This is a genomic window from Cellulomonas sp. Y8 (assembly GCF_008033115.1).
Taxonomy (GTDB): Bacteria; Actinomycetota; Actinomycetes; order Actinomycetales; family Cellulomonadaceae; genus Cellulomonas.
In genome coordinates this window covers 745,239-801,974 of record NZ_CP041203.1, presented here as the reverse complement: position 1 = coordinate 801,974, position 56,736 = coordinate 745,239, and the positions used below count along the sequence as shown (strand labels likewise).

The window sequence follows — 56,736 nt, the reverse complement described above, 5'->3', positions numbered from 1 at the left end:
CGCCCCGGAGAAGTTCCACGGCGCCACCCGGTCCTTCTACGCGCCGGTGGACGACTTCGAGCTGTCGGTGACCGCCGTCGACGACGACCAGGACCACCCGCTGCCCGGCCGCGGCCCCCGCGTCCTGCTGTGCCTCGAGGGCCGGATGACGGTCACGTCCCGGTTCGACGGCGCGCTCACGCTGAGCCGGGGTCAGGCCGCCTTCGTGCCTGCGTCGGACGGCGCGCTGCGGGTCAGCGGCGGCGGGACGCTGGTGCAGGCCGACGTCCCCTGACCCGGGCGTGGCGGCGCTCCCGGAGCAGCCCGCGTCCTCAGGGCGCACCGGCGGACCGCCGCGGGTCCTCGCGCTCGCGCTGAGCCTGCCGGACCGGCTCCCCGTGCTGGTGCTCGCGCTCGGGCTGGCGGCGCTCGCGTCGGTCCTGGCCGGGCAGTTCCGGCCCTGGGTGGTGCTGCCGCTCGCGGTGCTGCTCGCCGGCGCGTCCTGGCGGCTCGTCCCCACCCCGCCGCCCGCGTCGAAGGCGCACCTGGCCGCGTCGGCGGCGGTCTCGGCGCTGGCGGTCGCCTGGACGGCGCTCGGCCTGAGGTCGGTGGCCGAGTACGTGGTGGTCAACCGCGACCCGGGCTTCCTCACGCTCCAGGCGCTGTGGCTCACGGACCACCGCGCGGCGCCGGTCCCCGTGGGTGCCGCCGAGGTGGCTGCGGCGGCCGCATCGGCGGCGAGCGCCGGGACGGAGGCGTTCTGGCTGCAGGACGGCGCGCTGCACGCGCAGGGCAACAAGATGCTGCCCGCGCTGCTCGCGGTCCAGGGCTGGGTGGGCGGGGAGCGCGCGGTGCTCGGCGGGAACGTCGTGATCGGCGCGGTCGCCCTGCTCGCGCTGTTCGCGGCCGCGCGCCGGTTCGCCGGACCGCTCTGGGCCCTGGTGCCGACCGCGGCGCTCGCGCTGAGAGCCTGCCGATGCTGACGTTCACACGCGCGGCGTACACCGAGCCGCTGACCGTGGCGTTCCTGTGCGGGGCTCTGGCGGTCGCGCACGGCACGTGGCGTCCCACCCGTGCGATCCGGCGCGGCGGCGGGGGCCGGGTCGGCCCGCACCTCCTCGTCGGCGCGCTGGTCGGCGCGGTCGGCGCGGCGCGGATCGACGGCGCCGTCGCCGTGGTCGGGCTCGCGCTCGGCTACCTGCTGGTCGGCGCCTCGCCGCTGGGCCGGCGGGACCGGCGCGCCGCGTGCGGGCGGCGCTCGCGGCGATCGGGGCCGGGGCGACGATGGTCGCGCTCGGCATGGTCGACGTGCTGCGGCTGAGCCCGGCGTACGTGCGGGAGCACTCCTCGCAGCTCACCTCGCTGCTCGCGGCGACGGCGGTGCTGCTGGTCGCGGCGGTGGTCGTGCTCGTGCTGCCCGGCGGCTGGCTCGGGTGGCTCCGGCGGTGGCTGCACCGCCGTCGGGTGGCGCTCGGCCGGTGCGCGGCCGGCGCGGCGCTGCTGCTGGGCGCCGTGCTCGCGTCGCGGCCGCTGTGGTGGGAGGGCAGGTTCACCGACCCGGCCTCCGGGTACGGCTACGCCGTGCAGGTGCTGCAGGCCGCGGCGGGGGAGCCGCTCGACGCTGCCCGGTCGTACGACGAGCGCACGCTCGCGTGGGTCGGCTGGTACCTGGGCGTGCCGGCGGTCGTGCTGGGGTTCGCCGGGCTGGCGGTGCTCGCGCGCCGGGCTGTGGCAGGCAGGGACCCGGCGTCGGCGCTGCTGGTCGCGGTGCTGGGCGTGGCCGCGGTGTTCCCGCTGGTGCGGATCAGCATCACGCCGGACCAGATCTGGGCGGTGCGCCGGCTGCTGCCCGCGACGCTGCCGGGCGTGCTGCTGGCGGGGACGGTGGCGCTCGCGGCGCTGGCGGGGAGGTGGCCCGGCGGGGGCGTCGGAGCGGAGCGTCCTGCCCGGCACGCGCCGGCGGGTCGGGCGGGACGCTCCACCCGGTTCCGCTCCCCGTGGGGTGTCGCACGCCGGGCGGTCGCGGGCGGGCTCGCGCTCGCCGTCGTCGCGTTCCCCCTCAGCACCTGGCGGCCGGGCGCGACGGTCGTCGAGCTGTCGGGCCGGGCGACGCAGGCGCACGCCGTCTGCGACGCGCTCGACGACCTCGGCGTCGACCGCGTGGTGTGGACGCACTCGAGCCCGTTCCGGTACCTCGCGACGCTGCGGGTGCTGTGCGACGTCGAGGTGGTCGAGTTCGTGACGCCCCCGACGACGGCCGACCTCGCGGCGGTGCGCGCCGCGTGGGGCGGGGGGCCGGTCGCGGCGCTCAGCTTCGACCCGGGCAGCTACGCCTGGACGGTGCCGCCGGCGGAGTCGGTCGGCGCGACGGCGTCCACGACGCTGGGCCGGACGCTGACGGGCGTGCCGCGGACCGTCGACACGGCGTGGAGCGAGGTCTGGATCGGCCTGGTGCAGGCGGACGGGACCGTCGCGCCGGCGGGCTGAGCGCGCCGCCGGGGCCCCGGCGGGCCGGCACCGGCGCCGGCCGGGGCGAGGTGCGACCCGGGCGGTGCGGTCGTCACACCCGCGTGAGGTCGTCACTCGCGGGTGAGGTCGTCACTCGTGTGTGACGACCTCACCACGATGTGACGACCTCGTGGGCCGGCCGCGCGAGGGAGGTGGGCCGGCCGCGCGCCGGGGCGGCGTCAGAGGCGCGCCATCACCCGCTCGGACGTCGCGATCCGCTCGGCGCGGTCGGCGGCGTCCCCGGGCTCCGGGCGCAGCAGCACGGCCGAGCCGCCGCGCGCCAGCACGCCCAGGGTCGCGAGCAGCGCCGACGCGGTGGCGCCCCGCTCGTCCGACACGGCCAGCAGCGCGCGCGACCCCGCCGGCACCGGCGCCGCGCCGGACGCCGCCGCGACCAGCCCCGCGTGCGGCACGGGAGTCGCGCCCACCTCCAGCGCGGGCTCCGCGGGCTCGACCGCGGGCGCCCAGCCGACGACGTCGCCGTAGGTCATCACCGACTGCGCCGCGTCGAGGGCGCCCGGGGGCAGCTCGCCGTCGAACCGCCGCGCCAGCGCGGGCAGCGCCACCGCGACCACCCCGGCGCCGCGGGGCAGGTCGAGCGCCGCCGGGCGGTCCGAGACGACCACGTCGGCGGTCGCCGCGGCGGCGTGCGCGTCGGTGGCGACCGTCGCGCCCACCCGCCAGGCGGCCAGCGCCCAGACGACGGTGCGCCAGTGCGGCGGCAGGTCGAGGAGCACGCGCGTGCCGGGGCCGGCGTCGAGCTCCTCCACGAGCAGGTTGGTGGTCTTGCTCACCCAGTTGTCGAGCACCGCGCCGGACAGCTCGATCCGCTCGCCGGCGGGTCCGTACCAGGTCACGCGGGGGCGCCCCGGCTCGCTGAGCAGGGCCGACAGGACGTCGGCGACGGAGGCGGCGGGGCGGGGCGTCGAGAGGGGCACGGGAGCAGCCTAGGTGCCCGTGATATCGAGGATCCGGACATATCGCCCGGTAAGCGCTTCAGTACCAGTCTTCCGCTTGACTACGCGGAACGACACGCGTGTAATTCCCTGGAACGGGTGGCGCGCGGGTGATCGCGGACCGCCCCGCGGACCATCGACACGAGCACGACGGGGGAGGCACACATGTGGAGTCTGCTCGACGACGAGGGACCCTTCCCGTCCGAGGCGCGCACGCCCCAGACCGAGACGGTCGCGCCCGTGCTGCCGCTCTTCGGCACGCCCGAGGACGACGGCATCATGGGCTGGCAGGAGCGCGCCCTGTGCGCCCAGACGGACCCCGAGGCGTTCTTCCCCGAGAAGGGCGGCTCGACCCGCGAGGCCAAGAAGGTCTGCACCGGCTGCGAGGTCCGGGCCGAGTGCCTGGAGTACGCGCTCGCCAACGACGAGCGGTTCGGCATCTGGGGCGGCCTGTCCGAGCGTGAGCGCCGCAAGCTCAAGCGGCGTGTGGTCTGATCGCGCCCGCCGGGGCGCCTGACGTCGTGACCGCCAGCACGCTGCACCCCGGCGCGCCCACGACGGGCTCCCTCCCCGCCGCCGCACCCGCGACGGCGGTGGTCGTCGCCCGCGGCGTCACCCCCTTCGTCGCGACGACGCTCCGCGCGCTCGCCGCCCAGACCCGCGCGCCCGCGCGGGTGCTGCTCGTCGACGCGGGCGACCGTCCCGACCCGGGCCTCGCCGCGGTGCTGCGCCAGGCGGGCCTCCCCGCGGGCACGACGACGCTGCTGACCGCCCCCGGCGCGCGCACCTTCGGCGACGCCGTGCGCGCCGCCGTCGCCGCCGAGGACGACCTGCCCGGCGGCGCCTCCCGCTGGTTGTGGCTGCTGCACGACGACTCCGCCCCCGACCCGGCCGCGCTTGCCGAGCTGGTGCGCGCCGTGCAGGCCGCGCCGTCCGTCGGCGTCGCCGGCGTGAAGCAGCGCACCTGGACCGCGCCCGCGCGGCTGCTGGAGGTCGGCGTCCGCACGTCGCGGTCCGGGCGGCGCATGACCGACGTGGAGCCCGGCGAGGTCGACCAGGGCCAGCACGACGGGCGCGAGGACGTGCTCGGCGTCGGCCTGGTCGGCGCGCTCGTGCGGCGGGACGTGTGGGCGGAGCTGCGGGGGACCGACCCGGCGCTCGGCCCGTTCGGCGACGGCCTCGACCTCTCCCGGCGCGCGCGCCTGGCCGGGCACCGGGTGCTCGTGGTGCCGTCGGCGGTCGTCCGGCACGCCCAGGCGGCGTACCACGGGCTCCGCGACCCCGGCACCGACCCGGCCTCGATCGTCGACCTGGACGCCGACGGCGAGCCCGACGGCGCCGACCCGCGGCGGTCGTACGCCGCGCGCCGGGCCGCGCTGCTGCACCAGCGCCTGGTGTGGGCGCCGCTGCCCCTGGTGCCGTTCGTCGCCGCCATGGCCGTCCTGGCCGGGCTGGTGCGCGTGCTCGTCCGGATCGCGACCAAGGAGCCGGCCCTCGCAGCCGCCGAGCTCGCCGCGCCGCTGCGCGCCCTCGGCCGGCCCGCCGCCGTCGTCCGCGCCCGGGCGCAGGCCCGCCGCACCCGCGCGGTGCCGCGGCGGACGCTGCGGCCCCTGCAGGCCGATGGCCGCACCGTGTGGCGGCAGTGGCGCGACCGGCGGCTCACCCGCGCCGAGGCCCGCCGGGTCGTGCGTGCGCCCAGCGAGCTGGAGCTGCGCGAGCTCGCGGCGCTGGCCCTGCGGCGCCGCGCCGGCCTCGCGGTCGTGGCCATCGCCCTCGTCGTCGTGACGGCCGCCGCCTTCGGGCCGCTCGTGGTCGGCACGCTGTCCGGCGAGTCGCTGGTCGGGGGTGCGCTGGTCGCGGCCTCGTCCGGGCTGGGCGACGTGTGGGCCGCGGCCACCAGCGGCTGGGTGTCGAGCGGCCTCGGCTCTCCCGGCCCCGGCGACGCCCTGGTCACGGCCCTGCTGCCCGGGACCGCGGTCGCCGGCGGCAGCCTCGGCGTCGCGCTCGCCGTGCTCGTGCTCGGCTCGGTGCTGCTGTCCGGGCTCGGTGCGTGGTTCGCCGCGGGCGCCGCCACCCGGTCCGTCGGCGTCCGGGTGTGGGCCGCGGTCGTCTGGGCCGCGCTCCCGAGCCTGCTGCTCGCCGCGGGCCAGGGCCGCGCCGGGGCGGTGCTCGTGCACGTGGCGCTGCCGTGGCTCGCGCTCGCGCTGGCGCGGGCCGTCGGGGCGCAGCAGGTCGACGTGGTGCTGTCCGGCGTCGTCACCGCCGCGCGCGCCGAGGACGGCGCCGTGCCCGGGCGGGACCTCGGCGCTGAGGAGTGGCCCGACCCCGAGGCGTGGGCGCGCGCGGGCGAGCCCGCACGTCGCCGTGGGCGCCGGGCGGCGGGGCGCGGGGACGACGACGCGGGGAGCGCGGCGGGCGCGACCGCCGCGGTCCCCGGCGCGACGCCCGCGGTCACCGGCTCGACCCCCGAGGTCGAGGGCGATCGCGCGGAGGCGGCCGACGACCGGCCGACGACGGGCGCCACCCCCGCCGTGGCCGCGGACGGGCCCGCCGAGGAGCGCGACCGCGACGAGGCCAGCGACGTGACGCCGGTGCGCGGCACCCGCGCGGTGCCGGCCACCACCGGGGCGGCCGAGGTCGTCACGGCGCGGGTCCCGGCGACCGACGACGCGGCGGACGACACCGTCGGCACGACGACTGACGACACCACCGACGACGTGGCCGACGCCCACCCCGACGACCTCCCCGCCACCCCCGCCCGCCCGGCGGGCTCGATCGCCGCGGCCGCCGGCCGCGTCCCTCGCGTTCGCCGTCGTGGCCGCCGGGGCGCCGGTGCTGCTGCTGCCCGGCGTCCTGCTCCTGCTGGTGGTCGCCGTGTGCGCCCCGCGCGGCCGCCGGCTGCGCGTCGTGCTCGCCGCGGTGCCCGCGCTCGTCCTGCTGGGCCCGCTGCTGGCCGAGGCGGTGTCCCGCGGCCTCGACGGCGTGCGGCTGCTGGTCGCCGACCCCGGGGCGCCGCTCGCCTCCGACCCGGCGTCCGCGGTCGCCGCGGCGCTCGGCGTGCCGGTCGACGCCACCGCGCTCGTGCCGTCCTGGCTGCCCGGCCGGGTGCCGGAGCTCGTCGTCACCTGGTGGCCGGTCGTGACCGGCGGTGCCGTGCTGCTGCTGGCGCTGATCGCCCCCTGCTGCGCGGGGCGCCGGTCGCCCGGGCGGTGCGGCTCGGCTGGGTGGTCGCCGCCGTCGGCCTGGTGGCCGCCCTGGTCGCGGGCCGGGTGGCCGTCGGCGAGGACGACGGCACGGTCGTCGTCGGCTGGGCGGGCTCCGGCGTCTCGCTCGCGATGGCCGGGCTGCTCGCCGCCGCGGTGCTCGGCACCCGCGGGGCGCGGGCGTGGCTCGACCGCGCGTCGTTCGGCTGGCGGCAGCTGACCGCCGCCGTCGTGACCGCCGTGGTCGTCGTGCTGCCGCTGACCGCGTGGGTCGGCTGGGCGTGGCAGGCGCGCGACGGCGCCGCCGCGGACCTGACGACCATGGACCGCGCGGTCGTGCCGGCGATCGGGCGGCAGACCCAGCAGTCCGAGGACGCCCCGCGGGTGCTCGCGCTCGTCCCCTCGACCGAGGACCCCGCGAGCGGCGGCACCGCCGCGGGCGCGGTCGACTGGCAGCTGCTGCGCGGCGACGGACCGCAGGTCCTCGAGTCCGCCGCGGCCGCGCGGACGGCCGGTCTCGCCGGCGGGCTGACCGACCCGGCCGCCGCGGAGCCGGACGACGCGGACGCCGAGGTCGAGGCCGTCGTCGGCACGCTCGCCGTCGGGTCCAGCACGGACGTCGCCGCCGACCTGGCGGCCCTGGCCGTCGCGGACGTGCTCGTCCCGCCGCTCCCGGAGGCCGAGGACGACCTCACGCGGCAGCAGGCGCGCACCGCGCTGATCGGGCGCCTCGACGCCACGCCCGGCCTCGAGCGGATCACCGAGGGCGACTCCGGCGTCATCTGGCGCGTGCAGCCCTCGGGCGGCGCGGTCGGCGAGGACGCGCAGGGATCGACGGCCGACGCGTCCGCCGACGCCGCCCCGGCCGCCGACTCCGCCGTCCCCGCCGTCGTGACCGCCTGGGCGCGCCTGGTCCCGGACGCCCGCGCCACCCAGGACGCGGCCGGCCTGGCGTCCGCCGACGCGGTCGCCGTGCCGGCGGTGCCGGGCGTCGTCGCGCGGGTGGACACCGAGATCGAGCCGGGCGACACCGGGCGGCTGCTCGTGCTCGCCGAGCGCGCGGACGCCGGGTGGCGCGCGACGCTCGACGGCCGGCCGCTGCGCGCGGTGACCGACGGCTGGCGGCAGACGTTCGAGGTCGGGGGTGAGGGCGGCCGCCTGGTCGTGACGCACACCGCCCCCGACCGGACGGCGTGGACGGTCGCGCAGGGTGCCGTGGGGCTGCTGGCCCTGCTGCTCGCGCTGCCCGTCCGCCGCCGTCGGGCTGGGAGGCGATGACATGACGGATCCGACCGTCGGGCGTCCGCGCCGGACCGGGCGCGCCGCGCGCCTGCTCTCCGGCGCGCTGGTGCTCGGCCTCACCGGCGGCGTGGTGGCGATCGCCGTGGCGGCGCCGCCGACCGAGGCCCGCCCGGTGCCGGCCGCCACCGTCGACGTCGCGCCGACGGCCACTACCCTGGTCTGCCCGGGGCCGCTCCAGCTGCCGGACGACACGCTGTCCGGGGACTCGGCGTTCGACCGGGTGCCGGTCGCGCCCGTCGAGCGGGTCACCGCCTTCGACACCGTGGCGTCCGCCACCGCCTCGCTGACCGTGCTCGGCGCGGACCCCGTGGCGCTGGCGGACGGCGCGGGGTCGGTCGCGTCGCCGGGCGCCGCGACGGTGCTGCGCGCGGAGCCCGTGGACGGCGAGCCGGCCCGGGTGGCCGGCGCCACGTCGTCGGTCGTCACCGACGGCGATCTCCGCGGCCTGTCCGCCGCGTCGTGCGCGCGCCCGTCCGCCGACGTCTGGCTGGTCGGCGGCAGCACCGAGCTGGAGAGCACCGCCGATCTCGTGGTCGTGAACCCGGGCGCGACGCCCGCGGACGTGACGGTGGAGGTCTGGGGCCCCTCGGGCCCGGTCGATCTCGCGAACGGCGGCACGTTCCTCGTGGCGCCGGGGGCCGAGCGCGTGCTGTCGCTGCCCGGCGTCGCCGCCGAGCAGCGCCGGATCGCGGTCCGGGTCACCGCCGCGGGCGGCCAGGTCTCGGCCTACCTCCAGGACTCCCTGCTCGACGGGTTCACCCCCCGCGGCACCGACCTCGTCACCGCGGGCACCGGCCCGGCGACCACCCAGGTGGTCCCGGGCATCACGGTGGTCGCCACCGAGGTGGACGCCGCGGACGCGGGGGCACTGCGGCTGCTCGTGCCCGGCGACGAGGACGCGACCGCCTCGGTCCGGCTGCTCGGGCCGGACGGCGACGTCGCCCTCCCGGGCGCCCAGGAGCTGGAGCTCCCGGCGGGCGAGGTCACCGACGTCTCGCTCGGGGGCCTGGCCGCCGGCAGCTACACGGCGGTGGTCGAGTCGTCCCGGGCCGTGGTCGCCGGCGCCATGATCGCGCGCGAGGCCAAGGCGGGTGAGCTCGACGCGGGGGCACGCCTCGAGCGCGCGTGGGTCGCGGCAGCGGCACCCGGCAGCGGCCTGGTGGCGGTCCCGGCCGGCGCGACGGGCACGCTGGTCCTGACGGCGGTTCCCCGCACCGGCGAGGCCGGGACGGCCCCGGTGCCGACCCCGACCTCCGGCGCGACCGCCGCGCCGAGCCCCGAGCCCACCGAGGGCCAGGTCCCCGACCCCGACGAGGCGCAGGTGCCGCAGGGTCCGACGGCGACGGTCACCCTGCGCGCGTACGGGGAGGCGGGTGTGCTCGGCGAGCGGGAGGTCGACGTGCCGGTGGGGTCGACCCTCCCGTACCCGGTGCGCGACCTCGGCAGCGGCGTGGTGGGCGTCGAGGTGCTGGCCCCGGACGGCGGACCCGCCGACCTGGCCTGGGCCCTGCACTCGTCGGTGGCCCAGGCGAGCGGTGTGCTCGTCTCGGTCCTGTCCCCGGTCACCGACGCCGAGGCGGTCACCCGCGCGCAGGTGCGCGAGGGGTCGCGGGTCGGCCTGGACTGAGGAGCACGGCCGCGCGGCTCAGCGCGCCGCGCGCAGCTCCACGACCTCGCGCGCCTTCAGCCCGACCGACACCGCCGCCCGCACCGGCCACTGGTACCACCGGTGGTACCGCCGGTGCAGGTACCGCTCCGCGGACCGGTGGTGCGCCGAGATCATCGCGGCCGGCTTCGCCTTCCACGACACCCCGCCGACGTGCATCACCCGCGCCGACGGCACGTAGACGTTCGGCCGCCCCGCGAGCGCGAGACGCTCGCCCAGGTCGACGTCCTCGAAGAACATGAAGTAGGCGTCGTCGAACCCGCCGACCGCCTCGAACGCGTCCCGGCGCAGCAGCAGGCAGGCCCCGGACAGCCAGCCGGCGGACCGCTCGGCACCGACCGTCTCCTGGCGGCGCTGGTAGGCGCGCGTCCACGGGTTCCCGGGCCAGACCTTGCCGAGCACGGCGTGGCCGGCGCCCTGCGTCAGCGACGGCAGCTCGCGCGCCGACGGGTAGACCGTGCCGTCCTCGTTGAGCAGCGCGGGCCCGAGCGCCCCGGCCGCGGGGTGCCGCTCCGCGGCGTCGAGCAGGGCGTCGAGCGAGCCCGGCTCCCAGACGACGTCCGGGTTGGCCACCACCAGGAACGGCTGCGTCGCGCCGCGTGCGCCGGCGTTGGCGCCGCCGCCGTAGCCGAGGTTCTCGCCCGTGCGGACCACGCGGCCGCCCGCCTCGGCGGCGACCCGGTCGGCGACGGTCGGGTCGGCACCGTTGTCGACCACGACGAGCTCGACGGGCGCGGTCGTCGCGGTGGCGAGGGACCGGGTGAAGTCGGTGAGCTCCGGACCCGGGTTGTACACGATCGTGACCACGCGGACGGCGGGGCGGCCGGCGGACGGGGTGGCGGGGGCGCGGCTCGGCTCGGGGGTCGTCGTCATGGCCGGGTCAGGCTACCGTCCGTCCCCGAGCTCGGGGTCGACCTCGTCGGGCGAGCGTCCCAGCAGGTGCGCGACCTGCTCGACGACCACCTCGTGCACGACGTCCGCGAGCTCGTCCGCGTCGACGGCCCGGGACTCCACGGGTCGTCGGTACACCACGATCCGCGGCGGCAGGCCGGGCTGGGACGGGAACGACCGCCCGAGCGGCACGCCGCCGGACTCCCACGGCGCCGGGTCGGACGGGGGCACGTCCTCCACGGCGAACTCCACCCCGTCCAGGTACTTCCCCCAGCGGACCTCCAGGCGCTCCACCGAGTCCAGCACGAGGTCGTCGAACCGCTCCGCGCGGGTGCGGTGCGCGGGGAGCGAGGCCGGGAGCAGCGGGCCGCGGATGCCGCGGCCACGGCGGTCGCGGCGGCGGACGGCGCCGACGCGGGGGACCGGTCCGCCCGGGGTGCCGGGGGCGGCGGGGACGTGCCGACGGGGTGCCACCACGGCACTGTATCCGGGTGACAACGCGGGTCGCGCGCACGCTCCGGCCGCGGGCGGCGGTAGGTTCTACCCCGTGAGACCCGTCCGCCAGTGCTCCCGCACCGCGTGCGGTCGTCCGGCGGTCGCGACCCTGACGTACGTGTACGCCGACTCGACGGCCGTCCTCGGCCCGCTCGCCAACCTCGCCGAGCCGCACTCCTACGACCTGTGCGCCGAGCACGCCTCGCGCCTCACCGCCCCGCGGGGGTGGGAGGTCGTCCGGCTGACGCCCGAGTTCGTCGAGACCGGCCCGAGCCACGACGACCTGCTCGCGCTCGCCGACGCCGTGCGCGAGGCGGGCCGCCCGGCGCCCCGGCACGCCGCGGCGGTCCCCGACGGCCTGCCGCCGGCCGCCGAGCTCGACACCGAGCGCCGCCGGGGCCACCTGCGCGTGCTGCGCGGCGAGGAGGGCTAGCGCGCGATGGCCGGTGCAGGGGGCGGTGCGGCAGGTCGCCGCAAGGGACGCCGGGGCGAGCCCGAGCCGACACCGCTGGGGTCGCTGAGCCAGGCCGGGCAGGAGCACGCCCCGGGGACGGGCGAGTGCGAGGTCTGCGGGTCGACGCGACTCACCCGGCTGCACCTCGCGCTGGCCGACGGGACGGACGTGACGTTCGTGTCCTGCCACGAGTGCGAGCACCGGGCGTGGTTCCCGCTGGACGGCGACGGGACGTCGCTGAGCCGGGACGAGGTCGTGCGGCGGTCGAGCCGGGGCTGACGCCGCACCTGTCCGGGCGGAGGGGCAGCACGCCTCCGCGCCTCCGCGGCGCCGCCCCGATGGGATACCGTGACGCCGTGCCTGAGACCTCCGCGCTGCCCGACCTGACCGGCCTGATCAAGGCGTACGACGTCCGGGGCACGGTCCCGGACCAGCTGAACGCCGGGGTCGCCCGCGCGATCGGCGCGGCCTTCGCCGACGTCGTCGTCCTGCCCGAGGCCGCGGACGGGGCTCGCCCGCGCGTGGTCATCGGCAACGACATGCGCCCCTCCGGCCCGGAGCTCGTCGGTGCGTTCGCCGAGGGGCTGGCCGCGCGCGGCGTCGACGTCATCACGATCGGGCTGTGCTCGACGGACGGTCTGTACTTCGCGTCGGGCAAGCTCGGCATCCCCGGCGCCATGTTCACCGCGAGCCACAACCCCGCCGAGTACAACGGCATCAAGCTGTGCCGCGCGGGCGCACGCCCCGTCGGCCAGGACTCCGGGCTGTCCCGGGTGCGCGACCTCGCGGCCGAGTACCTGCGCGACGGCGTCCCGGCCGCGGCCGAGGGCGCGGCCGCCGGCGAGGTCACCGAGCAGGACCTGCTGGGCGACTACGCCTCGTTCCTGCGCGGCCTGGTCGACCTGTCCGGCATCCGCCCGCTCAAGGTCGTCGTGGACGCCGGCAACGGCATGGGCGGGTTCACCGCGCCGGCCGTCCTCGGCACCGGCGCAGGCCTGCCCGAGCTGCCGCTCGAGGTCGTGCCGCTGTACTTCGAGCTGGACGGGACCTTCCCGAACCACGAGGCGAACCCGCTGGAGCCGGAGAACCTGCGCGACCTGCAGAAGGCGGTCGTCGAGCACGGCGCCGACATCGGCCTGGCGTTCGACGGCGACGCCGACCGCTGCTTCGTCGTCGACGAGAACGGCGACCCGGTCAGCCCGTCCGCGATCACGGCCCTGGTCGGCCTGCGCGAGATCGAGCGGGAGAAGGCGGAGGGCCGCACGCCCACCGTGATCCACAACCTCATCACCTCGATGGTCGTGCCGGACCTGGTGACCGCGGCCGGCGCCAAGGCGGTCCGGACCCGCGTGGGCCACTCGTTCATCAAGGCGCAGATGGCGGAGTCGGACGCGGTGTTCGGCGGCGAGCACTCGGCGCACTACTACTTCCGCGACTTCTTCTTCGCGGACACCGGCATGCTCGCGGCGCTGCACGTGCTCGCCGCGCTCGGCGGCCAGCCGCACCCGCTGTCGGCGCTCGCCGAGCAGTACCAGCCGTACGTCGCCTCGGGGGAGATCAACTCCCGCGTCTCCGACGTCGCCGCCGCCCGCGCCCGCGTGGTCGAGGCGTACGTCGAGCAGCAGGGCGCCGGCCCGGTGACGGTCGACGAGCTGGACGGGCTGACGGTCTCGCACTGGGACTCCCAGCCGCAGTGGTGGTTCAACCTGCGCGCGTCGAACACCGAGCCGCTGCTGCGCCTGAACGTCGAGGCCGCGGACGAGGACATCATGGAGAAGGTCCGCGACGACGTGCTCGCGCTGGTCCGCCAGGACGGCGCCGCGTGAGCGCAGCCGAGCCCGTGGGCACCACCGGCCTCGCGCCCTGGGTGCGGGAGCTGCTGCGCTGCCCCGTGACGGGCGCGACGCTCGTGGACGGCGTCGGCCCGGGCGGTCAGCCGGAGCTCGTGTCCACGGACCTGGACCGCCCGCTGGCGTACCCCGTGCGCGACGGCATCCCCGTCCTCCTCGCCGACGAGGCCCGCCCGGTCTAGCATCACCGCTCGGGCCACCGCGCGGCGGCCTCGGGGGACCTCGGTCGCCCGCGCGCTGACCAGCGGAGGGACCGGCATGGCACACGGAGGCGGGAACAAGGCGATCATCGCCGCGCTGTCCGCGAACCTGGGCATCGCGGTGACGAAGTTCATCGCCTTCCTGCTCACCTCGTCGAGCTCGATGCTGGCCGAGGCGGTGCACTCGGTCGCCGACTCCGGCAACCAGCTGCTGCTGCTCGTCGGCGGCCGCCGGGCCCGGCGGGCGGCGGACGAGGAGCACCCGTTCGGCTACGGGCGCGAGCGGTACATGTACGCGTTCATCGTCGCGATCGTGCTGTTCAGCCTCGGCGGCCTGTTCGCGCTGTACGAGGCGTGGCACAAGTTCGCCGACCCGCATCCGATCGAGTCCTGGCAGTGGGTGCCGCTCGTGGTGCTGGTCGCGGCGATCGTCATGGAGGGTCTGTCCTTCCGCACCGCGATCGGCGAGGCGAACCACACCCGCGGCAAGCAGGGCTGGGTGTCGTACATCCGCACCGCGAAGGCGCCCGAGCTGCCCGTGGTGCTGCTGGAGGACTTCGGGGCGCTCATCGGACTGGTGCTCGCGCTGTTCGGCGTCTCCATGACGCTCGTGACCGGCGACGGCCGGTGGGACGCGATCGGGTCGGCCGCGATCGGCCTGCTGCTCGTCGTCATCGCGATCGTGCTGGCGGTCGAGACCAAGAGCCTGCTGCTCGGGGAGTCGGCGACGCGCAAGGACGTCGACGCGATCCGCGCCGCGCTGGTCGGCCCGGGCGTCCCGTCCGTCATCCACCTGCGCACGCTGCACCTCGGTCCGGAGGAGCTGCTGGTCGCGGCGAAGATCGAGGTGCCGGCGGCGTCGAGCGCGGCGGACGTCGCGGAGGCGATCGACGCGGCGGAGCAGCGGGTGCGGGCGGCGGTGCCGATCGCGCGGGTGATCTACCTGGAGCCGGACCTGCGGCACGCGCTCGCCGCGAGCTGACCCCGGGGCTCTTCCGGCCTGACAGTGGAAGCTTGTGACGGACACGCCGTCGGCATGTCCGTCACAACCTTCCACTGTCGTCCGAGGTGGGGACGGGCGGTCAGACGGCCGCGACCGCCGGACGGCGGGACAGGACCGCGACCAGGACGACCGCCACGAGCATGACCGCCGCCGCCGCGGCGCCGAGCACCGCGTAGCCCGGGCCGGCCACGACCCAGCCGCCCACCAGGGCGCCGAGGCCGGTGCCGAGCGAGATGATCGACGAGTTCAGCGCCACCACCAGCTGCCCGTGCCGGCCCGCCAGCGTGAGCAGCACGTTCTGCAGGGGAGAGTTCATCGCCCATGCGGCGAACCCCCACAGCGCGAACACCGCCAGCGCGGTCCACGCGGTCGCCGTCGCCGGGGTGAGCAGCAGCAGCGCCACCACCGACGTCCCCAGCGCGAGCACGATGCTGCGGGCGGCGCCGAACCGGTCGGCGAGCCGCCCGCCCACGACGTTGCCCGCGACCCCCGCCACGCCGTACGCCAGCAGCACGGCGCTGAGCAGCGCGCCGGTCAGCCCGCCGAGGTCGGTGAGCAGCGGCGACGAGTAGGTCTGCACCATGAGCGCCGACGCGGTCTCGAGCATCGACACCAGCAGCACGACGGCGACGAGCCCGGGCAGGGCGGCGCCTGGCGCGCCCAGAGCGGTGGTTCGGTCCGAGATCGGTGCTTCAACGGACCGATCTCGGCGCGAAGCACCGATCTCGGCGTTCTCCGCGGCCGTGCGCGGGACGCGGACCAGCGCCAGGACGCTCACCAGCGCCACCAGCGCCAGGGCGCCCACCAGGGCGTAGACGCCGCGGTAGCCGAGCGCCGGGCCGAGCAGGTTGCCCGCCGGCGCCCCGAGGACGGTCGCCGTCGTCAGCCCGCCGAACACCGTCGCGACCGCCCGCCCGCGCCGCCCGGGCGGGGCCAGCCGCGCCGCCAGCACCGTGGCCGTCGGCGTGAACCCGCCGGCCGCGACCGCCGACAGCCCGCGCAGCACGGCCACCTGGTCGTAGGTCGTGGCGAACGCCGTCGCGCCGGTGGCCAGCGCGAACAGGCCCAGCGCCACGGCCATGAGCAGCCGGCGCGGCACGCGCCCGACGACGAGCGTGAGCAGCGGCGTGGACACCGCGTACGTGAAGCCGTAGACGCTGACCAGCGTGCCGACCTGGCTGACCGACACGTCGAGCTCCGCGGACACGCTCGGCACCAGCCCGGCCATGACGTACGAGCCGAACCCGATCGCGAACGTCCCGGTCGCCATCGGCCAGAGCCGGGGTCCGCGCGCGGGGCCCGGCGCGGGCGGGGCGACGGGCGGGGTGGCGGCGTCGAGCGTCACGCCGGCACCGGGTCCGCGACCCGGCCCGCGCCGACCCGCACCGACGCGGCCAGCGCCGACGCGGCGGCCGCGCCGTCCTCCGCCGCGGTCCCCGGCGCGCCGTCCAGCACCTCCCACGCCCGCGGCCCGGCGTCGGCCAGCAGCCGCCCCGCGAGGTCCAGCGCGGCGCCGTCCGCGAACCCGCGGGTCAGCACGGAGACGCCGACCCGCTCGCCGGGGACCCCGGCGTCGACCGGCACGGCCACCGCGGCGTACCCGAACAGGTTGCAGAAATTGGTGTACGTCCCGAGCCGGGAGTTCACCGCCACCGGCGCCGCGGCCACCTCGGCCAGCGTCGGGTGGTGCGTGGTCGTCGGCAGCAGCAGCGCGTCGGCGTCGCCCAGCGCGGCCTCCGCGACGACGCGCAGCTCCGCGAGCGTGACGAGGTCCGCGGCGTACCGGTGCGCGGGGAGCTCGCCCGCGGCGCGGATGATGCCTGCCACCACCGGGTCCAGGCCCTCGGGCCCGGAGTCGACCAGCCCGCCGACGGCGGCGTACCGCTCGGCGACGAACGCCCCGTCGTACAGCAGCCGCGCGGCGTCGAGGAACGGCGTGAGGTCGACCTCGCGCAGCGTCCACCCGGCGGACCGGAGCGACGCGACGGTCGCGTCGAACGCCGACCGCCACAGCGGGGCGAGCGCGTCGAGGTCCGCCGCCCGGGGCACGGCGAGCACCGGGGCGTCCGGCGCGTGCCCCGCGACGTCGGCGGGCACGGGCCGCGCCGCCAGCGCGTCCACCCCGTCCGGCCCGGCCATCAGGCCCACCGCGAGGGCCGCCAGCGGCAGCGACCGCGCGAACACCCCCGCGCAGTCGAGCGACCGGCACGCCGGCAGCACCCCGGTGGTCGGCACGAGCCCGGGCGTCGGCTTGACCCCGACGACGCCCTGGAGCGCGGCGGGCACCCGGTTCGACCCGGCGGTGTCCGTGCCGAGCGCGAGGTCGACGATCCCGAGCGCGACGGCGACGGCCGACCCGGACGACGACCCGCCGGAGATCCGGTCGGGGTGGTCGGCGGACCGAACCGCGCCGTAGGGGCTGCGGGTGCCGACGAGCCCGGTGGCGAACTGGTCGAGGTTCGTCTTGCCCAGCACCACGGCGCCGGCGGCCCGCAGCCGGGCGACGGCGGTGGCGTCCGCGGCCGGGGTCCACGCGACGCCGGGGCAGCCCGCGGTCGTCGGCAGCCCCGCGACGTCGATGTTGTCCTTCACCGCGACCAGGCGGCCGAGGAGCGGCAGGTCCGCGCCCGCCGCCGCCCGGTCGGCCTGCGCGCGCACGTCGGCCTCGACGTCGGCCCGGGGCCGCAGGTGGATCCACACCTCGGGCCGGTCGACCTCGGCGATCCGGGCGTAGGCGCGCGTGACCGCGTCGAGCCCGGCCACCGAGGTCACGCCGCCCCCTCCGTCACGATCATCCGCACCGGGGTCGGGTCGAACCCGTTGCACGGGTTGTTGATCTGCGGGCAGTTCGACACCAGCACCAGGACGTCCCGCTCGGCGCGCAGCGTCAGCGACAGGCCGGGGGACGAGATCCCGTCGACGATGCCCAGCGCGCCGTCCGCCTCGACCGGCACGTTCATGTACCAGTTGATGTTCGACACCAGGTCCCGCTTGCCGAGCCCCCACCGGGCGCCCTCGGCGAGGAAGTTCTCGACGCAGGCGTGCTGGTGCACGGTGTGGTGGCCGTACCGCAGGGAGTTGGACTCCTTGGAGCAGGCGCCGCCGATGGTGTCGTGCCGGCCGACCTCGTCGTGCACCAGCGTCATCAGCGCGTCACCGGTGCCGGCCCGCAGCACGGAGCCCTGCACCAGGTAGACGTTGCGCTGCGCCGCGATCGTGTCGGACGCGGAGTACCGGACGGACGTGTCGTGCGCGTCGTAGAGCAGGCAGTCGACGGCCTGGTTGCCCTCCAGGTCGACGATGGTGAGCTCCTGGCCGGCGCGGACGACGGTCGACCACGCGGACCGGCGCGGGACGACCTCGTCGAGCACGACGGCGGCGCCGGCGAGGCGCGCGGGTCGCGCGTCCGTCGAGGGGACGGGGGAGGTGGGTGCAGCGGTCATGGTCACAGTCCCCTCGCGCGGGCGTAGTCGATGGTGTTGGCGAAGGCCCGCTCGGCCTCCGGGCCGGCCGTGGCCTCCGGCGCGTCCAGCCCCGCGGGCGCCCCGCGCCAGGCGCGGACCCGCAGCGGCGTCGAGACGTACTCCGCGCGCGGGTCGACCGGGTGGGGCACGTTGGCGAGCAGCACGACGCACGGCAGCTCGAGCCGCAGCCGGACCCGCGCACCGGCGCCGGCCGACCCGGTGAACTCCGTGGTCCCGTCGTCGGCGATGCGGACGCCCTGGAAGAACGACAGGCTCGGCGGCACGTCGCGCGCGTCCAGCCCGTTCTTCAGCGCGGCGAGCAGCAGCAGCTCGCGGCCGGCGGGGGTGCCGCCCTGCGGGGACCCGTCGCCGTACCGGGCCTCGTTCGCGGCCTTCGACGACGTCCCGGCGAAGGTGTCGTGCCGGCCCGAGGTGTCCTCGACGACCGTCGCGAGCACCCGGCCGCGGTCGGACAGCAGCATCGAGACGGCGCCCAGGTAGGCCTGCCACTGGATCTTCACGGTGTCGGCGACGTTCAGCCGCTCGTCGACCTGGGCCGCGTTGGTGAGCACGAGGTGGGCGCACGCGTCGCCCTCCAGGTCGGTGAGCTCGAGCACCGAGCCGCGGGCCAGGACGACGGTGGTGTAGTTCCCGCCGGCGACGGTCTCGGCGTGCAGCCGGTCCTCGGGCGCGACGTCGGCGGGCCAGTCGGCGGCGGTCGCCGCGGGCACGGTCGGCATCGTGCCGACGACCGTGCCGCCCTGGGCGCGCGCGTGGTCGCGCGCCCCCAGCGGCGAGGCGGTGGAGATGCTGGTCATCGGTCCTCCTCAGACGGCCTGGGCGGTGGTGGCGAGCGCGCGCTGCACCTCGGGGTTCGGCTCCGCGGTGACGAGCCACTGCTGCACGTCCTCCGCGGTGACCAGCGCGTCTCGCTGCAGGTAGTCGATGGCGCGCAGCGCGGCGTCGTGCGCCTCCTGGGAGGACCCGCCGACCGCGTCGGTGACGACCCGCACCCGGTAGTCGTGCTGGTGGGCGTCGACGGCGGTGTAGTGGATGCACACGTCGGTCAGGCCGCCGATGAGGATCACGGTGTCGGCCTGGTACGCCTTGAGCACGATCTCCAGCTCGGTGCCGAAGAACGCGGAGTACCGGCGCTTGCGGATGAGGAACTCGTCGGGCCGCGGGTCCAGGCCCTGCGCGAGCTCGGTCTCCGGCCAGCCCTCGACGCAGTGCGGGCCCTCGGCGCCGTCCAGCTCGCGGCCGATGTCGATCAGCGAGGGCTTGTGCACCTCCTGGATCCAGACCACCGGGATGCCCTGCTCGCGGCAGGTGGCGATCATCTTGCGCACGCGCGGCGCCCGCTCGGTGCGGCCGGGCATGTACGGGATCTCGGTGCGGGACTCGGCGCGCTCGACGTCGCCGCCCTGGATGTCGACGACGATGAGCACGGCGTTGCCGGTGACGTTCATGAGGTGGTTCCTTCCGGGGGTGGTGCGACCGCGCTCAGGCGAGGGCGATGCGGCGGTCGGCGGCGGCCTGGAGCACGTCGACGACGGTGTTGAGCAGGACGTAGACGACGCCGAGCAGCAGGGCGACGCCCGCGATGGCGGGGAAGTCGGAGGCCGCGACGGACTTGTCGAGGTAGGAGCCGACGCCGGGCCAGTCGAAGATCTTCTCCACGACCACCAGGCCGGCCAGGAGCATGCCCGCCTGGATGCCGACCATCGACAGCGTCGGACCGAGGGAGTTCCGGACGGCGTGCCGCACGAGGATCTGCCGCTCGCCCATGCCGGCGGCGCGGGCGGTGCGGGCGTGGTCGGCGGCCATGTTGGCCTTGAGCCCGTCCACCAGCACCCGGCCGATCGCGACCGCGGGGGAGATGGCGGCGCACAGGGCAGGCAGCGCGAGGTGCGTGACGGCGTCGCCGGCCACGTCGAACCGGCCGGCCAGCAGCCCGTCGAGCACCAGGAACCCGGTCGGCCCGGCGGGGGCGTCCCGCAGCCCGGTGCGGCCGCCGGACGGCAGCCAGCCGAGGTTGCCGTAGAACACCAGCAGCGCGACCATCCCGAGCAGGAACGTCGGGGCGGCGGCGCCGCTGAGCAGCACCACCCGCACGATGCCGGCGCCGCGCCACCGCAGCGTGGTGAGGGCCGCGAACGCCACGCCCAGGACCAGCGCGATGCCGAGCACCCACGCCGCGAGCTCGAGGCTGGCCGGCAGCACCTGGGCCAGGTTGTCGGCGACCGGGGTGCGGCTGCGCAGCGAGTTCTGCAGGTCCCCGTGCAGCAGGCCGTCGAGGTAGGTGAGGTAGCGCTGCACCAGGGGCTCGTCGAGGCCGAGGCGCTCGCGGGCGGCGGCCACCGCGTCGGCGGAGGCGTTGGCCCCGACGTACGCCTTGGCGGGGTCGACGCCGCTGACCTCCTGGAGGCCGAACAGCGCCATCGTGAGCGCGAGCAGCACGCCGATCGTCGCGGCGACGCGCTTGACCAGGAACATCACCATGCGAGGGCCTCCTCGGCGGCTCGGGACGGGCGGGGGGCGGCGGCGCGGCGCGCGGCGCGGGCGGGGCGGCGCACCTCAGCGCCCCCGCATCAGGTCGCGGACGCCGTCGCCGGCGAGGTTCGCCGCCAGCGCGATCACCAGGACCGCCAGGCCGGGGAAGATCGGCACCCACCAGGCCTGCAGCAGGTACGCCATGCCCTGGGCGGCCATCGCGCCGAGCTCCGGCGCGGGTGCGGGCGACGACAGGCCGATGAACGACAGGCCCGACAGCGCGACCACCAGCCCGCCGACGTCGAGGCTCGCGGCGACCACGATCGTGGAGCGGACCCCCGGCAGCAGGTGCCGGGTGACCCGGGTGCCCCATGGGGTGCCGGCGAGCCGCGCAGCCTCCAGGTGCGGCCGGGCGGCCCACGCGCGGACCTCGCCGCGGACCAGCCGCGCGTACAGCGGCCACCAGACCACCGCGACGCCGACCAGCGCCGAGGTGAACGACGCGCCGAGCGCGGCGGCGACGGCCATCGCGATGACCAGGCCGGGCAGCGCCAGGAACAGGTCGGTGGTGCGCATCAGCAGCGCGTCGACCCAGCCGGGCAGCGCTCCGGCCAGCAGGCCGATCAGCCCGCCGACGAGCACGCCGGACGCGATCACGATCACCGCGGCGACCAGGCTGGACCGCATGCCGAACAGCAGGCGGGACAGGATGTCGTAGCCCAGCGCGTCGGTGCCGAGCAGGTGCTCGGGGCTCAGCGGCGGCAGGAACGCCTCGCCGCTGCGCAGGACCGGCGAGTGGGGCGCGAGCACGGGGGCGGCGAGCGCGACGGCCACGATCAGCGCGAGCGCGCCGATGGCGACCAGGTCGACGCCGAGGGCGCGGTGCCGGACGGCGGTGACGCGGGCCCAGCGGCGGGCGGCGCGGGTGGTGGCGCCGCCGGGGGAGACGGCGAGGTCGGCGGTGGTCACAGCGCGGCTCCGATCGTGGGGGTGGCGACGCGGTCGCGGCGGTGCTGCGGGCCGGGGATCGCGCCGAGCAGCGTGCGGGTGTACTCGTGCTGCGGGCGCTCGCAGACGTCGTCGGTCGGGCCGACCTCGACGATCCGGCCCTCGCGCATCACGGCGACCCGGTCGGCGACGATGCGGGCGGCCGCGAGGTCGTGCGTCACGAACAGCACGGACATCCCGAGCTCGCGGCGCAGCCGGCCGATCAGGTTGAGCACCGTGGCGGCGAGCGACACGTCGAGCGCGCTGGTCGGCTCGTCGCACAGCAGGACGGTCGGCGGCACGATGACCGCGCGGGCGAGCGCGACGCGCTGCCGCTGGCCGCCGGAGAGCTGGTCGCCGCGGGCCCGCGCCGTCTCCGGCGGCAGGCCGACCGTGCGCAGGGCGTCGAGGACGCGGTCGGTGCGCTCCGCCCGGGACATGCCCGTGACGTGCGCCTGCAGCCGCTCGTCGAGCATCGTGCCGACCCGCAGCCACGGGGTGAGCGAGGCGCCGGCGTCCTGGAACACCATCTGCGGGGCGGCGCCCGCGGCGACGGTCACCTCGCCGGCGGTGGTGGTCTCCAGCCCGGCGACGACGCGCAGCAGCGTCGACTTGCCGCAGCCGGACTCGCCGACCAGCGCCACGGCCTCGCCGGCGCGGACGTCGAGGTCGACGCCGCGCAGGGCGGCCAGCTCGCGGCGCCGCCACGGCGGGCCGCTGCGGAACACGCGGTGCGCGTCGCGGACGGTGACGGCGGCGCCGTCGCGCAGGACCACCGGGGGCCACACCTCGGGGAGCCCGGGGGCGGGCGCGCCGGGGGCGAGGTCGAGCACGCCGTCGGCGCCGACGGCGACGTCGTCGTCCGCGGGGGCAGGTCCGGGCGCGGGGGCGGCGGGGGTCACCGGCATCGCCGCCAGCGGCCGGTCCCGCGGCGTCCGCAGGTCGATCCGCGACCGCAGCAGGTTCTTCGTGTACGCGTGCGTCGGGTTGCCGAACACCTCGTCGACCCCGGCCGACTCGACGATCCGCCCGTGCTGCATCACGGCGATCCGGTCGCAGACCTGCGCCGCGACGCCGAGGTCGTGGGTGACGAACACGATCGAGCAGCCGATGTCCTCGCGCAGCGTCAGCAGCAGGTCGAGGATCTGCGCCTGCACCGTGACGTCGAGGGCCGTCGTCGGCTCGTCGGCGAGGATCAGCGAGGGGCGGCGGGCGACGGCGAGCGCGATCATCACGCGCTGGCGCAGGCCGCCGGACAGCTGGTGCGGGTAGGCCTTCAGCCGGTCCGCGGCGCGGGGGATGCCGACGTCCTCCAGCAGGGACAGCGCGTGGGCCCGGTCGCGGGTGACCTCGCCGAGCTGCCGCCCGATCGTCATGGTCGGGTCGAGCGAGGTCATCGGGTCCTGGAACACCGCGCCGACGTGCTGCCGGCGGGCGGCGCGCCGGGCCGCGTCGGGGGCGCCGATCATGTCGGTGCCGGCCAGGTCGACGGCCCCGGAGACCACGGGGCGGGCGGAGGCGGGCAGCAGGCCCATGACCGACAGGCCGAGGATGCTCTTGCCCGAGCCGGACCCGCCGACCAGGCCGACGACCTCGCCGCGCTCGACGGTCAGGTCGACGCCGCGGACGGCGTGCACGCTCTCGCCGTCGCGGGTCAGCCGGACGTCGAGGCCGTCGACGCGGAGCACGGGGCTCTCGGCAGCGGGCATGGCGGTCTCCTTGGGCAGGGAACGAGGGGTGGAGCCCGGGACGGGGCCGGTCAGGGGGTGACGACCCCGCCCCGGGGTCAGGGGTGGCGCGGGGGTCAGCCCCGGCCGAGCGCCGCGAAGTGCAGCACGTCGTACTCGAGGACGTTCTGCGCCTCGGTCGTGCCGGTGACGTCCGGCGTGGTCAGCAGGGTGGTGTTGAGCGACCCGATCGAGTACCAGTAGCGCGTGGCGTTGATGGCCTCGGCGACGGGCGCGTACGCCGTGATGTCCTCGCTGGCGCGGGCGGTGCCGAGCAGGTCGGTCAGCCCCGGCACCTCGGCGCCGAACAGGTCCAGGCCGCCGGCCGGGGTGTAGATGATGCTGGCCCAGGCGTCCGGGTGGCCGGCGTCGGGGAACACGGAGAACACCGCGAGGTCCGGGCCCTCGGCGCCCTCGTCGGCGATGCCGTAGATGGTGCCGGCCGAGTAGGCGACGGCCTCGGCGGGGATGCCGGCGGTGCTCAGCCGCGAGCCGAGCTCCTCGGCGACGGCCTTGCCGTCGGCGCTGGACCCGGCGTACGCGATGCGCACGGTGCCGGAGGCCGGCGTGCCCAGCGCGTCCCAGGCGCCCTCGTCGTAGACGATGCCCTGGTCGTCGATGCTCGCGTCGACCATGCCCTGCGGGAACAGCTGGTCGGTCGGCACCTCCAGGCTGCCCATGGCCTCGTCGATGATCGACTCCTTGTCGATCCCCGCGAACAGCGCCTCGCGGTCCGCGACGTCGGCGAGCCAGGCCGAGCCCGGGTTGACGTAGATCATCTGCGTCGTGAAGTTCGGGAAGGTCGACGTCGTGACGTCCTCGCTGCCCTCGAACGACTCGAACGAGGTCTTGTTGAGGTTGCCGAGGATCGCGTCGATCTCGCCGCGCTCGAGCTGCAGCTGCGCCGACGAGGCGTTCTCGGCGACCTGGATCTCGATGGAGGTGAGCTCCGGGGCGTCGCCCCAGTAGCCGTCGTAGGCGGTGAGCTCGTAGCGCTCACCCGTCTCGACCGCGGTCAGCTCGTACGGGCCGGTGCCGGCGTCGCGCGTCGTCAGGTAGGTCTGCGCGAAGTCGTCGCCGGCCTCGTCGGCGAGCACCGTCGGGCTCACGAGCTTCACGCCGAACGGCGAGGCGAGGTAGTCGGGGAACGCGGCGTTCGGCGCGGTGAGCGTGACGACGGCGGTGAGGTCGTCCGGGGTCTCGACGGACGCGACGTCGCCGACCATGTACGCCGGGCCGGCGTCGACCTGGGTGCGCCGCTCGAACGACGCCTCCACCGCCTCGGAGGTGAGCTCGGTGCCGTCGTGGAACGTGACGCCCGACCGCAGGGTGAACGTGTAGGTGAGCCCGTCGTCCGAGACGGTCCACTCCTCGGCGAGCTCCGGGACGATCGTCGGCTCCTCGACGCCGTCCTGATAGGCCACCAGGCCCTCGTAGGTGTTCTCGATGATGTTGAGGCCGGGGCCGTCGTAGTTGACGTCCGGGTCCGGCGGCGTGGTGTAGCCGGTGAGCATCACGGCGGTGAAGGTGTCGTCGTCGTCGCCGGACCCGCCGCCGACGGTGCCGCTCTGCCCGCAGGCGGTCAGGGCCAGCAGCCCGGCGACGGCGGCGGCCGCGGTGGTGGTGCGCGTGCGGGCGGCGGTGCGGGGGCGGCGGGCGGACCGCGTGGTGGCGCGGACGGTGCTCGGGCTCATGCTCGGTGCCTCTCGGTCGGGGGTGCGTCGACGGGTGCGGGAGGAGGGGGCCGCGACGCCGAGGGGAGGGGAGGTGCGGGGAGGGCGGACCCGTCGGATCCGCGCCGTGGTGCGGCCGACGCATTTCCTGTCGGTGACCGGAAAAGTAGACCCGGAGCGTTGCCACGGGGTTGCGCGGTGTTGCCGGGACGTAAAATCTGTCTGTGACAGGTAATGGGCTAGCCTGGCCGCTCCCGACCCCGAGGAGCACGCCCGTGACCGACCTGCTGCTGCGCGACGTGCGCCTGATCGACGGCACGGGGGCCGACCCGCGCCCAGGCACGGACGTGCTGGTCTCGGGCGGCCTGATCGCCGCCGTCGGGCCCACCGGGACCGTGGTGCCCGGCGCCGCGACCGCCGACCCGGCCCGCCTCGCCGTCCTCGACGGGGCCGGCCGCACGCTGCTGCCCGGGTTCCTCGACTGCCACGTGCACGTCAGCACGTCGCCCGGCGGCGACACCCTCGGCACCGTCCTGGCGCCGGAGTCGCTGCTCACCCTGCGGTCCGTCCCGCACCTGTCGGCGACCCTCGACGCCGGCGTGACGACCGCCCGCGATTTGGCCGGGGCGGACTCCGGGTTCCGGGACGCGCTGGAGCAGGGGCTGGTGCGCGGCCCGCGACTGCAGGTCGCCATCCGGATCCTGTCGATCACCGGCGGGCACGGCGACTGGCGCACGATCGAGGGGGTGGCGCTGGACACGGGTCCCGGTGCGGGAGCGGTGGCCGACTCGCCGGCCGAGTTCGTGCGCGCGGTCCGCGAGGTGCTGCGGCAGGGCGCCGACTGGGTCAAGGTCGCCGCGACCGGCGGCATGGGCAGCCCCCGCAGCCACCCGGAGTCCGGCGGCCTGTCGGAGCCCGAGCTCCGCGCCGTCGTCGAGGAGGCCGACCGGCACGGCGGCGTCGGGGTGGCCGCGCACGCGCAGGGCGCCGCGGGCATCGCCGCCGCGGTCCGGGCCGGGGTGCGCAGCGTCGAGCACGGCTACCTCGTGGACGACGCCACCATCGACCTGATGGGGGAGCGCGGCACCTGGCTCGTGCCGACGCTGTCCACGCTGACCCGCCCGGTGGCGGACGGGGTCGCGCCGTGGGTCGCCGCCAAGCGCCGCGCCGTGGAGGACACCGCGCGGGAGCGGCTGCACGTGGCGATCTCGGCCGGCGTGCCGGTCGCGCTCGGCACCGACGCGGGCATCGCCCCGCACGGCACCAACCTCACCGAGCTGGCCCTGCTCGTCGAGCACGGGCTGTCACCGGCCGCCGCGATCGTCGCGGGCACCTCCGGGGCGGCGCGGATGCTCGGGATCGCGGATCAGGTGGGCACGGTGGCGCCGGGGCTGCGCGCCGACCTGGTGCTCACCGACGTCGACCCGCTCACCAGCATCGACGCGCTCGCGGACCCCCGCCGGGTGCGCGTCGTGGTGCAGGATGGGCGGGTCGTCAAGGACGCCCGCGCCGACGACGGGAGGACGGTGGACCGTGGCTGAGCAGGCCGAGGCCGCGCCGCGCCGCCGGGGCCGGCCGCGGTCGGCCCCGCGCGCGAACTCCGCGCTGAGCACCCGCGAGGAGATCCTGGCGGCCGCCGCGTCGCTGTTCGGCTCGCAGGGCTACACCGAGACCACGACCCGGCAGATCGCCGACGCCGTGGGCATCAAGCAGGCGTCGCTGTACTACCACTTCGCCGACAAGAGCCAGATCCTGCGCTCGCTGCTCAAGGGCACCGTGGCGCCGTCCGTGCAGTTCGCCGACTGGCTGCGCACGGCCGGCCCGGACGGCGGCCCCGTCGACCCGGCCGCTGCGCTCGCCGGCCTCGCGCGGTACGACCTCGACGGGCTGCTGCGCGACCGGTGGAACCTGCACGTCGTCTACCGGCTGCTCGACATCGCCGAGACCGAGTTCGCCGAGACCCGGGAGAGCCAGGTCGCGCTGCGCGCGCACTACCGTGCGCTGTCCGTGGCGGTGCTGGAGCGGCAGGGCGTCGACGCGGCGGAGCTGCCCGAGGCGGACCTGGAGCTGGCGTTCGGGCTGGTCGAGGGCATCATCAGCCAGCGGCAGTGGGGCGACGACGGCACCCGCGCGGCCTACGCCGAGGCCGTGGTGCGCGGCTGCCTGCGCCTCGCGCACGTCCCGGAGCCGGAGATCGCGGGCGCCGTGGCGGCGGGCGAGTCCCTGGCGGCCCGCTTCCGTGAAACGGTCCCCCAGGCGGACTGACCGCCAGTCTCCCGCTCTCCCCACCGACGGGCGGCGGGGCGGGCAGGCCCGGGGACGGCGACGGCCCCCGCACCCGGGGGTGCGGGGGCCGTCGTCAGGCCGAGCAGGGCGTCAGACGCCCGCCTTCTCCTTGAGGTCCGTGACGAAGTCCGGGTTCTCGTCGAGCCACTGCTGCGCGGAGCCGGTCGGGTCCGACCCGCCGTTCTCGTTGAACATGAGGTTCTCGAGCGAGAACAGCTGCTCGTCGGTCAGCTCGAACGCGCCGATGAGCTTGGTCAGCGTCGGGTAGTCCTCGCCGAAGCCGGTGCGGCCGACGGTGTGGATCTCCTCGGCCTCGCCCATGGCGCCCTCGGGGTCCTCGAGGTCGCGGACGGGGTAGGCGTCGTACGCCCAGTGCGGGCGCCACAGGGTGACGGCGATGTTCTCGCCGGCGTCGGTCGCGCCCTTGAGCTCGGCGAGCATCGCCGGGGTCGAGGAGACGACGAACTCCATGTCGTCCAGGCCGTAGGTCGGGATGGCCTCGTCCTGGGTGATCCGGGTCAGGCCGGCACCGGACTCGATGCCGACGATCCGGTTGCCGAACGCGTCGGCGTTCTCGGCGAGCTCGTCGATCGAGGTGATGGGCGCGTCCTCGTTCACCGCGATGGTGAGGCGGGCGTCGTCGTACCAGACGCCAAGCTGCTCCATGTCGTCGCCGTACTGCTCGAGGTAGTCCTCGTGCGTGGTGGGCAGCCACATGTCGAAGTTGACGTCGAAGTCGCCACCGGCCAGGCCGGTGTAGACGACGCCGGCGTCCGCCTCCTGCGACTCCACCGTGTAGCCGTCCTCCTCCAGCATGGTCTGGAACAGCGCCGACACGGCGATGCCCTCGTCCCAGCCGGAGTGCACGCCGATCGACACGGTGGGCAGGTCGCCGTTCTCGAGGCGCTCCTCGTCGGAGGCGCTGCCGGAGCCGCCCTCGGAGGCGCAGGCCGTCAGGGCCAGGCCGGCGACGAGCGCCGAGGCGGCGAGGGCGGAACGGCGGGTGCGGGTGCGCATGCGTGTCCTTCCGTGGGCGCGCGGCAGCGTGCCGTCGCCCGGGTGGGGGTGGGTGGGGTGCGGGACGGACCGCCGAGCGGCCCCGGTGGGAGAAGGAGGCGTCAGGCCTTCGTCGCCGCGGCGACCGCGCGGGCCGTCTTCGAGCGGGTGCCGAACGCCGAGGTCACGCGGTCGAGGAACATCGCGAGGATGACCACGGCCAGACCGGCCTCGAAGCCGAGCGAGACGTTGACGCGCTGCAGGGCCTGGACGACGTCGCCGCCGAGGCCGGGGGCGCCGGCCATGCCGGAGATGACCACCATCGACAGGGCGAGCATGATCACCCTGGTTGACGCCGGCCATGATCGTCGGCATCGCCAGCGGGAGCTGGATCTGCCGGAGGATGCGGCCGTCGGAGGAGCCGAACGCGTGCCCGGCCTCGACGACCTCGCGGTCGACCTGGCGCAGCCCGAGCTCGGTGAACCGGACGCCGGGCGCCATCGCGAAGATGACGGTCGCGACGATGCCGGGGACGACGCCGACGCGGAAGATGACGACGGTCGGGATCAGGTAGACGAAGGCGGGCATCGTCTGCATGAAGTCGAGCACCGGCCGCACGGCCCGGGACACCCGGTCGTTGCGGGCGGCCCAGATGCCGAGCGGGATCGCGATGACGAGCGCCACGACGCTCGCCAGGATGACCAGCGCGAGGCTGTCCATCGCGTTCTCCCACTGGTTCACGCCGGCGATGACGACGAGCCCGGCCAGCGTGCCGACGGCGAGCTTCCAGCCCTTCGCGAACAGCGCGACCAGCGCGAGCGCCACCGCGATGAACCAGAACGGCGGGCCGCTGAGCACGGTGTCGAGGCCGTCGTAGGCGCCCTCGAAGATGCTCTTGATCGCGGAGAACAGGCCGCGGAACGTCGTGGTCACCCAGTCGACGGCGACGTCCACCCACTCGCCGAGCGGCAGGCGGGGGACACCCTGGTCGGTGGACTCGAGGGCGAGGATCGGGGCGGTCACGCGCGCACCTCCGTCGTGTCGGCCGCACGGCCCGCGCTGGGGGCGGCGGTGGTGGCGTCCGGGGCGGTGCCGAGGGGGTCGGCCCCCGGCGCCGGGGCGGTGGCCGCGGTCGGGTCGGCGTCGCCGGCAGCGGACGCGGCGGACGTCGCGGCCTGGTCGGCCGTCGGGGTGCCCTTCGGCGGGGTGCTGGTGTCGACGGGGACCATCGCCTCGAGCAGGATCGCCCGGGGGATGACGCCGACCAGGCGGCCCTTGTCGTCGGTCACGGGGACCGGCAGCGGCGACTCCGCGGCGGGCGCGAACACCTCGGCCAGCGGGGTGTCGACGGACACCGAGGTCAGGCTGTCGTCGATCAGCCCCTCGAGCGTGTCCTTGCCGGCGCGGGTGGCGTCGACGGCGTCGGCGTCCCGGACGATGCCGCGCAGCACGCGGGTGCGGTCGACGACGTAGGCCGCGGCCACCTGGGCGTCGCGCATGGTGCGCAGCGCGAGGCGCGGGCCGCCCCCGGCGAACGCGACGGCGGCGGGCCGGCGCATCACGGAGGACGCGGTCAGCACGCGGGTGCGGTCGACGTCGGCGACGAACTGGGCCACGTAGTCGTCGGCGGGCGCGGACAGGATCTGCTCGCTGGTGCCCACCTGGACGACGCGGCCGTCGCGCATGACGGCGATCCGGTCGCCGAGGTACATGGCCTCGTTGAGGTCGTGCGTGATGAACACGATCGTCTTGCCCAGCGTCTGCTGGAGCTCGAGCAGCTGGTCCTGCATCTCGCGGCGGATCAGCGGGTCGAGCGCGGAGAACGCCTCGTCCATCAGCAGGATGTCGGTGTCCGCGGCGAGCGCGCGGGCCAGGCCGACGCGCTGCTGCATGCCGCCGGACAGCTCGTGGGGGAGCGAGTCGCCCCACTCGCCGAGGCCGACCATCTCGAGGGCCTCGTCGGCCTTCTTCCGCCGCTCGGCCTTGTCCATGCCCTGGAGCGCCAGCGGGTAGGCCGCGTTGTCGCGCACCGTGCGGTGCGGGAGCAGCGCGAAGTGCTGGAACACCATGCTGACCTTGCGCTGCCGGATGGACCGGAGCTGGGCCGCGCTGACGGCGCTCAGGTCGTCGTCGCCGAGGACGACGCGTCCGGCCGTCGGCTTGAGCAGCCCGTTCAGCATCCGGATCAGGGTCGACTTGCCGGAGCCCGAGAGCCCCATCACCACGAAGGTCTCGCCGCTGCGGATCTCCAGGTCGGCGTCGATCACCGCCGCCGTGCCCCACTGGCGCACGTCCTCGCGGGACGACCCGTCGCGGAGCCGCTTCACCGCCTCGTTCGGCCGGCGGCCGAACACCTTGTACACGCCTTCGACGCGCAGTCCTGTCACTCATCCACCTCGTCACGTCATGACGCGCGGCCCCATCCCCTCCGCGGGCGGAGGTCGGGTGCGCCCCGGGGGTGGGGCGCGCCGGGGGCGCAGCGTCGGTCGGCAGCGCCGCGCGGCCCGCCCGGAGGGGGCCGGTTGCGCGGCGGCGGGACACGCCTCGGCCCTCGCTGCCGCACCCCGGGGAGGGGCGCTGCGAGGGCCGGAAGCAGGCGTCGCACGCCGACCATTCGTCGATCTGGTCGGGAACCACCGTGCCCCATCTCGGCGCGGATCGCGAGGCGCAGACGTGTCGAAACGGTGCGTCGTGGGACGATTTTACCTAGGTAAAGTCCGTCTGACCTGCGACTTTACCATTTCTTGTATTGTTACCGCTTTGTGACCTGGCGGTCGGGAACTCGGGGGTGCCGACCCGGGGGACGTCCCCCGGACGGGTGGGTGGCGCACCGGGTGCCGCCGGGTGCACCCCGCACGGGACGATGGTGGGGTCCGACCGACCCGGAGCGCCACCGCGGCGCACCGGCCCCGCACGAGGAGCACGCCATGTCCGCCACCCAGCCGGCCCCCGCCGGACCCGCCGGCCCGGCCGCGGCCCACCCCGGCGGACCGTACCCCGCCGCGTACGCCCCCGGGTCTCCGGTCGCGACCGTCCCGGTGCACCTCACCGCCGACCTGCCGCGCGGCGCGATCTGGGCGCCCGGCGTCATGGGACGGGCGTGGCGCGAGTACGGCTACCTGTTCCTGGCGCTGCTGATCGCGCCGTTCGCCTTCGCGTACGCGGTGGTCGCGGTCGTGCTGCCCCCGTCGGTGGCGATCACGGTCGTCGGCCTGTTCGTCGCGGGCTGGGTGGTCGTCGGCGGCCGGATGTGGGCGGCGCTGTACCGGGGGATGGCGCGCGGGATGCTCGGCACCTCGATCGCGGCGCCGATGCCCCGCCGCCGGCGGCGCGGGTTCTGGCGCCGGCTCGGGGTCCTGCTGGGCGACGCGCCCGGCTGGCGCGGGGTCGCGTTCGGGGCGCTGTCGCTGCCGCTCGCGATCGTCGGCTTCGTGGTGCCGACGACGTTCCTCGCCGTCGCGCTCGGCGGCACCACGCACTGGTTCTGGTACCGGTGGCTCCCGCTGCAGGAGGCGTCCGACGGCACGCTGCACCGCGGGGCGTCGTTCGGCACCGACTACTTCATCGACACCCCGCCGCGGCAGTGGATCCTGATCGCCGTCGGCCTGCTGGCCTTCCTGGCCTGGCACCGGCTGACCCTCGGGTTCGCGCACCTGTTCCGGCTGCTCAGCACCAGCCTGCTCGGCCCGACCGGGTCCAGCCTGCGCGTCGCGCACCTCGAGCAGACCCGCGGCACCGCCGTGACCGACGCCGACACCCGGCTCCGCCGCATCGAGCGGGACCTGCACGACGGGACGCAGGCCCGGCTGGTGGCGGTCGCCATGCAGATCGGCGACGCCCGGGACCGGCTCGCGCACGAACCCGGCGCCGACCCGGCGACGGTCGGGCTGCTCGACGAGGCGCACGGCGCGCTCAAGGACACGCTGACCGAGCTCCGCGAGATCGCCCGGGGCATCCACCCGCCGGCGCTCGACAACGGGCTCGCGGTGGCGCTGGAGACGCTGGCCGCGCGGAGCCCGGTGCCGGTGACCGTCGACGTCGACCTGGCCGCCGTCCGGCCCGCGCCCGAGGTCGAGACGATCGCGTACTTCGCGGTCGCCGAGCTGCTCACGAACGTCGTCCGGCACTCGGGCGCCACCGGGGCCTACGTCCGGGTCGAGGCCGACGGCGGCGCGCTGTGGCTGCGGGTGCGCGACGACGGCCACGGCGGCGCGCGGCTCGGCCTGCCCGGGGCGTCCGGCGGCTCGGGCCTGGCCGGCCTGGCCGACCGGGTGGCGACGGTCGACGGCGAGCTCGACCTCGACAGCCCGGTCGGAGGCCCTACGGTGGTGACCGTGCACCTGCCGCTGAGCGCCCGATGAGCCGACCGGTTCCCCGCCCGTCGCACGTCCGCACCCCGGCGGGGGGTGCCCCGTGCGGGTCGTGATCGCCGAGGACTCGGTGATCCTCCGCGACGGGCTCGCGGCGCTGCTCGCCCGCCGCAACCACGAGGTGGTCGCGGCGGTCGGCGACGGGGACGCGCTCGTGAAGGAGGTCGCGGCGCTCGCGGCCGCCGACGCGCTGCCGGACATCGCCGTGGTCGACGTGCGGATGCCGCCCGGGTTCACCGACGAGGGGCTGCGCGCCGCGCTGACCCTGCGCGAGACCCACGCCGGCCTTGGCGTGCTGCTGTTCTCGCAGTACGTCGAGACCCGGTACGCCGCGCAGCTGTTCGGCGGCGACGCCCGCGGGGTCGGCTACCTGCTCAAGGACCGGGTCGCCGACGTCTCCGACTTCCTCGACGCGCTGGAGCGGATCGCCGCCGGGCGCACCGTGCTCGACCCCGAGGTCGTCACGCAGCTCATGGGCGCCGCGCGCGTCGACCCGGGCATCACGCGGCTGACCCCGCGGGAGTCCGAGGTGCTGGAGCTGATGGCGCAGGGCCGGTCGAACGGGGCGATCGCCGACGCGCTCGTGCTGACGTACGGCGCCGTCGAGAAGCACGTGACGGCCATCTTCGGCAAGCTCGACCTGGCCCCCGACGCCGGCGACCACCGCCGTGTCCTGGCGGTCCTCCGCTACCTCAACCTGGAGGCCTGACGCCGGCGCCTGCCCGGCGCGCGTCCCCGGCGCGCGTCCCCGCCCGAGGTCGGCGGTTGCGCCCGAGGTCGTCGGTTCCGCACCCCCTCCCGCGGACGGAAGCCACGACCTCGCGCTAGCGTCGGTCGAGCGCGCCCGCGCCAGCCGACGGAGGGACCCCCGCCATGCCGAAGCTCACTGCACCGCAGCTGCTCTGGACGGGCGTCGTGCTCGTCGTCGTCGGCATCATCGGGGGCTGGATCGGGCAGGCGCTGTTCATCGAGCTGCTGTACCGGGCCTCCTGGCTGTACGGGTTCGCGCAGACCGTGGGCAGCGCACTGACCGTGGTCGGCGCGGCGATGATCGGCGGGGCGTTCGTCGTGGGTGCGCTCCAGCGCGGACCGGCGGCGCCCCGGCCGGCGCAGCCGCAGCCGTACGGGGGCGCGCCGGGGCAGCCGTACGGCGGCGTCCCGGGTCAGCCGGGCGGCGGCTACCCGGTGGCGGGCGGGTACGGCGCGCCCGCGCCCGCCCCGACCTCGGGCGGGTACGGCGCGCCGGCGGGCGGCGGGTACGGCGCTCCCGCAGGCAGCGGGTACGGCGCGCCGGCGGGCGGCCACCCCGCACCGGGCGGGTACGGCACCGCACCCGAGGCCAGCGGGTACGGCCCGACGCCCGGCGCACCTGCGCCCCAGCAGGCCGCCCACCCGTCGACTCCGGGCGCGCCCGCGACCCACCAGGACGGGTCCCAGGCTCCGACGGCCGAACCCGGGCCGGGTCCGGCCCCCGAGCAGGACCGCCCGACCCCCTCGGCGGGCGACCGCTAGCCCGCCGACCGCGGCGCGACCGCGGTCGGCGGGGACGACCGGCCGCACCGTGCTCGGCGCGGCGCCGGTCGCCGGCTCGCTGGTGCCCGCGGGCGTGCGACGGCACGCCGGCGCGGTGCCGGAGCCGGGGGACAGCCCCCGTCCGACGTCGGGTTGACCGCCACGCAGGACGGGGGTCGCACCCGTTCTGACCTGCGGTTCCGTTCGACAGGCTGGTGCCGTGCCCGATCGCCGGGCACCCGCGCGGGAGGCCGCGCGGTCCCCTCGGGAGCGCCGCCATGTCGACCGTCCTGCCTGCACCGCCCCGCGAGGCGAACACCCTCGCGCTCTCCGCCGGTCCCGCACCCACCCGCCCGGTCCGCGGCGCTCCCGCACCCGCGGTCGTGGCCCCTGCGGCGGCCGCCGCGGCGCCCCGTCCCCGCCGCGACCCGTTCGTCGACGGCGTCCGCGCCGTCGGCATCCTGCTCGTCGTGGCGCTGCACTGGCTGATGGTCGAGGCCACCTGGGACGGCGAGACGCTGATCGTCGGCAACGCCCTCGCCCACGGCGGCGCCTGGCTGCTGACCTGGCTCCAGCCGCTGCCGCTGCTGTTCTTCGCCGCGGGGGCCGCGGCCCGCTACGACCTGGACCGGCACCCCGGCGAGCCGGGCTGGCGGTTCGCGGGCGTCCGGCTGCTGCGCATGGCGCGGCCGGTGGCGGTGTTCGTCGGGGTGTGGGCGCTGCTGGTCGCGGCGCTGCCGTGGCTCGGGGTCCCCGTCGCGGCCGTCGACCGGGTCGCCCGGATCGTGCCGCAGCCGCTGTGGTTCCTGGGCGTGCAGATCGGCCTGCTCGCGCTGACGCCCGTGCTGCTGCGGGCCCTGCGCCGGTGGGGCGCCGCCCGGGTGCTGGTCGTCGCGGCGGCGCTCCCGGTGGTCGTCGACCTGCTGCGGTTCTCCGACGAGGTCGGGCTCCCCGGGGCGCCGAACGTGCTGCTGGTGTGGGCGGTGCCGTACCTGGGCGGCCTGGTCTACGCCGCCCGCCGGCTCGCCGCGCCCGAGGACGTCGCCGCCCGCGATCTCGTCCCGGAGCGCACCGCGCTGACGCTGCTCGCGCTCGGCGGGCTCGCGGCCACGGTGCTGCTCCTGGCCGTCGGCCCGTACCCGCGGTCGCTGATCGGGATGCCCGGCGACGCGCTCTCCAACCTCGCCCCGCCGACCGCCCCGGTCGTGGGCTTCGCGGTGGCGCAGGTCGCGGCGGCGCTGCTCGTCCGGGACGCCGTCGCCCGGTGGGCCGCCCGGTCGCGGCTCGTGCGCTGGGCCGGGTCGCGGTCGATGGGGCTGTACCTGTGGCACCTGACCGCGATGTTCGCGGTGTCGGGCGTCGTCCTGCTCGGGGTCGGCGAGGTGCTGCCGGAGCCGTGGACGTGGGACTGGTGGGCGACCCGGGCGTCGTACCTCGCCGCGGCGGGGGTGGTCCTCGCGGGGCTGGTCGTGGCGAGCCGCGCGGCGGAGCGGCTCCTGCCGCGGCGTGCGCGGGTCAGTGCGTGAGCCAGCGCCAGGAGGCGAGGATCAGCTCCGCGGTGTCGCGGCACTCCGGCGGGTCGCTCGTCGCGTGCACCCAGCCCGCGACGAACGCCCAGCCTCGGTGGCTGAAGTGCCAGTCGCGGGACAGCACGCGGTACCCGGTGCCGTCGGAGGTCCTGACACCGATCTCGACGCGGACGGCGGGTTCCCCGGCGAACTGCGACGGGGTGGGCGGGCTCAGCACGACGTACCCGTGGTCGCTGACGTGGTGGGACACCGCCGCGGCCGCGGTCTCTGCAGCAGAGCCGGCGCGCGGCACCCGCCCGATGCAGGTGCCCACGGCGACGGTGCGCCGGCCCGACGCCACGGCGAAGTCGGCGCGGGACCCGCTGGGACCCCGCCTGCGGATGTCGTGCGACGGTCCGCCGGTCTGCAGGACGTAGCCCGGACGGCCCGCTCGGTCCGGGGGCACGGTCACGAGCTGATCGAGCACGCCGGAGAAGGGCGGGTGGCCTTGGAGCCGGGCGCGCTGGTTCGCGCGCTCCCGGATGAAGGCATCGGTGGCTCGTCTGATCACACCCAGGACATCGGCACGCCGGGCCTCGTCCCTGATGGCGGTCGTCCACAGGTCAGGAGGAGGGCTCGCGGAGCTCGGCGACCGGTCGCCAGCGTGGAGGGCATGGTCCAGCTCGACGACATCCTCAGGGACGCGATCGCCGCCTACTGCCGGCGCTACCGCTTCGCGCGTCTCGATGTCTTCGGGTCCGAGGCGCGCGACGAGGCGACGGCCGACTCGGACGTCGACGTCCTGTACGACCTCGTGCCGGGCCGCCACCTCTCGTGGGAGGTGGTCGACGCGGCCGACGACCTCGCTCGGATCCTCGGACGCCCGGTCGACCTCGTGTCCAGGCGAGCGCTGCACCCCCTGCTCCGGGACCAGGTCGAGGCCGAGGCCCGTCCGCTCTCTGCAGCGTGACCGCCTGTACCTGACCGGGATGGTCGAGGCCTGCGCCCGGATCGTCGACCTGACCGACGGCAAGGCGGTCGCGGAGCTCGAGACCGCTACTGGGCCGTCGAGATGGACGCGACGCTCGACCACTGAATCCGTCAGCCGCCCCCGTTCCGGGGCGGCGACCGCAGTACCCGCGTCACCCCGGGCAGGCGCACCCGGGTGAACGGTGCGGAAGCGGCCGCGCACCGTCGGGGCACGCAGCTAGCGTCGCGCCCATGGTGGACACGATGGAGGACCAGGTCAGGGCGTGGGCCGACGCGGGCGAGCTCGAGCTGGCGTACCGGGAGCTGCGTGCGCGCGTCGAGGGCTCGGGCGACGCGCCGTTCGTCGCCGCGGCGGCGGGTGGCTTCAGCACCTCGGTGGACGAGGTGCGCGTGTGGTTGTCACGGTGCGCGGCTCTGCTCGCCGCCATGTACGACGACATCCCGGCGTTCTACACGGAGATGAACGGCTTCGAGGTCAACACCGATCGGTGGACCGCCTCGCTGGAGGCCTGGGACGGGCCGCTCGCCACCTTCGGGGACCTGGGCGAGGACGGGCCGAAGGACTTCCCGCTGCACTACGAGCACGACCTCCACCTGCGCGGCTGGGAGTCCATGCAGGAGGCGATGCGCGACCACGCAGAGTCCTCGGCGTTCCAGGACGCGGTCTTCCTCGTGAACATCTCGTACCTGCGTCTGGTGCGGGACGCGCTGCGGGCGGGGCCGGTCGAGGGCATTGCGGTGCCTGTCGCCGTCACCACGCACGCGACCGAGATCGGGTTCGTGGTCGATCCGACCTGACGCGGTACGAGCGGCGCCGGCACGCTCCCAGCGGGCTCCCAGGTCCGGGTGCTGGGCTGGGCGGGTGCCGCACGACCAGACCCGACGAGGCGTCCCGTCCACACCCTGCCCGATCGATGGCGGTTCCCCGGACGGCGGCACGCGCCGGCCGTGGCGCGTCCGGCGCGCGGGCCTGCTCGACGTCAACCCGCTCGCCCGGATGATCGCCGCGCACCGGCCGTTCGTCGACCTCGACGGCGACGGCGAGCCCGATCCCGGGCCGGACCCGGAGCAGGCGGGGCCGGCGACCCGGCTCATGCTGAGCCTCGGCGCGATGGAGCACGGCGAGGTGTGGCTCGCCGACGCGCCCGCCGCGCCCGCCGCCGCGCCCGCCGCCCCAGCCGAGGTCGTCGCCGTCGCCGTCTGGCTCCCGCCCGACGCCGACCGCCTCGGCACCGACCTCCAGCGCGTCGTCACCCGCGAGCTCGGCGTCCGGCCCGACCCGCGCCCCGAGCCGGCCCGCGCGCCGATGCGGGCCATCGCCGAGGCCACCGCCCGCACGCTCGCCCTCGTCCGGGAGTCGGGCGCGGAGCGCGTGCTCGTCCTGCTGGCCGACGACGGGCGCGCGGACGCGGGGGAGCGGGAGGCGCTGCTCGCCGACCTGCTGGCGCCCGTCGCGGCCGAGCAGGCGGCCCAGGGCCGGGACGTGCTGGCGGTGACGGTCGACCTCGCGCAGGTGGCGGACCTGCGCGCGCTCGGGTTCGCGGAGGTGGCGCGCACCCCGCTCGGGGCGGCGTCGCTCTGGCTCGGCGCGCTGCGGTCCGGCGGGAGGGGGCGCGACGGCGCCGTCGCCCGGGCTCAGGCCGCGATCGCGACCGCGTAGCCCGCGGCGTCCTCCTCGAGGTCGCCGGTCTCGCCCTCGGCCACCGCCCGGCGGCCGAGCACGATCGTGTAGGTCCAGAACGCGGCCAGCGCGATCGCGCCGATGACGATCTTCAGCCACCACGGCAGCGTCGAGCCGGTCACGAAGCCCTCGACGACGCCGGACAGCAGCAGCGCCCCGGCCAGCCCGATCACCACGGTGATGAGCGCCCGGCCCTCCTCGGCCAGCGCGCGTGCCCGCGGCCGCCCCTGCGGGTCGACCCACGCCCAGAACAGCCGCAGCCCCGCGGCGCCGGCGACGAAGATCGAGGTCAGCTCGAGCAGGCCGTGCGGCGTGATGAGCTGGAAGAAGACGCCCAGGCTGTCGTGCGCGGCCATCATGCCGCCGGTCGCGCCGACGTTCACCGCGTTGTTCGCGAGCACGTACAGCGTGCCGATCCCGGAGATGCCGAGCGCGACGCAGAGCGCCGCGACCCACGCGTTGTTCGTCCACACCACGGCGGCGAACCCGGCGCCGGGGTCGTAGTACGACGCGAACGCCTCGTCCACGTACTGCTGCCGCTCGCTGGGCGTGCCCATCGCGGCGAGGGCGTCCGGGTTGGTCGCGACCCACCAGCCGGCGACGGTCGCGACGGCCAGGCACGCGACCATCACGCCGACCGTCCACCAGCGCAGCCGGTACAGCGCGGCCGGCAGCGAGAGCACGACGAACCGGCGGACGTCCCGCCAGGCGGGCTCGTGCGTCCCCGCGATCCGGGACCGGGCGCGGGCCAGCAGCTGGGACAGCCGGGCCACCACGTCCGGGTCGGGCGCCGAGGACCGGATGGTCGACAGGTCGGTCGCGGCGGCCTGGTAGAGCCGGACGAGCTCGTCCGCCTCGGCGCCGTCGAGGCCCCGCCGCCGGGACAGCTCGTCCAGGCGCGCCCAGGAGGGCTCGCGCACGGCGGAGAAGGCGTCCAGGTCCACGCCCGATACCCTGCCACACGAGGCCCGGTCCCGACCGGGTGACCTGGGGCAGGACGTCGGCGGAGGTGGGGCGTGCAGGACGAGGGCATCGTCATCGGCGAGGGCGTGCTGCTGGACGCGCGGCCGACGTCGTTCGCGAGCCGGCTCGCCGGCGCGGTGATCGACCTGATCGCGCTCGGCGTGGTGGCGATCGCCGTGGCCTGGGTGCTCACCCGGTTCGTGGTCGTCGCGCCGAGCCAGGACGTCCTCCAGATCACGTTCGTCGTGGTGATGGTGACGGTCCTGGTGGTCATCCCGACGACGGTCGACACGCTGACCCGCGGCCGGTCGCTCGGCAAGCTCGCCGTGGGGATCCGGGTGGTGCGGGACGACGGCGGCCCGATCCGGTTCCGCCAGGCGTTCGTCCGGGCGCTGGTCGGCATCCTGGAGCTCTGGCTGACCCTGGGGTCGGTCGCGCTCATCACCTCGCTGGTGAACCCGCAGGGCAAGCGGCTCGGCGACATCCTGGCCGGGACGTACGCCGTCCGGGTGCGCGGCCGCACCGAGAACCGGGCGGTCGTCGTCATGCCGCCGTTCCTCGCGCCCTGGGCGCAGCAGGCCGACGTGGCCCGGCTCCCCGACGGACTCGCGCTCTCCGTCCGCCAGTTCCTCGGGCGCGCGCCCCGGCTGCACCCCGGCTCGCGGTACGCGCTCGGCCAGCAGCTGGCCGGCGAGGTCGCCCGGTACGTCGCCCCCGGGCCGCCCGCCGGGACCCACCCGGAGGCGTTCCTCGCCGCGGTGCTCGCGACCCGGCGGGACCGCGAGTACGACGCCGCCACGCGCGCGGCCCAGCGCTCGGCGACCGAGGCCGTGACGCTGCACCGGCTGCCGCACGGCGTGCCGGACCCCACCCGCTGAACCACGTCGTGGACGCCCCGGCGGCGGCCCCGGCACCCCTCGTACGGTGACGGCGCCGGGAGCAGCCGGCGCGGACACGACGAGGTGAGGCACGTGCAGGACCAGCTGGGAGTGGTGCTCGACCAGGTGCTGGCGCGGAACCCGGGGGAGCCCGAGTTCCACCAGGCGGTGCGGGAGGTGTTCGGCAGCCTGGGACCCGTGCTGGAGCGGAACCCCCGGTACGTCGACGCGGCCGTGCTGGAGCGGCTGTGCGAGCCCGAGCGGCAGATCGTGTTCCGGGTGCCGTGGGTCGACGACGCCGGACGCGTGCAGATCAACCGCGGGTTCCGGGTGCAGTTCAGCACCACGCTCGGCCCGTCGAAGGGCGGCCTGCGGTTCCACCCGTCGGTGAACCTCGGCATCGTGAAGTTCCTCGGCTTCGAGCAGATCTTCAAGAACTCGCTCACCGGCATGCCGATCGGCGGCGGCAAGGGCGGCTCGGACTTCGACCCGCGGGGCCGCTCGGACGGCGAGGTCATGCGGTTCTGCCAGTCGTTCATGACGGAGCTGGCCCGGCACATCGGCGAGTACGTGGACGTGCCCGCGGGCGACATCGGCGTCGGCGGCCGGGAGATCGGCTACCTGTTCGGCCAGTACAAGCGCATGACCGGCCGGTACGAGTCGGGCGTGCTCACCGGCAAGGGCGTGACCTGGGGCGGCTCGCTGGTGCGCACCGAGGCCACGGGGTACGGGGCCGTGCTGTTCGCGCAGGAGATGCTCCGCGCGGCCAACCGGTCGCTGGACGGCCAGCGCGTGGTCGTGTCGGGTTCCGGCAACGTCGCGCTGTACGCGGTCGAGAAGGCGCAGCAGCTCGGCGCCGACGTCGTCGCGTGCTCGGACTCCCGCGGGTACGTCGTCGACGACCAGGGCCTCGACCTGGCGCTGCTGCAGCAGGTGAAGACGGTCGAGCGCGGCTCGCTGGCGGACTACGCGGAGCGGCGCGGCGGGTCCGCGCGGTACGTGCCCGGGCGCCGGGTCTGGGAGGTCGGCGCGACGGTGGCGCTGCCGTGCGCGACGCAGAACGAGCTCGACGGCGACGACGCCCGCGCGCTGGTCGGCTCGGGCCTGGTGGCCGTGGCGGAGGGCGCGAACATGCCGACGACGCCCGGCGCGGTCGCGGTGCTGCGCGAGGCCGGGGTGCTGTTCGGCCCGGGCAAGGCGGCCAACGCCGGCGGCGTGGCGACGTCCGCGCTGGAGATGCAGCAGAACGCGAGCCGCGACTCCTGGACGTTCGAGTACACCGAGCAGCGGCTCGCGACGATCATGCGGGACATCCACGACCGTTGCGCCGCCACGGCGGACGAGTACGGCGCGCCTGGCGACTACGTCCTGGGCGCGAACGTGGCGGGCTTCCTCAAGGTCGCCGACGCGATGCTGGCCCTCGGCGTGGTCTGACGCCCGCGCCGCGCGGGCCGGTCAGTCCCGGGCGCACTCCGCGGGGGCGCCCGCGGGGTCGTCGACCAGGCGGTGCAGGAGGCGGAGCAGCTCGTCCTGCTCGCCCGGCGCGAGGCGCGCCAGCAGCTCCTCCGCGTGCCGGCGCCGCTCGGCGTCCGCCTCGGCGAGCACCGCGCGGCCCTCGTCGGTTGCCGCCACGAGGGTCGCGCGCCGGTCGGTCGGGTCGGGCCGGCGCTCGACCAGGCCGGCGCGCTCCAGGTCGTCGACCAGCGACGTGACCGACCGCGGCACCACGTCGAGCGCCGCGGCGAGCGCGGTCTGCCGTTGCGGCTCCTCGCGCGCCACGACGCGCAGCAGCCGGTGCCGGGACGGCGTGAGGTCCACGCGCTCCCGGACGTCGCGCCGCATCGTGTGCATGGCCCGGCGGAGCAGCCAGAACAGCTCGTCGCCGGGGTTGCCCGGGGCGGGGTGGCGGTGCGCGGGGGCCGGGGTGACGGGCGTCATGCGCCTCAGGATAGCGAGTTCCGCACATAGAGAGGTACCCTCTCTATCGGAATCGTCCCCCTGGAGGCCCCATGTCCATGCACGGAGGAGGGGGCGGTGGACCGGCGATGTACCGGTCGTTCCGCCTCGACCCGTCCGTCGCCCGGCGTCGCATCACCCGCGACGTGCTGCGGCGCATCCTCGCCTTCGCCCGCCCCTACCGCGGGCTGCTCACCGTGTTCCTCGTCGTCGTCGCGCTCGACGCCGCGATCGGCGCGGTCACCCCGCTGCTGTTCCGGCAGATCATCGACCACGGCATCGCCCAGGGCCGCACCGGGCTGGTGCTCGGGCTCGCCGGCGTCGTGGCGCTGCTCGCGGTCGTCTCGGCCGGGCTGACGCTCGCGTCCCGCTGGTTCTCCGCGCGGATCGGCGAGGGCCTGATCCTCGACCTGCGCACGCAGGTGTTCGACCACGTCCAGCGGATGCCGCTGGCGTTCTTCTCCCGCACCCAGACCGGCGCGCTGGTCCAGCGGCTCAACGGCGACGTGCTCGGCGCGCAGCAGGCGTTCACGTCCACGCTGTCCAACGTCGTGTCCAACGTGCTCACCGTCGTGCTGGTCATCGCCGCGATGCTGTCGCTGTCCTGGCAGATCACCCTGCTCTCCCTGGTGCTGCTGCCCGCGTTCGTGCTGCCGGTGCGCGCGATGGGTCGCCGCCTCGCGGGCGTGACGCAGGAGTCGTACACGCTCAACGCCGCGATGGGCCAGACGATGACCGAGCGGTTCAACGTCGCCGGCGCGCAGCTGGTCAAGCTCTACGGGCGTCCCGAGGACGAGACCGCGGAGTTCGCCTCCCGCGCCGCCCGGGTGCGGGACATCGGCATCACGTCCGCGATGTACGCCGCGGTGTTCCGGATCGGGCTCACGCTGATCGCCGCCGTGGCCGTCGCGATCGTCTACGGGCTGGGCGGCGTGCTCGCGATCCAGGGCTCGCTGACGGTCGGCGTCGTCGTCGCGCTCACCTCCTACCTGACCCGGCTGTACGGCCCGATCACCTCACTGTCGAACGTCCAGGTCGACGTCATGACGACGCTGGTGTCCTTCGAGCGGGTCATCGAGGTGCTCGACCTGAAGCCGACCGTGGCGGACGCGCCCGATGCCCGGCCGCTGCCCGCCGACGTCGCGAGCACCGCGAGCGTCGAGCTCGACGACGTGTCGTTCCGTTACCCGGCCGCCTCCGAGGTGTCGCTGGCGTCGCTGGAGTCCGTCGCCCGGCTGCAGACCGAGGTGCCGGGCACGACGCTCGAGCACGTCTCGTTCACGGTCCCGCACGGCCACCTGGTCGCGCTGGTCGGGCCGTCCGGCGCGGGCAAGACGACGATCTCCGCGCTGGTCGCGCGGCTGTACGACGTCACGTCCGGCACCGTCCGCGTCGCGGGCCAGGACGTCCGCGAGGTCACGCAGGAGAGCCTGCGGGACGCGATCGGCATCGTGTCCCAGGACGCGCACCTGTTCCACGACACCATCCGCGCGAACCTGCTGTACGCCCGGCCCGGCGCGACCGACGCCGAGCTGGAGCAGGCGCTCCGGCGGGCGCAGATCTGGGACCTGGTGTCCCGGCTGCCGGACGGCGTCGACACCGTCGTGGGGGACCGGGGCTACCGGCTCAGCGGCGGCGAGCGCCAGCGGCTGGCCATCGCCCGGCTGCTGCTCAAGGCGCCGCCGGTCGTGGTGCTCGACGAGGCGACCGCGCACCTCGACTCGGAGTCCGAGGCGGCGGTGCAGCGGGCGCTCGCGGAGGCGCTCGTCGGGCGGACGGCGCTCGTGATCGCGCACCGGCTGTCGACGATCCGCGAGGCGGACTCGATCGTCGTGCTCGACGGCGGGCGGGTCGCGGAGCAGGGCACGCACGCCGAGCTGCTGGCGGCGGGCGGGCTGTACGCGGAGCTGTACGAGACGCAGTACGCGACGGCGCGCTGAGGGCCCGTCCCGCGCCTCAGATCAGACCGAGGTGCCGCACGGCGTCCCGCTCCTCGGCGAGCTCCGCCACCGACGCGTCGATCCGGGCGCGCGAGAACGCGTCGACCTCCAGGTCGGGGACGATCCGCCACACCCCGTCGACGGCGGTGACCGGGAACGAGCAGACCAGCCCCTCGGGCACCCCGTAGGACCCGTCCGACACCCGGCCGGCCGACGTCCAGTCGCCGGCCGGGGTGCCACCGCGGCGCAGGTGGCCGTGGTCGATGATCGCGCTCACGGTCGACGCGACCGACGAGCCGCCGCGGGCGGCGATGATCGCGGCCCCGCGCTGGGCGACGGTGTCGATGAACGCGCCCTCGGCCCACTCCCGGTCGACGACCTCCAGCGCGGGTCGCCCGGCGACCAGCGCGTGCCGCAGGTCGGGGTACTGGGTGCGCGAGTGGTTGCCCCACACGGTGACCCGGGTGATCTCCCGAGGGTTCACGCCGGTGCGCAGCGCGAGCTGGGCGAGGGCGCGGTTGTGGTCCAGCCGGGTCAGGGCGGTGAACCGGTCGCGCGGCACGTCCGGCGCGTGCGCCGCGGCGATCATCGCGTTGGTGTTCGCGGGGTTGCCGATCACCAGCACCCGGATGCCGTCCGCGGCGACGTCGTTGATCGCCGTGCCCTGGGAGCGGAAGATGCCGGCGTTGGCCTCGAGCAGGTCCGCCCGCTCCATGCCCGCGGTCCGCGGCTGCGCGCCGACCAGGACCGCGATGTCCGCGCCGTCGAACGCGGCGCGCGGGTCGGCCGTGACGTCCACGTCGACCAGCAGGGGCGAGGCGACGTCCTGCAGCTCCAGCGCCACGCCGTGCGCGGCGTGCAGCGCCTCGGGCCGCTCGAGCATCCGCACCCGGACCGGCGTGTCCGGGCCGAGCAGCTCCCCGCTCGCGACCCGGAACATCAGCGAGTAGCCGATCTGCCCGGCGGCGCCGGACAGCGTGAGCGTGACGGCGGGACGGGGCACGGGGGACTCCTGGTGGTCGGCGTCGGGGTGGGGGCGTCGGCGCCAGGAGCGTCGGCGGCGACGGTCCGGTCGACGGTAGGCGGGGTCCCCGCGCAGTTCAAGGGCGGTGCTGCCGTGTCGCGCGGCGACGTCAGCGCTCCGCGACCGCCACCGCGTGCTCGGCGGCGTCGTCGGCGACGAACCGCACGAGGTGCTCGGCCTCCGGCAGCACCGCCCGGGGCTCCGCCGCGGTCCACCGCCGGAGCGGGGTGACGGTCAGCGTCGCGCGCTCCCGGCGGGCCCGCGGCGCCCCGGCCGGGCGGGGGAGGCGCTCGCGCCGGACGGCCCAGGAGCCGGCCACCAGCCCGTCGAGCAGCACCGTCCCCGGGGGCATCCCGTTGCGGCTCGCCAGCGCGGGCCGGATCTCGGGCGGGATCACCCGGCTGCGGTCCTCGTGGCTCAGCAGCAGGTTCTCGAAGTCCGGGAGCAGCCGGACGGGGGCCGGGGCGTCCTCGGGCGGGCGCGGGGCGTCGGGCAGGTCGAGCAGGACCCGGGGCCGGCCCGACGGCGGGTCGACGTGCACGAGCTCGACGAGCTCCGGCCGCAGCCGGTCGACCACCGGGCCCAGCCCGGTCAGGCCCGACCACTGCCGGACGTCGGCGGCGGTCGCGGGCCCGTAGGCGGCGAGGTAGCGGCGGACCAGGGCGGCGAGGGCGGCGTCGCGCTCCTCGTCCCCGAGGTCGGCGCCCGGCCCCTCGACGCCGAACCACGCCCACGCGGTCGTCCAGGTCGTCGGCATGCTGCGGCCCCACACCCCGCGCGGGGTGACCTGCACCAGCGGCAGCAGCCCGCGCGCGCCCTGCGCGAGCGACCCGGGGTCGAGGCCCGGCCAGGTCGCCGCCAGCCGCGCCCCGAGGTCCCGGGCGGTGAGCGGCCCGTCGGCCAGGGCGTCGAGCGCGGCGGTGCGCAGGTCGTCGAGGTCGACCTGCCGCAGCGTCGGGGCCGCCGAGACGTTGGCGGTGAGGTGCCGCCGCAGCGTGGGCGCGAGCAGCGGCCACAGCGCCAGCGCGTCGTCGGCGGTCACGAGGTGCACGGTGTCCCGCAGCAGCGCCAGGCGGGCGACCCGGCGGTCGGACATCGCGTCGGCCAGGTCGGCGTGCGCGAGGCCGGCGACCCGCGCGTGCAGCGCCAGGTAGGCCGACGACGGGTTCTGCGACTGCAGGGCCACCAGGTGCCGCACCACGTCGAGCGCCGGGGCGTCCGTGCGGTCGAGCAGGTGCTGCCGCGCGAGCAGCGCGCGCCCGAGCCCGCGCGTGGTGAGGGTGCCGCCGCCCGCGAGGTCCGTGTCGCCCGTCACGGTGCCGAGGCTACGCGCGCGTCCCGACACGTCGGCCACCGTTCCAGTGGAAGGTTGTGACGGACACGCCAGCGGCGTGTCCGTCACAACCTTCCACTGTCGGGTGTGCAGCGCGGGCGCGCGGGATGGTCGCCCCGCGGTCCTACAGCCGGCCCGCGGCCTTCAGCGCGAGGTACGCGTCCGCGAGACGCGGGGCGAGGTCGTCGGGCAGCGCGTCGACCACCTCCACCCCGTGGCTCCGAAGCCGCTGCGCGACCGCCATCCGCTCGAGCTCGGTCCGCTCGGCCGCCGCGGCGTCGAACAGGGCCGCGACGTCCTCCCGCCCGGTGCGCAGCCGCTCGACCTCGGGGTCCCGCACCGACGCGAGCACCACCTGGTGCCGGGACGCGAGCTGGTCGACGACGCGGAGCAGCCCGTTCTCGACGGCCGCGGGCTCGAGGGCGGACAGCAGCACGACCAGCGCCCTCTGGGACAGCCGCTCCTGCACCTGCGCGACGACGCCGGGCCAGTCGGCCTCGACGAGCGACGGCTCGACGTCGGCCAGCGCGTCCGCGATCGCGGGCATCAGCCGGGGACCCGAGGCGCCGGCCACCCGGGCCCGCACCGTCCGGTCGTACGCGAGGAGCTCGACCCGGTCGCCCGCCCGCGAGGCCAGCGCGGCGAGCAGCAGCGCCGCCTCGACCGACGGCTCCAGGCGCGGCTCCTCGCCGGTGCGCGCGGCGCTGGTGCGCGAGGTGTCGAGCACGATCAGCACCCGGCGGTCGCGCTCGGGGCGCCAGGTGCGCACCACGACGTCGTTGCGCCGGGCGCTCGCGCGCCAGTCGATCGACCGCACGTCGTCGCCGATCACGTACTCGCGGAGCGAGTCGAACTCGGTGCCCTGCCCGCGGACCTGCACCGCGGCACGGCCGTCCATCTCCCGGAGCCGGGCGAGCCGGCTGGGCAGGTGCCGGCGGGACGCGAACTCCGGCAGCACCCGCTGCGTGCCGGGCACCGCGATCGACGCCTGCCGGGCCGCGAGCCCGAGCGGGCCGGCCGACCGGATGGTGACCCGGTCGGCGCGCAGGTCGCTGCGGCGGCTCGGGCGCAGGCCGGTGTCGACGCGGCGCGACTCCCCGGGCGGCAGGTCGACCCGGTGCCGGTTGTGGTCGGCGCCGGCCGAGGGCGGCCACGCGTCCCGGACCAGAGCACGGAGCCGCCGGGCGCCGGTGTGCGTCAGGGTGAGCCGGGACCGCGCCCGGCTCGTGCAGCCGAACCGCGCCGGTGACCTCGCGGCGGATCGCCACGGCGCGTGGGGACGCCGCCAGGGCGACGTCGAGCACGCACAGCAGCACGACCAGCACCGCCCACGCCAGCACCGTGCCGGGCACGGGCCAGAGCAGCACCGGCAGCGCGCCGACCGCGGTCAGCGCGACCGCGCGCCAGGTGATCGCCACGCCGCGGGCCTCAGCGGGGGACCGGCACGGACGCGAGCACGGCGTCCAGCACCGACTCCGCCGTCACGCCCTCGAGCTCGGCCTCGGCGCGCAGCTGCACGCGGTGCCGCAGCGTCGGGTGCGCGAGCGCCTTCACGTCGTCCGGGGTCACGTACGACCGGCCCTGCAGCCAGGCCCACGCGCGGGCCGTCGCGAGCAGCGCCGTGGCACCACGGGGGGAGACGCCGAGGGACAGCACGGCGACTGCCGGGTGCCGCGGACCACGTCGACGACGTAGCCGAGCACCTCGGGCGCGACCTGCACCCGGGCGACCTCCTCGCGGGCGCGCTCCAGCACGTCCTTCCCGGCGACGGGCCGCACGCCCGCCTTGACCAGGTCGCGCGGGTCGAAGCCCGCCGCGTGCCGGGCGAGGACCTCGATCTCCTCGTGCCGCTCGGGCAGCGGGAGGGTGAGCTTGAGCAGGAACCGGTCGAGCTGCGCCTCGGGCAGCGGGTAGGTGCCCTCGTACTCGACGGGGTTCTGGGTGGCGATGACGACGAACGGGGACGGCAGCGGCCGCGGGGTGCCGTCGACCGAGACCTGGCGCTCCTCCATGGCCTCCAGCAGCGACGCCTGGGTCTTGGGCGGCGTGCGGTTGATCTCGTCGGCGAGCATGAGGTTGGTGAACACCGGGCCCTCGCGGAACGAGAACTCGGCGGTCCGCGCGTCGTAGACCAGGGAGCCGGTGACGTCGCCGGGCATGAGGTCCGGCGTGAACTGCACCCGCTTGGTGTCGAGGTCGAGGGCCGTCGACAGGGTGCGGACGAGCAGCGTCTTCGCGACGCCGGGCACGCCCTCGAGCAGCACGTGCCCGCGGCAGAGCAGCGCGATCACCAGGCCGGTGACGGCGGCGTCCTGGCCGACGACCGCACGGCCGACCTCGGCCCGCACGGCGCCGAGCGCCTCCCGGAGCTCGGGGGACGGCTCGGGGACGGCGGGCGCCGCGGGGGCCGGGGGAGCGGGCGGGGCGGCGGGCGCGGGCTGCTGCGCCCACGCGGGCTGCTGCGCCTCGGGCTGCTGCGCCTGCCAGGGCTGCTGCTGCCCGGCGGGCTGCCCCCCGGTCGGCTCGGGCGCGGGGTACCCGGCGGGCGTGCCGCCCTGCGGCCACGGGTTCGGGGCGGGGTGGTCGGTCACGTGGGGTGAACCTCGCTCTCGAGCTGGTCGAGCCGGCGGGCCAGGTGCTCCAGGCCCGCGTCTGACGTGGGGGGTGGTCCGTACAGCAGGTCGCGGACGTCGGCCTCGTCCCGGCGCGCGGCCCGCGCGACCGCGATGACGACGTCGGGCGCCGCGGCGGACCGCGGGACGCCCAGCCGGCGGGCGAGCCGGGCGGCGGTGCCGGCCCGCAGCGAGGCGGCGGCGTGCCCGTACGACCGGGAGGTCCGGTAGAGGCGCGCCCGCCCGCGGGTGGTCTCGGCGGGGCGGACGACGACCGGGAGCTGCTCGGCGACGACCCGGCCGAGCCGGCGCCCGCGCCACAGCGCGATCACGAGGACGACCACGAGGGCCTGCAGCAGCAGCGCCCGGGCGACCGGGGGCAGCAGGTCGCCGAGGCCGGGGCCGCTGCTCCCCTCGTCGACGCCGAGGTCGCCGGCGGACGGCACGTACCAGACGAGCTCGGCGTTCCGGCCGAGCGCCCGCAGCGCGAGCGCGGCGTTGCCCTCGTCCGCGACCCGGGCGTTGGTGATCAGGCCGGCGTCGCCCAGGACCGTGACCCGGCGGCCGTCCGCCTCGGACGTCGCGTAGAGGAAGGCCTGCGGGGAGCTGTCGGGCACGGGGAAGCAGAGGGTGGTGCCCGCCGGGGCGGCCTCGCCGAGCGGGGTGACGCCGGCTCCGGTCGCGGAGATCGTCCCGGCGGCCGCGGCGTCCGGGTCGTCGCAGGAGGCGGCGACGGGGGAGGGCTGCGCGCCGCCCGACCATCCGGTGGTCAGGCCCGGGACCGTCCGGTCGACGAGGTACGACGGGTCGAGCAGCACGAGGTCCGCGGCGCTGCCGGCGAGGGCCGTGATCTGGTCGCCGGACAGCAGCCAGTCGGACGTGACCAGCAGCGTGCTGCCGGCCTCCGCGGCGGCGACCGCCGCACCCGCGGAGCGCACGTAGGTGATCCCCACACCCTGGTCGCGCAGCACCTCGGCGAGCGCCATCGCGCCGTTCTCCCGCGGGTTGTCCGGGGCGAGGGCGGTGGCGGAGCGGGTGGGGGCGGGCAGCAGGGCGGCGAGCACCCCGATGCCGAGCACGACCGCGACGACCACGAGCCAGCGCACCCGGCGCCAGCGGGCGCCCGCGCGGGTGCGGGCGGTGGTGCCGTCGCCGAGGACGACGCCGTCGGCGCGGTCCGGCCCGGCCGGTGCGCCCGGCGCGCGGGTCGTCGCCGGGGCGGTCACGCGTCCACCCCCGCGGCGGCGAGCCCGGCGGGCAGGGTCGGGCGGGTCGCCGCGACGCGCGCGTCCAGCTCGCGCAGCGTGGCGTCGTCCTCGGCGCGCGGCGTGCGCTCGCCGTAGACCACGTCGTCGAACAGGCGCCCGGCGGCGCGCAGGTCCACCGCGTGGGCGGGCAGGCGCAGCCCCGCGGCCTCGACGGCCTCGTGCGCGGTGCGCCCCGGCTGCTCCTCCAGCACGGCGCGCTCCTCGAGCGACCGCACCACGGCCCGGAACCGGTCGGCGACCGCGTCCGCCCAGTCCCCGCGCGCGGCGGCGGCGTCGGCGGCCGCCCGGAGCTCGGCGGCGGTGCGCCGGTCGTCGGCGTCGAGCACGCCCCGCGTCCCCGCGACCCGGCGGCTGCGGCGCACCGGCCCGGTGACGAGGAACGCCACGGTCACGAGCACGGCCAGCCCGGCCAGGATCGCCAGGAGCGTGCCGACGTTGCCGATCGGCAGGCCGTCGGCGCCGTCGAACAGGCGGCCGAGCCAGTCCAGGAACCGCTGCAGCAGGCTCGGCTGCTGGTGGTAGACCGGGTCGGCGAGCTCCTGCTCGAGCCAGCGGCGCGCCTGCTCGGCGTCCGGGACGACGGGCACGGTCACCGGCCGGCGCCCTCCGCGGCCCGGGCCAGCTCGACGTCCAGGCCCTCGCGGCGCATCCGGACGTCGATGTAGGCGAGCGCGACGACGCCGGCCATGAAGACCGTGGTGATGGTGGTCGCGATCGCGGTGCCGATCGCGGTGAGCGCGATGGACGGTCCGCTGGTCATCAGCGGGTCGTTGAGCACGAGCTGGGAGATCAGCGTCACCGGCACGACGACGATCTGCGAGATGATCCCGACGAGGATCGACACCAGCAGGTACAGGCCGAGCAGCCGCCAGAACGACCCGCGGGTCAGCCGCCACGCGCGCGCCACGGAGGCCCAGAAGCCGCCGCCCTCGAGCATGATCGCGGCGGGGGCGAGCAGCGTGCGGATGGTCACCCAGAAGCCGCCGACCACGGCGACGGCCGCGGCCAGCAGGCCGACCAGCACGGTGAGCCCCACGCTGTCGCTGGTCGAGCCCACGAGGACGACCAGGCCGACCAGCGCGGCCACGGCGACCGAGGTCGCGAGGCCGAGCAGCAGGCCGAACCCGATCACCCAGAAGATGCGCTTGCCCTGGCCGCGCACGACGTCGCGCGCCGAGATCCGCTGGCCGATGACCGAGCGGCTGACCGACAGGATGAGCAGGCCGGTGAGGATCGTGGTGGCGAGCGCGGTGAGCGGGATGCCGGCGACGCTCGCGAGCGAGGTGCCGAAGCTGTCGCCGAGCAGCTCGGTGTCGGCCGGGGTGAGGCCCGCGCTGCTCGTGAACAGGTCGTTGACCGCGCCGGCGAAGATGCCCGCGAGGTACCACTGGATCAGCGCGCCGACCGCGGTGGCGACCGCGACGACGACGGCGGTGAGGCCGAACATCGTCGCGGGGTTGTGCCGGATCGCGCGGAACGCGCCGTCGAAGATCTCCCAGATGCTCAGAGGGCGCAGCGGGATGATCCCGGGCTGCGCGGCGGCCGGCTGGTAGGGCGTCGCGCCCCAGCCGTAGGGGGCCGGGCCGGGCTGCTGTCCGTAGCCCTGCTGGCCGTAGCCGGGCGCGGCGGGGTAGCCGGGCTGCTGGCCGTAGCCCTGCTGGCCGTAGTCCGGCGCGGGCGCCTGCCCGGGCGGGGTCGGGTAGCCGGGCTGCTGCCCGTACCCGGGCGGGGTCGGCGCGCCCGGACCGGCGCCCGGCTGCCCGGCGGCGTCACCCGGAAGGCCGCCACCCGGCCGGGTGCCCGCGTCGCCCCAGGGGTTGGCGGGTCGCCCGCCCGCGGCGGGATCCGTCGGCGGCTGCCACCCCGCGGGGGCGTACTGCCCGTACCGGGGCGCCGGGCGCTGGTCCTCGCCCTGCCGCGGCGCGTCCTCGGGGCGGCCCTCGTCGTGAGGCGTGCTCATCGTGCTCCTCGGGTCGCGGCGGGGTGCGCCGGGACCCCCGTCGGGGGCGCCGGGCGCTGCTGACGGCCATCGTGCCACGTCAGGTCCGGGTCCGGGCCGCTGCTCCGTCCGGAGGTCGCGCGCGGGTGGTCCCCCGGTGCAGGCCGCCGTGATGCGATCATGGGCAGATGAAGGGACGCGTTCTCGTGGTCGACGACGACACCGCCCTGTCCGAGATGATCGGCATCGTCCTGCGCTCGGAGGGGTTCGAGCCGGTCTTCTGCGCGGACGGGGACGAGGCACTGGAGGCCTTCCGGTCGACGCAGCCGGACCTCGTGCTGCTCGACCTCATGCTCCCGGGCAAGGACGGCACCGAGGTGTGCCGGCTGATCCGGGCGGAGTCGGGCGTGCCGATCGTCATGCTGACCGCCAAGGCCGACACGGTCGACGTGGTCCTCGGGCTGGAGTCCGGCGCCGACGACTACATCGCCAAGCCGTTCAAGCCCAAGGAGCTGATCGCCCGCGTGCGGGCACGGCTGCGCCGCAGCGACGAGCCCGTGCCCGAGCACCTGCGCATCGGCGACCTGTCGATCGACGTCACCGGCCACCGCGTCACCCGCGACGGCGCGCCGATCTCGCTCACGCCGCTGGAGTTCGACCTGCTGGTCGCGCTCGCCCGCAAGCCGTGGCAGGTGTTCACGCGCGAGGTGCTGCTCGAGCGGGTGTGGGGCTACCGGCACGCCGCCGACACCCGGCTGGTCAACGTCCACGTCCAGCGGCTGCGGTCCAAGATCGAGGCCGACCCCGAGCGTCCCGAGATCGTCGTGACCGTGCGCGGCGTCGGCTACAAGGCGGGCGCGACGCCCCCGTGACCGGTTCCCCCCGCGGCGGCGTCGCCGGGCGGGCGGCGCGCGCGTGGCGGCTCGCCACGGTGCGGGCCGGCGCCCGCGCGCGCCGGATGGTCCGCGCCTGGCGCGGCTCGCTGCAGGCGCGGGTCCTCACGCTGACCCTGGTGGTCGGGCTGCTCGCGCTCGCGGTGCTCGGCGGCTACCTGTCGGTCAGCGTGCGGGACGGCCTGTTCACCCAGCGGGTGGACCAGGTGCTCGCCGAGTCCGCGCGCAGCGCCGCCCAGGCGCAGGAGACGTTCGACGCGTCGACGGCGACCACCGCGCCCGAGGCCCAGCTCCTGGTGAACGACATGGTGCGCGCGCTGCGCTCCGGCGGCTCGGGCGAGCGGGAGGTGTTCCTGCTGCGCACCCGTGGGCAGCAGCAGCCGATCCTGGTCACCGGTCAGTCCACCGACTCGAGCCTCGTCGGCCTGGTCTCGGAGCCGCTGCGCACCGCGACCGCCGAGGGCGAGGGGCAGCGCTGGGAGTCGGTCGCGTGGCCGGCGACCTCGACGGACACCGGCCGGGTCGAGCCCGGGGTGATGGTCGGCCAGGTGGTCACCGTCCCCGCCGCCGGGTCCTACGAGCTGTACTTCCTCTACTCCCTGCAGGCCGAGCAGGACCGCCTGGAGTTCCTGCAGAGCGTCCTCGGCATCGGCGCCGTCGCGCTCGTGGCGCTGCTGGTGTCGATGACCTGGCTGGTGACGCGGCAGGTCGTCCGCCCGGTCCGGCAGGCCGCGCACGTCGCCGAGCGGATCGCCGACGGCAGCCTCACCGAGCGGATGCCGGTGCGCGGCGAGGACGAGATGGCCCGCCTGGGCCGGTCGTTCAACGAGATGGCCGAGAGCCTCCAGGACCAGATCGACCGCATGGAGCACCTGTCGGCCATGCAGCGGCGGTTCGTCTCCGACGTGTCCCACGAGCTGCGCACGCCGCTGACCACCGTGCGCATGGCCGGCGAGATGATCTACGAGTCCCGGGACGACTTCGACCCGGTGGTCCGCCGGTCCGCGGAGCTGCTCCAGCAGCAGCTCGACCGGTTCGAGGACCTCCTGGGCGACCTGCTGGAGATCAGCCGCTTCGACGCGGGCGCCGCCGTGCTGGACGCCGAGGCCCGGGACCTGCGCGACGTCGTCGGCGCCGCGGTCGACCAGGCCGTGCCGCTCGCCGGTGCGAAGGGCTCCTGGCTCTCGGTGACGCAGCCCGAGGCGCCGTGCCTCGCCGACGTCGACCCGCGGCGCGTCGAGCGGGTGCTGCGGAACCTGCTCGTCAACGCGATCGAGCACGCCGAGGGCAGCGACGTCGAGGTCACCGTCGGCGCGGACGACCGCGCGGTCGCCGTGACCGTCCGCGACCGCGGCGTCGGCATGACCCGGGACGAGGCGGCGCACGTGTTCGACCGGTTCTGGCGGGCCGACCCCGCCCGCGCGCGGACGACCGGTGGCACGGGCCTCGGCCTCGCGATCTCGCTGGAGGACGCGCACCTGCACGGCGGCTGGCTGGAGGCGTGGGGCCGGCCCCGGCAGGGCGCGTGCTTCCGGCTCACGCTGCCCCGGCGCGCCGGGATCACGCTGGAGTCGTCGCCGCTGCCGCTGGAGCCGCCGGCGGAGCCGGACCGCCCGGTCGCCCGGGAGCGGGACGTCGACCGCCCGGACCCCGCGGCGCTGCCCGACCTGCCCCCGACCACCGGGTCGTTCGACGTGGTCGAGCGCGCGCGGGAGGCGCAGCGCGCGGTGGCGCGCCGGCGCGAGCAGGAGCGGGCCGGGGCGGACGGGGCGCCCGATGCGCCCGGTGCGCCGGACGCGACCCCGGACCCGGACGCCGCGCCGCCGCACGCCGCGCCGCCGCACGCCGGGCCGCCCCACGACCCCGAGCCCGCCCGTCGCGGCGGCCCCGACCGACCGGGGGAGACCCGATGACCGCGCCGTCCCGTCCGCGCCCCGGGAGCACCGTCCCGCGCCGCCCGGCGTCGCACCGAGCGGGGGTCGCGGCCCTGCTCGCCGTCGTGCTGGCCGCGCTGTCCGCGTGCGTCGGCATCCCGACGTCGGGACCCGTCGGCGTCGGCGTCGAGGGCGTCTCCGACCAGGGCGTCGTCGAGCCGCTGGGCGACCCGCCGCCCCAGGACGGCGCTCCGGAGGACATCGTGCGGGGGTTCCTCGGCGCGAGCGCCGCGGGCTTCAGCCGGGCGTCCGCGTCCGCCGACGCGACGGACGACTTCCGCAACGCGCGCGAGTACCTGTCCGGCGAGACCCGGCGGTCGTGGAGCCCGCGCGACCGCGTGGTCGTGTACGCGACCGCGTCGAGCCCCGACATCGAGCTGGTCGGCGAGTCCCAGGTGCAGGTCGACGTGCGGGTCGCCGCCCGGGTGGACGCCGACGGCCGGTACGCCCAGGCCGGGCCGGACGCCAAGGAGTCGCTGACCTTCGACCTCGTGCAGGACAGCGAGGGGCAGTGGCGCATCTCCGGCCTGGAGGACGGCGTCGTGCTGTCCGAGCCGAACTTCGAGGCGATCTACCGGTCCGCCACCCTGTACTTCCTGTCCCAGGACGAGCAGTTCCTGGTCCCGGAGACGCGGTGGTTCCCGGTGCGCAACCTGGCGACGTCGATCGTCCGCGCGATCATCGCCGGTCCGTCGGGGTGGCTCCGCGACGCCGCGCGGAGCGCGGTGCCCGAGGGCGCGGTGCTGCAGCCGGACGCCGTGTCCGTGGACGCGGACGGTGTCGCGACGGTCAGCCTCGGCGCGGGAGGTCTCCCCACCGAGCCGGAGGAGCGCGCCCGGATGCAGGCGCAGCTGGAGGCGTCCCTGCGGATCGCGCGGGTGCGCACGGTGGAGGTGAGCGCGGGCGGCGTGGCGATGGACACCGAGGCGGCGGAGCTCGAGCGCGGCCAGGACTGGGGCGGGGCGCTGGAGGCGCTGCAGGACGGCACGCTCGTGCAGATGTCCGCGGGCGAGCTCGAGCCCGTCGAGGGCGTCGCCCCGCTCGCCGGGCTGGACGCGCGCGACCCCGCCCGCGACGGCTCGGGCGACCTCCGGGTCATGCTCTCGGGGCCCGACCGGCTGGTGACCGTCCCGACGGCCGCCGCCGCGTCCGTCGGGCTGCTGCAGGCCCCCGCTCTGGTGGCGCCGTCGGTCGACCGCCTCGGCTGGGTCTGGACCGCGTCGCCCTCCGCGAGCGGGCAGCTGCTGGCCGTCGACGACCGCGGGACCGTCGTCGACGTCGCCGCCGAGTGGCTGCAGGACCGCGCGGTGCGGTCCGTGCGCGTCGCGCGGGACGCGACCCGCGTGGCCGTGGTGTCGTCCGGGTCAGACGGCGTGCGGGTCGACGTGGCCTCGGTGGTGCGCGACGACTCCGGGACGCCCCAGGTGCTCGGCGAGGCCTCGCGCACCGGCGTGACCCTCACCGACGCGACGCGGGTGGTCTGGGTCGACGAGTCGACGCTCGGCGTGCTCGGGCGGTCCGGCAGCACCACCACCGCCGTCTACCACCTGGTCCCGCTCGCGGGGGAGGTGCAGACGCGCCCGGCGCTCGCGGACGCGGTGGACATCGCCGGCGGCAAGGGCGACAGCGCGCTGTACCTGGCGACGGCCGAGGGCGAGCTGTTCGCGCGCGCGGGGTCGAGCTGGGCCTCGGTCGGGACGGACGTGCGGGACCCGTCCTTCGCGGGCTGAGCGGGCCGAGCGGGCCGGGCCGCGGTGCGCCGGGGCGCCGGGACGACCACAGGGGCCGTCGGCGCGCCGCCG

The 56,736-nt window shown here is 76.5% G+C and carries 49 protein-coding genes and 3 pseudogenes (1 of these 52 cut by a window edge); 27 read left to right on the top strand and 25 right to left on the bottom strand.

The window, feature by feature from the left end; translation table 11 throughout:
* The 4 genes in view from manA to FKM96_RS03590 are tightly spaced (at most 7 nt apart) and all read left to right on the top strand, a layout consistent with a single transcriptional unit that may run on beyond the window.
* Positions 1 to 274, top strand: partial view of a mannose-6-phosphate isomerase, class I gene (gene manA / locus FKM96_RS03605; RefSeq protein WP_147794077.1) — the 3' end only. Its footprint begins 929 nt before the window's first position; the window shows 274 of its 1,203 coding nt (coding positions 930-1,203); the start codon falls outside the window, past its left edge; the stop codon is at positions 272 to 274.
* Positions 275 to 281: 7 nt separating this feature from the next.
* A complete protein-coding gene (locus tag FKM96_RS03600; RefSeq protein ID WP_147794076.1) occupies positions 282 to 962 on the top strand; it encodes a hypothetical protein in 681 nt (226 codons plus the stop codon).
* Positions 956 to 1,300, top strand: a complete 345-nt coding sequence (locus FKM96_RS03595) for a hypothetical protein (protein ID WP_147794075.1) — start codon at positions 956 to 958, stop codon at positions 1,298 to 1,300. The genes FKM96_RS03600 and FKM96_RS03595 overlap by 7 nt, the downstream gene beginning before the upstream one ends.
* Complete coding sequence (locus tag FKM96_RS03590; protein WP_168216863.1) at positions 1,225 to 2,466, top strand: hypothetical protein; 1,242 nt, start codon at positions 1,225 to 1,227, stop codon at positions 2,464 to 2,466. The genes FKM96_RS03595 and FKM96_RS03590 overlap by 76 nt, the downstream gene beginning before the upstream one ends.
* A gap of 200 nt (positions 2,467 to 2,666) precedes the next feature.
* On the opposite strand, the gene FKM96_RS03585 is transcribed toward FKM96_RS03590, so the two are convergent.
* The gene (locus FKM96_RS03585) at positions 2,667 to 3,425 is read right to left on the bottom strand and encodes a TIGR03089 family protein (RefSeq protein WP_246855182.1); all 759 of its coding nucleotides are present in this window, start codon (positions 3,423 to 3,425) and stop codon (positions 2,667 to 2,669) included.
* Between the two features lie 183 nt (positions 3,426 to 3,608).
* Between FKM96_RS03585 and FKM96_RS03580 the strand changes: the two genes are divergently transcribed.
* Genes FKM96_RS03580 through FKM96_RS03570 form a run of 3 tightly spaced genes read left to right on the top strand, consistent with a single transcriptional unit; the run spans position 3,609 to position 9,575 of the window.
* Positions 3,609 to 3,938, top strand: coding sequence for a WhiB family transcriptional regulator (locus tag FKM96_RS03580; protein WP_147794073.1), 330 nt, complete (start codon positions 3,609 to 3,611; stop codon positions 3,936 to 3,938).
* A 26-nt stretch (positions 3,939 to 3,964) separates the two neighbouring features.
* A complete protein-coding gene (locus FKM96_RS03575) occupies positions 3,965 to 7,924 on the top strand; it encodes a glycosyltransferase (RefSeq protein WP_246855181.1) in 3,960 nt (1,319 codons plus the stop codon).
* 1 nt (position 7,925) lies between these two features.
* Positions 7,926 to 9,575, top strand: a complete 1,650-nt coding sequence (locus FKM96_RS03570; protein ID WP_147794072.1) for a DUF5719 family protein — start codon at positions 7,926 to 7,928, stop codon at positions 9,573 to 9,575.
* Positions 9,576 to 9,593: 18 nt separating this feature from the next.
* On the opposite strand, the gene FKM96_RS03565 is transcribed toward FKM96_RS03570, so the two are convergent.
* Both FKM96_RS03565 and FKM96_RS03560 read right to left on the bottom strand, forming a co-directional pair.
* Positions 9,594 to 10,487 (bottom strand): glycosyltransferase family 2 protein, encoded by an 894-nt coding sequence (locus FKM96_RS03565; protein ID WP_147794071.1) that lies wholly within the window; start codon positions 10,485 to 10,487, stop codon positions 9,594 to 9,596.
* A 12-nt stretch (positions 10,488 to 10,499) separates the two neighbouring features.
* Positions 10,500 to 10,979 carry a metallopeptidase family protein gene (locus FKM96_RS03560; RefSeq protein WP_147794070.1) on the bottom strand — a complete coding sequence of 160 codons (480 nt, stop codon included), beginning with the start codon at positions 10,977 to 10,979 and terminating at the stop codon, positions 10,500 to 10,502.
* 73 nt (positions 10,980 to 11,052) lie between these two features.
* Between FKM96_RS03560 and FKM96_RS03555 the strand changes: the two genes are divergently transcribed.
* From FKM96_RS03555 to FKM96_RS03535, 5 genes are all read left to right on the top strand, one after another.
* The gene (locus FKM96_RS03555; RefSeq protein ID WP_147794069.1) at positions 11,053 to 11,433 is read left to right on the top strand and encodes a DUF3499 domain-containing protein; all 381 of its coding nucleotides are present in this window, start codon (positions 11,053 to 11,055) and stop codon (positions 11,431 to 11,433) included.
* A gap of 6 nt (positions 11,434 to 11,439) precedes the next feature.
* Entirely contained in the window at positions 11,440 to 11,733 is a 294-nt protein-coding gene (locus tag FKM96_RS03550; protein WP_246855180.1) for a hypothetical protein, read from the top strand.
* Positions 11,734 to 11,792: 59 nt separating this feature from the next.
* Complete coding sequence (locus FKM96_RS03545; protein WP_147794068.1) at positions 11,793 to 13,280, top strand: phosphomannomutase/phosphoglucomutase; 1,488 nt, start codon at positions 11,793 to 11,795, stop codon at positions 13,278 to 13,280.
* Positions 13,277 to 13,486 (top strand): Trm112 family protein, encoded by a 210-nt coding sequence (locus FKM96_RS03540; protein ID WP_246855178.1) that lies wholly within the window; start codon positions 13,277 to 13,279, stop codon positions 13,484 to 13,486. The genes FKM96_RS03545 and FKM96_RS03540 overlap by 4 nt, the downstream gene beginning before the upstream one ends.
* A gap of 76 nt (positions 13,487 to 13,562) precedes the next feature.
* Positions 13,563 to 14,486, top strand: coding sequence for a cation diffusion facilitator family transporter (locus FKM96_RS03535; RefSeq protein ID WP_147794067.1), 924 nt, complete (start codon positions 13,563 to 13,565; stop codon positions 14,484 to 14,486).
* Between the two features lie 100 nt (positions 14,487 to 14,586).
* Here FKM96_RS03535 and FKM96_RS03530 read toward each other — a convergent pair whose 3' ends face one another.
* The 9 genes from FKM96_RS03530 to FKM96_RS03490 all read right to left on the bottom strand — a co-directional run bounded on the left by FKM96_RS03530 (position 14,587) and on the right by FKM96_RS03490 (position 24,872).
* Positions 14,587 to 15,852, bottom strand: coding sequence for an MFS transporter (locus tag FKM96_RS03530; protein WP_147794066.1), 1,266 nt, complete (start codon positions 15,850 to 15,852; stop codon positions 14,587 to 14,589).
* The gene (locus tag FKM96_RS03525) at positions 15,849 to 17,279 is read right to left on the bottom strand and encodes an allophanate hydrolase (protein WP_246855177.1); all 1,431 of its coding nucleotides are present in this window, start codon (positions 17,277 to 17,279) and stop codon (positions 15,849 to 15,851) included. Before FKM96_RS03525 ends, FKM96_RS03530 begins: the two co-directional genes overlap by 4 nt.
* Positions 17,276 to 17,950, bottom strand: a complete 675-nt coding sequence (locus tag FKM96_RS03520) for an urea amidolyase associated protein UAAP2 (RefSeq protein ID WP_147794065.1) — start codon at positions 17,948 to 17,950, stop codon at positions 17,276 to 17,278. The genes FKM96_RS03525 and FKM96_RS03520 overlap by 4 nt, the downstream gene beginning before the upstream one ends.
* A 2-nt stretch (positions 17,951 to 17,952) precedes the next feature.
* Positions 17,953 to 18,789 (bottom strand): urea amidolyase associated protein UAAP1, encoded by an 837-nt coding sequence (locus tag FKM96_RS03515; protein WP_147794064.1) that lies wholly within the window; start codon positions 18,787 to 18,789, stop codon positions 17,953 to 17,955.
* A 9-nt stretch (positions 18,790 to 18,798) separates the two neighbouring features.
* A complete protein-coding gene (locus tag FKM96_RS03510) occupies positions 18,799 to 19,440 on the bottom strand; it encodes a cysteine hydrolase family protein (protein ID WP_147794063.1) in 642 nt (213 codons plus the stop codon).
* 34 nt (positions 19,441 to 19,474) lie between these two features.
* A complete protein-coding gene (locus FKM96_RS03505; protein WP_147794062.1) occupies positions 19,475 to 20,473 on the bottom strand; it encodes an ABC transporter permease in 999 nt (332 codons plus the stop codon).
* 75 nt (positions 20,474 to 20,548) lie between these two features.
* Positions 20,549 to 21,433, bottom strand: a complete 885-nt coding sequence (locus FKM96_RS03500; RefSeq protein ID WP_210417357.1) for an ABC transporter permease — start codon at positions 21,431 to 21,433, stop codon at positions 20,549 to 20,551.
* The gene (locus FKM96_RS03495; protein ID WP_147794061.1) at positions 21,430 to 23,160 is read right to left on the bottom strand and encodes an ABC transporter ATP-binding protein; all 1,731 of its coding nucleotides are present in this window, start codon (positions 23,158 to 23,160) and stop codon (positions 21,430 to 21,432) included. The genes FKM96_RS03500 and FKM96_RS03495 overlap by 4 nt, the downstream gene beginning before the upstream one ends.
* 95 nt (positions 23,161 to 23,255) lie before the next feature.
* A complete protein-coding gene (locus FKM96_RS03490; RefSeq protein ID WP_147794060.1) occupies positions 23,256 to 24,872 on the bottom strand; it encodes an ABC transporter substrate-binding protein in 1,617 nt (538 codons plus the stop codon).
* 254 nt (positions 24,873 to 25,126) lie between these two features.
* Between FKM96_RS03490 and FKM96_RS03485 the strand changes: the two genes are divergently transcribed.
* On the top strand, positions 25,127 to 26,392 hold the full coding sequence (locus FKM96_RS03485; protein ID WP_147794059.1) for an amidohydrolase family protein: 1,266 nt from the start codon (positions 25,127 to 25,129) through the stop codon (positions 26,390 to 26,392).
* A complete protein-coding gene (locus FKM96_RS03480; protein ID WP_168216861.1) occupies positions 26,385 to 27,116 on the top strand; it encodes a TetR/AcrR family transcriptional regulator in 732 nt (243 codons plus the stop codon). Before FKM96_RS03485 ends, FKM96_RS03480 begins: the two co-directional genes overlap by 8 nt.
* A gap of 111 nt (positions 27,117 to 27,227) precedes the next feature.
* Here the strand turns inward: FKM96_RS03480 and FKM96_RS03475 are convergent, their stop codons facing one another.
* The 3 genes and pseudogenes from FKM96_RS03475 to FKM96_RS03465 all read right to left on the bottom strand — a co-directional run bounded on the left by FKM96_RS03475 (position 27,228) and on the right by FKM96_RS03465 (position 30,520).
* Complete coding sequence (locus tag FKM96_RS03475) at positions 27,228 to 28,259, bottom strand: glycine betaine ABC transporter substrate-binding protein (RefSeq protein ID WP_371300521.1); 1,032 nt, start codon at positions 28,257 to 28,259, stop codon at positions 27,228 to 27,230.
* Positions 28,256 to 29,144 (bottom strand): annotated as a pseudogene (locus FKM96_RS03470) (ABC transporter permease). The gene FKM96_RS03475 and the pseudogene FKM96_RS03470 overlap by 4 nt, the downstream one beginning before the upstream one ends.
* An 8-nt stretch (positions 29,145 to 29,152) precedes the next feature.
* Complete coding sequence (locus FKM96_RS03465; protein WP_147794056.1) at positions 29,153 to 30,520, bottom strand: glycine betaine/L-proline ABC transporter ATP-binding protein; 1,368 nt, start codon at positions 30,518 to 30,520, stop codon at positions 29,153 to 29,155.
* Positions 30,521 to 31,060: 540 nt separating this feature from the next.
* Here FKM96_RS03465 and FKM96_RS03460 point away from each other — a divergent pair.
* The 4 genes from FKM96_RS03460 (at position 31,061) to FKM96_RS03445 (ending at position 35,541) form a co-directional block, all read left to right on the top strand.
* The gene (locus FKM96_RS03460; protein WP_246855176.1) at positions 31,061 to 32,494 is read left to right on the top strand and encodes a sensor histidine kinase; all 1,434 of its coding nucleotides are present in this window, start codon (positions 31,061 to 31,063) and stop codon (positions 32,492 to 32,494) included.
* Positions 32,495 to 32,546: 52 nt separating this feature from the next.
* The gene (locus FKM96_RS03455; RefSeq protein WP_147794055.1) at positions 32,547 to 33,212 is read left to right on the top strand and encodes a response regulator transcription factor; all 666 of its coding nucleotides are present in this window, start codon (positions 32,547 to 32,549) and stop codon (positions 33,210 to 33,212) included.
* Between the two features lie 164 nt (positions 33,213 to 33,376).
* Positions 33,377 to 34,015: a hypothetical protein gene (locus FKM96_RS03450; protein ID WP_147794054.1), complete on the top strand. Its 639-nt coding sequence runs from the start codon at positions 33,377 to 33,379 to the stop codon at positions 34,013 to 34,015.
* A gap of 278 nt (positions 34,016 to 34,293) precedes the next feature.
* Positions 34,294 to 35,541 carry an acyltransferase family protein gene (locus FKM96_RS03445; protein ID WP_147794053.1) on the top strand — a complete coding sequence of 416 codons (1,248 nt, stop codon included), beginning with the start codon at positions 34,294 to 34,296 and terminating at the stop codon, positions 35,539 to 35,541.
* Here FKM96_RS03445 and FKM96_RS03440 read toward each other — a convergent pair.
* The gene (locus tag FKM96_RS03440; protein WP_147794052.1) at positions 35,531 to 36,094 is read right to left on the bottom strand and encodes a hypothetical protein; all 564 of its coding nucleotides are present in this window, start codon (positions 36,092 to 36,094) and stop codon (positions 35,531 to 35,533) included. The two genes, FKM96_RS03445 and FKM96_RS03440, sit on opposite strands and share 11 nt — an antisense overlap.
* A 102-nt stretch (positions 36,095 to 36,196) precedes the next feature.
* Between FKM96_RS03440 and FKM96_RS03435 the strand changes: the two genes are divergently transcribed.
* The 3 genes from FKM96_RS03435 to FKM96_RS03425 all read left to right on the top strand — a co-directional run bounded on the left by FKM96_RS03435 (position 36,197) and on the right by FKM96_RS03425 (position 38,173).
* Positions 36,197 to 36,493 carry a nucleotidyltransferase family protein gene (locus tag FKM96_RS03435; RefSeq protein WP_147794051.1) on the top strand — a complete coding sequence of 99 codons (297 nt, stop codon included), beginning with the start codon at positions 36,197 to 36,199 and terminating at the stop codon, positions 36,491 to 36,493.
* Between the two features lie 251 nt (positions 36,494 to 36,744).
* The gene (locus FKM96_RS03430) at positions 36,745 to 37,311 is read left to right on the top strand and encodes a hypothetical protein (RefSeq protein ID WP_147794050.1); all 567 of its coding nucleotides are present in this window, start codon (positions 36,745 to 36,747) and stop codon (positions 37,309 to 37,311) included.
* A 64-nt stretch (positions 37,312 to 37,375) separates the two neighbouring features.
* Positions 37,376 to 38,173 carry a hypothetical protein gene (locus FKM96_RS03425; RefSeq protein WP_147794049.1) on the top strand — a complete coding sequence of 266 codons (798 nt, stop codon included), beginning with the start codon at positions 37,376 to 37,378 and terminating at the stop codon, positions 38,171 to 38,173.
* On the opposite strand, the gene FKM96_RS03420 is transcribed toward FKM96_RS03425, so the two are convergent.
* A complete protein-coding gene (locus FKM96_RS03420; RefSeq protein ID WP_147794048.1) occupies positions 38,149 to 39,138 on the bottom strand; it encodes a stage II sporulation protein M in 990 nt (329 codons plus the stop codon). The genes FKM96_RS03425 and FKM96_RS03420 overlap by 25 nt on opposite strands.
* 72 nt (positions 39,139 to 39,210) lie before the next feature.
* Between FKM96_RS03420 and FKM96_RS03415 the strand changes: the two genes are divergently transcribed.
* Together FKM96_RS03415 and gdhA are read left to right on the top strand one after the other, a co-directional pair.
* Entirely contained in the window at positions 39,211 to 40,035 is an 825-nt protein-coding gene (locus FKM96_RS03415) for an RDD family protein (protein ID WP_147794047.1), read from the top strand.
* A gap of 93 nt (positions 40,036 to 40,128) precedes the next feature.
* Positions 40,129 to 41,469: an NADP-specific glutamate dehydrogenase gene (gene gdhA, locus FKM96_RS03410; protein ID WP_147794046.1), complete on the top strand. Its 1,341-nt coding sequence runs from the start codon at positions 40,129 to 40,131 to the stop codon at positions 41,467 to 41,469.
* Between the two features lie 21 nt (positions 41,470 to 41,490).
* Here the strand turns inward: gdhA and FKM96_RS03405 are convergent, their stop codons facing one another.
* Positions 41,491 to 41,973: a MarR family winged helix-turn-helix transcriptional regulator gene (locus FKM96_RS03405; protein WP_147794045.1), complete on the bottom strand. Its 483-nt coding sequence runs from the start codon at positions 41,971 to 41,973 to the stop codon at positions 41,491 to 41,493.
* A gap of 71 nt (positions 41,974 to 42,044) precedes the next feature.
* On the opposite strand from FKM96_RS03405, the gene FKM96_RS03400 reads away from it, so the two are divergent.
* Positions 42,045 to 43,931 (top strand): ABC transporter ATP-binding protein, encoded by a 1,887-nt coding sequence (locus FKM96_RS03400; protein WP_147794044.1) that lies wholly within the window; start codon positions 42,045 to 42,047, stop codon positions 43,929 to 43,931.
* Between the two features lie 16 nt (positions 43,932 to 43,947).
* On the opposite strand, the gene FKM96_RS03395 is transcribed toward FKM96_RS03400, so the two are convergent.
* From FKM96_RS03395 to FKM96_RS03365, 7 genes and pseudogenes are all read right to left on the bottom strand, one after another.
* Entirely contained in the window at positions 43,948 to 44,934 is a 987-nt protein-coding gene (locus FKM96_RS03395) for a malate dehydrogenase (RefSeq protein ID WP_147794043.1), read from the bottom strand.
* Positions 44,935 to 45,064: 130 nt separating this feature from the next.
* The gene (locus FKM96_RS03390) at positions 45,065 to 46,270 is read right to left on the bottom strand and encodes a winged helix DNA-binding domain-containing protein (RefSeq protein WP_147794042.1); all 1,206 of its coding nucleotides are present in this window, start codon (positions 46,268 to 46,270) and stop codon (positions 45,065 to 45,067) included.
* A gap of 142 nt (positions 46,271 to 46,412) precedes the next feature.
* Positions 46,413 to 47,706 (bottom strand): annotated as a pseudogene (locus tag FKM96_RS03385) (DUF58 domain-containing protein).
* A 10-nt stretch (positions 47,707 to 47,716) separates the two neighbouring features.
* Positions 47,717 to 48,636: pseudogene (locus tag FKM96_RS03380) on the bottom strand (AAA family ATPase).
* A gap of 239 nt (positions 48,637 to 48,875) precedes the next feature.
* A complete protein-coding gene (locus FKM96_RS03375; RefSeq protein ID WP_147794041.1) occupies positions 48,876 to 50,126 on the bottom strand; it encodes a DUF4350 domain-containing protein in 1,251 nt (416 codons plus the stop codon).
* Positions 50,123 to 50,761 (bottom strand): DUF4129 domain-containing protein, encoded by a 639-nt coding sequence (locus FKM96_RS03370; protein ID WP_147794040.1) that lies wholly within the window; start codon positions 50,759 to 50,761, stop codon positions 50,123 to 50,125. The genes FKM96_RS03375 and FKM96_RS03370 overlap by 4 nt, the downstream gene beginning before the upstream one ends.
* Complete coding sequence (locus FKM96_RS03365; RefSeq protein WP_147794039.1) at positions 50,758 to 52,128, bottom strand: glycerophosphoryl diester phosphodiesterase membrane domain-containing protein; 1,371 nt, start codon at positions 52,126 to 52,128, stop codon at positions 50,758 to 50,760. Before FKM96_RS03365 ends, FKM96_RS03370 begins: the two co-directional genes overlap by 4 nt.
* Positions 52,129 to 52,295: 167 nt before the next feature.
* Between FKM96_RS03365 and mtrA the strand changes: the two genes are divergently transcribed.
* The 3 genes from mtrA (at position 52,296) to FKM96_RS03350 (ending at position 56,664) form a co-directional block, all read left to right on the top strand.
* A complete protein-coding gene (mtrA, locus tag FKM96_RS03360) occupies positions 52,296 to 52,979 on the top strand; it encodes an MtrAB system response regulator MtrA (RefSeq protein ID WP_147794038.1) in 684 nt (227 codons plus the stop codon).
* 86 nt (positions 52,980 to 53,065) lie between these two features.
* The gene (mtrB, locus tag FKM96_RS03355; protein WP_147796895.1) at positions 53,066 to 54,913 is read left to right on the top strand and encodes an MtrAB system histidine kinase MtrB; all 1,848 of its coding nucleotides are present in this window, start codon (positions 53,066 to 53,068) and stop codon (positions 54,911 to 54,913) included.
* Complete coding sequence (locus tag FKM96_RS03350; RefSeq protein WP_147794037.1) at positions 54,910 to 56,664, top strand: LpqB family beta-propeller domain-containing protein; 1,755 nt, start codon at positions 54,910 to 54,912, stop codon at positions 56,662 to 56,664. The genes mtrB and FKM96_RS03350 overlap by 4 nt, the downstream gene beginning before the upstream one ends.
* Positions 56,665 to 56,736: the final 72 nt, after the last annotated feature.

What these genes read in the sequence shown, in the direction of transcription:
- FKM96_RS03595 (WP_147794075.1), top strand. Translation starts at nt 956, where the DNA reads ATGCTGACGTTCACACGCGCGGCGTACACCGAGCCGCTGACCGTGGCG.
- FKM96_RS03580 (WP_147794073.1), top strand. Translation starts at nt 3,609, where the DNA reads ATGTGGAGTCTGCTCGACGACGAGGGACCCTTCCCGTCCGAGGCGCGC.
- FKM96_RS03570 (WP_147794072.1), top strand. Translation starts at nt 7,926, where the DNA reads ATGACGGATCCGACCGTCGGGCGTCCGCGCCGGACCGGGCGCGCCGCG.
- FKM96_RS03565 (WP_147794071.1), bottom strand. Translation starts at nt 10,487, where the DNA reads ATGACGACGACCCCCGAGCCGAGCCGCGCCCCCGCCACCCCGTCCGCC.
- FKM96_RS03550 (WP_246855180.1), top strand. Translation starts at nt 11,440, where the DNA reads ATGGCCGGTGCAGGGGGCGGTGCGGCAGGTCGCCGCAAGGGACGCCGG.
- FKM96_RS03545 (WP_147794068.1), top strand. Translation starts at nt 11,793, where the DNA reads ATGGGATACCGTGACGCCGTGCCTGAGACCTCCGCGCTGCCCGACCTG.
- FKM96_RS03535 (WP_147794067.1), top strand. Translation starts at nt 13,563, where the DNA reads ATGGCACACGGAGGCGGGAACAAGGCGATCATCGCCGCGCTGTCCGCG.
- FKM96_RS03520 (WP_147794065.1), bottom strand. Translation starts at nt 17,950, where the DNA reads ATGACCGCTGCACCCACCTCCCCCGTCCCCTCGACGGACGCGCGACCC.
- FKM96_RS03515 (WP_147794064.1), bottom strand. Translation starts at nt 18,789, where the DNA reads ATGACCAGCATCTCCACCGCCTCGCCGCTGGGGGCGCGCGACCACGCG.
- FKM96_RS03510 (WP_147794063.1), bottom strand. Translation starts at nt 19,440, where the DNA reads ATGAACGTCACCGGCAACGCCGTGCTCATCGTCGTCGACATCCAGGGC.
- FKM96_RS03505 (WP_147794062.1), bottom strand. Translation starts at nt 20,473, where the DNA reads ATGGTGATGTTCCTGGTCAAGCGCGTCGCCGCGACGATCGGCGTGCTG.
- FKM96_RS03495 (WP_147794061.1), bottom strand. Translation starts at nt 23,160, where the DNA reads ATGCCCGCTGCCGAGAGCCCCGTGCTCCGCGTCGACGGCCTCGACGTC.
- FKM96_RS03490 (WP_147794060.1), bottom strand. Translation starts at nt 24,872, where the DNA reads ATGAGCCCGAGCACCGTCCGCGCCACCACGCGGTCCGCCCGCCGCCCC.
- FKM96_RS03460 (WP_246855176.1), top strand. Translation starts at nt 31,061, where the DNA reads ATGTCCGCCACCCAGCCGGCCCCCGCCGGACCCGCCGGCCCGGCCGCG.
- FKM96_RS03450 (WP_147794054.1), top strand. Translation starts at nt 33,377, where the DNA reads ATGCCGAAGCTCACTGCACCGCAGCTGCTCTGGACGGGCGTCGTGCTC.
- FKM96_RS03445 (WP_147794053.1), top strand. Translation starts at nt 34,294, where the DNA reads ATGTCGACCGTCCTGCCTGCACCGCCCCGCGAGGCGAACACCCTCGCG.
- FKM96_RS03435 (WP_147794051.1), top strand. Translation starts at nt 36,197, where the DNA reads ATGGTCCAGCTCGACGACATCCTCAGGGACGCGATCGCCGCCTACTGC.
- FKM96_RS03430 (WP_147794050.1), top strand. Translation starts at nt 36,745, where the DNA reads ATGGTGGACACGATGGAGGACCAGGTCAGGGCGTGGGCCGACGCGGGC.
- FKM96_RS03405 (WP_147794045.1), bottom strand. Translation starts at nt 41,973, where the DNA reads ATGACGCCCGTCACCCCGGCCCCCGCGCACCGCCACCCCGCCCCGGGC.
- FKM96_RS03400 (WP_147794044.1), top strand. Translation starts at nt 42,045, where the DNA reads ATGTCCATGCACGGAGGAGGGGGCGGTGGACCGGCGATGTACCGGTCG.
- FKM96_RS03365 (WP_147794039.1), bottom strand. Translation starts at nt 52,128, where the DNA reads ATGAGCACGCCTCACGACGAGGGCCGCCCCGAGGACGCGCCGCGGCAG.
- mtrA (WP_147794038.1), top strand. Translation starts at nt 52,296, where the DNA reads ATGAAGGGACGCGTTCTCGTGGTCGACGACGACACCGCCCTGTCCGAG.
- mtrB (WP_147796895.1), top strand. Translation starts at nt 53,066, where the DNA reads ATGGTCCGCGCCTGGCGCGGCTCGCTGCAGGCGCGGGTCCTCACGCTG.
- FKM96_RS03350 (WP_147794037.1), top strand. Translation starts at nt 54,910, where the DNA reads ATGACCGCGCCGTCCCGTCCGCGCCCCGGGAGCACCGTCCCGCGCCGC.